The organism is Saccharospirillum sp., from assembly GCF_039982735.1.
GTDB lineage: Bacteria > Pseudomonadota > Gammaproteobacteria > Pseudomonadales > Natronospirillaceae > Saccharospirillum.
This window is the reverse complement of record NZ_JBDWXV010000025.1, coordinates 57,672-115,030: the sequence shown is the minus strand read 5'-3', so window position 1 is coordinate 115,030 and position 57,359 is coordinate 57,672. Positions and strand designations below refer to the sequence as shown.

54 protein-coding genes (2 of these 54 cut by a window edge) are annotated in these 57,359 nt (G+C 58.5%); 38 read left to right on the top strand and 16 right to left on the bottom strand.

Features of this window, described 5'->3' with window-relative positions:
* The 7 genes from ABJT94_RS20820 to ABJT94_RS20790 form a co-directional block, all read left to right on the top strand.
* Positions 1-150, top strand: partial view of an EAL domain-containing protein gene (locus ABJT94_RS20820; protein WP_348476685.1) — the final stretch only. The gene continues 1,533 nt to the left of window position 1, outside the view; the window shows 150 of its 1,683 coding nt (coding positions 1,534-1,683); its start codon lies off the left edge, out of view; it ends in the stop codon at positions 148-150.
* A gap of 387 nt (positions 151-537) precedes the next feature.
* Entirely contained in the window at positions 538-1,254 is a 717-nt protein-coding gene (locus ABJT94_RS20815) for a helix-turn-helix domain-containing protein (protein ID WP_348476684.1), read from the top strand.
* Between the two features lie 51 nt (positions 1,255-1,305).
* On the top strand, positions 1,306-2,505 hold the full coding sequence (locus ABJT94_RS20810; protein ID WP_348476683.1) for an alanine--glyoxylate aminotransferase family protein: 1,200 nt from the start codon (positions 1,306-1,308) through the stop codon (positions 2,503-2,505).
* A gap of 9 nt (positions 2,506-2,514) precedes the next feature.
* A complete protein-coding gene (locus ABJT94_RS20805) occupies positions 2,515-3,141 on the top strand; it encodes a hypothetical protein (protein WP_348476681.1) in 627 nt (208 codons plus the stop codon).
* Between the two features lie 43 nt (positions 3,142-3,184).
* Positions 3,185-4,213: an amidohydrolase family protein gene (locus ABJT94_RS20800; RefSeq protein ID WP_348476680.1), complete on the top strand. Its 1,029-nt coding sequence runs from the start codon at positions 3,185-3,187 to the stop codon at positions 4,211-4,213.
* A gap of 58 nt (positions 4,214-4,271) precedes the next feature.
* Complete coding sequence (locus tag ABJT94_RS20795; RefSeq protein WP_348476679.1) at positions 4,272-4,643, top strand: hypothetical protein; 372 nt, start codon at positions 4,272-4,274, stop codon at positions 4,641-4,643.
* Between the two features lie 116 nt (positions 4,644-4,759).
* Positions 4,760-5,266, top strand: a complete 507-nt coding sequence (locus ABJT94_RS20790) for a copper chaperone PCu(A)C (RefSeq protein WP_348476678.1) — start codon at positions 4,760-4,762, stop codon at positions 5,264-5,266.
* Positions 5,267-5,318: 52 nt separating this feature from the next.
* Here the strand turns inward: ABJT94_RS20790 and ABJT94_RS20785 are convergent, their stop codons facing one another.
* Entirely contained in the window at positions 5,319-5,804 is a 486-nt protein-coding gene (locus ABJT94_RS20785; RefSeq protein WP_348476677.1) for a YajQ family cyclic di-GMP-binding protein, read from the bottom strand.
* A 52-nt stretch (positions 5,805-5,856) separates the two neighbouring features.
* Positions 5,857-6,228 carry a hypothetical protein gene (locus ABJT94_RS20780; protein ID WP_348476676.1) on the bottom strand — a complete coding sequence of 124 codons (372 nt, stop codon included), beginning with the start codon at positions 6,226-6,228 and terminating at the stop codon, positions 5,857-5,859.
* Positions 6,229-6,378: 150 nt separating this feature from the next.
* On the opposite strand from ABJT94_RS20780, the gene ABJT94_RS20775 reads away from it, so the two are divergent.
* The 8 genes from ABJT94_RS20775 to ABJT94_RS20740 all read left to right on the top strand — a co-directional run bounded on the left by ABJT94_RS20775 (position 6,379) and on the right by ABJT94_RS20740 (position 15,341).
* Positions 6,379-6,747, top strand: a complete 369-nt coding sequence (locus ABJT94_RS20775; RefSeq protein ID WP_348476675.1) for a DUF6164 family protein — start codon at positions 6,379-6,381, stop codon at positions 6,745-6,747.
* A gap of 237 nt (positions 6,748-6,984) precedes the next feature.
* The gene (locus tag ABJT94_RS20770; protein WP_348476674.1) at positions 6,985-7,941 is read left to right on the top strand and encodes an AAA family ATPase; all 957 of its coding nucleotides are present in this window, start codon (positions 6,985-6,987) and stop codon (positions 7,939-7,941) included.
* Between the two features lie 16 nt (positions 7,942-7,957).
* Positions 7,958-8,872 carry a DUF58 domain-containing protein gene (locus tag ABJT94_RS20765; RefSeq protein WP_348476673.1) on the top strand — a complete coding sequence of 305 codons (915 nt, stop codon included), beginning with the start codon at positions 7,958-7,960 and terminating at the stop codon, positions 8,870-8,872.
* Positions 8,854-9,309 carry a DUF4381 family protein gene (locus ABJT94_RS20760; RefSeq protein ID WP_348476671.1) on the top strand — a complete coding sequence of 152 codons (456 nt, stop codon included), beginning with the start codon at positions 8,854-8,856 and terminating at the stop codon, positions 9,307-9,309. Before ABJT94_RS20765 ends, ABJT94_RS20760 begins: the two co-directional genes overlap by 19 nt.
* Positions 9,306-10,277, top strand: coding sequence for a VWA domain-containing protein (locus ABJT94_RS20755; protein WP_348476669.1), 972 nt, complete (start codon positions 9,306-9,308; stop codon positions 10,275-10,277). The genes ABJT94_RS20760 and ABJT94_RS20755 overlap by 4 nt, the downstream gene beginning before the upstream one ends.
* Positions 10,274-11,953: a VWA domain-containing protein gene (locus ABJT94_RS20750; RefSeq protein WP_348476668.1), complete on the top strand. Its 1,680-nt coding sequence runs from the start codon at positions 10,274-10,276 to the stop codon at positions 11,951-11,953. The genes ABJT94_RS20755 and ABJT94_RS20750 overlap by 4 nt, the downstream gene beginning before the upstream one ends.
* On the top strand, positions 11,947-13,671 hold the full coding sequence (locus ABJT94_RS20745; RefSeq protein WP_348476667.1) for a BatD family protein: 1,725 nt from the start codon (positions 11,947-11,949) through the stop codon (positions 13,669-13,671). Before ABJT94_RS20750 ends, ABJT94_RS20745 begins: the two co-directional genes overlap by 7 nt.
* A 62-nt stretch (positions 13,672-13,733) precedes the next feature.
* Positions 13,734-15,341: a diguanylate cyclase gene (locus tag ABJT94_RS20740; RefSeq protein WP_348476666.1), complete on the top strand. Its 1,608-nt coding sequence runs from the start codon at positions 13,734-13,736 to the stop codon at positions 15,339-15,341.
* A gap of 231 nt (positions 15,342-15,572) precedes the next feature.
* Here the strand turns inward: ABJT94_RS20740 and ABJT94_RS20735 are convergent, their stop codons facing one another.
* Both ABJT94_RS20735 and ABJT94_RS20730 read right to left on the bottom strand, forming a co-directional pair.
* Positions 15,573-18,920, bottom strand: a complete 3,348-nt coding sequence (locus ABJT94_RS20735) for a methylmalonyl-CoA mutase family protein (protein ID WP_348476665.1) — start codon at positions 18,918-18,920, stop codon at positions 15,573-15,575.
* A gap of 137 nt (positions 18,921-19,057) precedes the next feature.
* On the bottom strand, positions 19,058-19,933 hold the full coding sequence (locus ABJT94_RS20730) for a 3-hydroxybutyryl-CoA dehydrogenase (RefSeq protein ID WP_348476664.1): 876 nt from the start codon (positions 19,931-19,933) through the stop codon (positions 19,058-19,060).
* Positions 19,934-20,307: 374 nt separating this feature from the next.
* Here ABJT94_RS20730 and ABJT94_RS20725 point away from each other — a divergent pair, with 374 nt between their 5' ends.
* Entirely contained in the window at positions 20,308-20,706 is a 399-nt protein-coding gene (locus ABJT94_RS20725; RefSeq protein ID WP_348476663.1) for a MerR family DNA-binding transcriptional regulator, read from the top strand.
* A 9-nt stretch (positions 20,707-20,715) separates the two neighbouring features.
* Here ABJT94_RS20725 and ABJT94_RS20720 read toward each other — a convergent pair whose 3' ends face one another.
* The gene (locus ABJT94_RS20720; protein ID WP_348476662.1) at positions 20,716-21,174 is read right to left on the bottom strand and encodes a helix-turn-helix domain-containing protein; all 459 of its coding nucleotides are present in this window, start codon (positions 21,172-21,174) and stop codon (positions 20,716-20,718) included.
* A gap of 90 nt (positions 21,175-21,264) precedes the next feature.
* Between ABJT94_RS20720 and ABJT94_RS20715 the strand changes: the two genes are divergently transcribed.
* Positions 21,265-21,885: a cation transporter gene (locus ABJT94_RS20715; RefSeq protein WP_348476661.1), complete on the top strand. Its 621-nt coding sequence runs from the start codon at positions 21,265-21,267 to the stop codon at positions 21,883-21,885.
* Positions 21,886-22,172: 287 nt separating this feature from the next.
* Here ABJT94_RS20715 and ABJT94_RS20710 read toward each other — a convergent pair whose 3' ends face one another.
* A complete protein-coding gene (locus ABJT94_RS20710) occupies positions 22,173-23,255 on the bottom strand; it encodes an exo-alpha-sialidase (protein WP_348476660.1) in 1,083 nt (360 codons plus the stop codon).
* 38 nt (positions 23,256-23,293) lie between these two features.
* Positions 23,294-23,563 carry a MoaD/ThiS family protein gene (locus ABJT94_RS20705; protein WP_348476659.1) on the bottom strand — a complete coding sequence of 90 codons (270 nt, stop codon included), beginning with the start codon at positions 23,561-23,563 and terminating at the stop codon, positions 23,294-23,296.
* Positions 23,564-23,854: 291 nt separating this feature from the next.
* Between ABJT94_RS20705 and ABJT94_RS20700 the strand changes: the two genes are divergently transcribed.
* The 3 genes from ABJT94_RS20700 (at position 23,855) to ABJT94_RS20690 (ending at position 26,708) form a co-directional block, all read left to right on the top strand.
* On the top strand, positions 23,855-24,262 hold the full coding sequence (locus tag ABJT94_RS20700; protein WP_348476657.1) for a DUF1761 domain-containing protein: 408 nt from the start codon (positions 23,855-23,857) through the stop codon (positions 24,260-24,262).
* Between the two features lie 84 nt (positions 24,263-24,346).
* Positions 24,347-25,318 carry an EamA family transporter gene (locus ABJT94_RS20695; RefSeq protein WP_348476656.1) on the top strand — a complete coding sequence of 324 codons (972 nt, stop codon included), beginning with the start codon at positions 24,347-24,349 and terminating at the stop codon, positions 25,316-25,318.
* Between the two features lie 235 nt (positions 25,319-25,553).
* Entirely contained in the window at positions 25,554-26,708 is a 1,155-nt protein-coding gene (locus ABJT94_RS20690; protein WP_348476654.1) for an alpha-hydroxy acid oxidase, read from the top strand.
* 117 nt (positions 26,709-26,825) lie between these two features.
* Here ABJT94_RS20690 and ABJT94_RS20685 read toward each other — a convergent pair whose 3' ends face one another.
* From ABJT94_RS20685 to ABJT94_RS20660, 6 genes are all read right to left on the bottom strand, one after another.
* Complete coding sequence (locus ABJT94_RS20685; protein WP_348476652.1) at positions 26,826-27,356, bottom strand: isochorismatase family protein; 531 nt, start codon at positions 27,354-27,356, stop codon at positions 26,826-26,828.
* Between the two features lie 107 nt (positions 27,357-27,463).
* On the bottom strand, positions 27,464-28,225 hold the full coding sequence (locus ABJT94_RS20680; protein ID WP_348476651.1) for an SDR family oxidoreductase: 762 nt from the start codon (positions 28,223-28,225) through the stop codon (positions 27,464-27,466).
* A 42-nt stretch (positions 28,226-28,267) separates the two neighbouring features.
* Positions 28,268-28,942, bottom strand: coding sequence for a histidine phosphatase family protein (locus tag ABJT94_RS20675; protein ID WP_348476650.1), 675 nt, complete (start codon positions 28,940-28,942; stop codon positions 28,268-28,270).
* On the bottom strand, positions 28,942-29,985 hold the full coding sequence (locus ABJT94_RS20670) for a phosphotransferase family protein (RefSeq protein WP_348476649.1): 1,044 nt from the start codon (positions 29,983-29,985) through the stop codon (positions 28,942-28,944). Before ABJT94_RS20670 ends, ABJT94_RS20675 begins: the two co-directional genes overlap by 1 nt.
* Positions 29,982-30,815 carry an SDR family NAD(P)-dependent oxidoreductase gene (locus ABJT94_RS20665; RefSeq protein WP_348476648.1) on the bottom strand — a complete coding sequence of 278 codons (834 nt, stop codon included), beginning with the start codon at positions 30,813-30,815 and terminating at the stop codon, positions 29,982-29,984. Before ABJT94_RS20665 ends, ABJT94_RS20670 begins: the two co-directional genes overlap by 4 nt.
* On the bottom strand, positions 30,815-32,056 hold the full coding sequence (locus ABJT94_RS20660; protein ID WP_348476647.1) for an acyl-CoA dehydrogenase family protein: 1,242 nt from the start codon (positions 32,054-32,056) through the stop codon (positions 30,815-30,817). Before ABJT94_RS20660 ends, ABJT94_RS20665 begins: the two co-directional genes overlap by 1 nt.
* Before the next feature lie 104 nt (positions 32,057-32,160).
* Here ABJT94_RS20660 and ABJT94_RS20655 point away from each other — a divergent pair, with 104 nt between their 5' ends.
* From ABJT94_RS20655 to ABJT94_RS20630, 6 genes are all read left to right on the top strand, one after another.
* The gene (locus tag ABJT94_RS20655) at positions 32,161-33,075 is read left to right on the top strand and encodes a LysR family transcriptional regulator (protein WP_348476645.1); all 915 of its coding nucleotides are present in this window, start codon (positions 32,161-32,163) and stop codon (positions 33,073-33,075) included.
* Positions 33,076-33,291: 216 nt separating this feature from the next.
* On the top strand, positions 33,292-34,524 hold the full coding sequence (locus ABJT94_RS20650) for an aminotransferase class V-fold PLP-dependent enzyme (protein WP_348476644.1): 1,233 nt from the start codon (positions 33,292-33,294) through the stop codon (positions 34,522-34,524).
* A 21-nt stretch (positions 34,525-34,545) separates the two neighbouring features.
* Positions 34,546-34,983 (top strand): GNAT family acetyltransferase, encoded by a 438-nt coding sequence (locus tag ABJT94_RS20645; protein ID WP_348476643.1) that lies wholly within the window; start codon positions 34,546-34,548, stop codon positions 34,981-34,983.
* Between the two features lie 141 nt (positions 34,984-35,124).
* Positions 35,125-36,192: a saccharopine dehydrogenase NADP-binding domain-containing protein gene (locus ABJT94_RS20640; protein ID WP_348476642.1), complete on the top strand. Its 1,068-nt coding sequence runs from the start codon at positions 35,125-35,127 to the stop codon at positions 36,190-36,192.
* Between the two features lie 312 nt (positions 36,193-36,504).
* Positions 36,505-38,076, top strand: a complete 1,572-nt coding sequence (locus ABJT94_RS20635; protein WP_348476641.1) for an ABC-F family ATP-binding cassette domain-containing protein — start codon at positions 36,505-36,507, stop codon at positions 38,074-38,076.
* 122 nt (positions 38,077-38,198) lie between these two features.
* Positions 38,199-39,971 carry an ATPase, T2SS/T4P/T4SS family gene (locus ABJT94_RS20630; protein ID WP_348476719.1) on the top strand — a complete coding sequence of 591 codons (1,773 nt, stop codon included), beginning with the start codon at positions 38,199-38,201 and terminating at the stop codon, positions 39,969-39,971.
* Positions 39,972-40,179: 208 nt separating this feature from the next.
* Here ABJT94_RS20630 and ABJT94_RS20625 read toward each other — a convergent pair whose 3' ends face one another.
* On the bottom strand, positions 40,180-40,905 hold the full coding sequence (locus tag ABJT94_RS20625) for a DUF3299 domain-containing protein (protein ID WP_348476640.1): 726 nt from the start codon (positions 40,903-40,905) through the stop codon (positions 40,180-40,182).
* A 53-nt stretch (positions 40,906-40,958) separates the two neighbouring features.
* On the opposite strand from ABJT94_RS20625, the gene ABJT94_RS20620 reads away from it, so the two are divergent.
* On the top strand, positions 40,959-41,585 hold the full coding sequence (locus tag ABJT94_RS20620) for a DUF3047 domain-containing protein (protein ID WP_348476639.1): 627 nt from the start codon (positions 40,959-40,961) through the stop codon (positions 41,583-41,585).
* Between the two features lie 224 nt (positions 41,586-41,809).
* Positions 41,810-42,304, top strand: a complete 495-nt coding sequence (locus ABJT94_RS20615; RefSeq protein ID WP_348476637.1) for a DUF2244 domain-containing protein — start codon at positions 41,810-41,812, stop codon at positions 42,302-42,304.
* A gap of 21 nt (positions 42,305-42,325) precedes the next feature.
* On the opposite strand, the gene ABJT94_RS20610 is transcribed toward ABJT94_RS20615, so the two are convergent.
* A complete protein-coding gene (locus ABJT94_RS20610) occupies positions 42,326-42,835 on the bottom strand; it encodes a hypothetical protein (protein WP_348476636.1) in 510 nt (169 codons plus the stop codon).
* A 230-nt stretch (positions 42,836-43,065) separates the two neighbouring features.
* Between ABJT94_RS20610 and ABJT94_RS20605 the strand changes: the two genes are divergently transcribed.
* The 9 genes from ABJT94_RS20605 to ABJT94_RS20565 all read left to right on the top strand — a co-directional run bounded on the left by ABJT94_RS20605 (position 43,066) and on the right by ABJT94_RS20565 (position 55,660).
* The gene (locus tag ABJT94_RS20605; protein ID WP_348476635.1) at positions 43,066-44,232 is read left to right on the top strand and encodes an isovaleryl-CoA dehydrogenase; all 1,167 of its coding nucleotides are present in this window, start codon (positions 43,066-43,068) and stop codon (positions 44,230-44,232) included.
* 484 nt (positions 44,233-44,716) lie between these two features.
* Positions 44,717-45,877 carry an acyl-CoA dehydrogenase family protein gene (locus tag ABJT94_RS20600; protein WP_348476634.1) on the top strand — a complete coding sequence of 387 codons (1,161 nt, stop codon included), beginning with the start codon at positions 44,717-44,719 and terminating at the stop codon, positions 45,875-45,877.
* Positions 45,874-47,481, top strand: coding sequence for a carboxyl transferase domain-containing protein (locus ABJT94_RS20595; protein ID WP_348476633.1), 1,608 nt, complete (start codon positions 45,874-45,876; stop codon positions 47,479-47,481). Before ABJT94_RS20600 ends, ABJT94_RS20595 begins: the two co-directional genes overlap by 4 nt.
* Positions 47,482-47,703: 222 nt before the next feature.
* Positions 47,704-48,489, top strand: a complete 786-nt coding sequence (locus tag ABJT94_RS20590) for an enoyl-CoA hydratase/isomerase family protein (RefSeq protein ID WP_348476632.1) — start codon at positions 47,704-47,706, stop codon at positions 48,487-48,489.
* Complete coding sequence (locus ABJT94_RS20585; RefSeq protein ID WP_348476631.1) at positions 48,486-50,471, top strand: biotin carboxylase N-terminal domain-containing protein; 1,986 nt, start codon at positions 48,486-48,488, stop codon at positions 50,469-50,471. The genes ABJT94_RS20590 and ABJT94_RS20585 overlap by 4 nt, the downstream gene beginning before the upstream one ends.
* A complete protein-coding gene (locus ABJT94_RS20580; RefSeq protein WP_348476630.1) occupies positions 50,468-51,358 on the top strand; it encodes a hydroxymethylglutaryl-CoA lyase in 891 nt (296 codons plus the stop codon). The genes ABJT94_RS20585 and ABJT94_RS20580 overlap by 4 nt, the downstream gene beginning before the upstream one ends.
* A 563-nt stretch (positions 51,359-51,921) precedes the next feature.
* Entirely contained in the window at positions 51,922-53,088 is a 1,167-nt protein-coding gene (locus tag ABJT94_RS20575; protein ID WP_348476628.1) for a thiamine pyrophosphate-dependent dehydrogenase E1 component subunit alpha, read from the top strand.
* Entirely contained in the window at positions 53,085-54,062 is a 978-nt protein-coding gene (locus ABJT94_RS20570) for an alpha-ketoacid dehydrogenase subunit beta (protein WP_348476627.1), read from the top strand. The genes ABJT94_RS20575 and ABJT94_RS20570 overlap by 4 nt, the downstream gene beginning before the upstream one ends.
* Before the next feature lie 11 nt (positions 54,063-54,073).
* Positions 54,074-55,660 (top strand): dihydrolipoyllysine-residue acetyltransferase, encoded by a 1,587-nt coding sequence (locus ABJT94_RS20565; RefSeq protein ID WP_348476626.1) that lies wholly within the window; start codon positions 54,074-54,076, stop codon positions 55,658-55,660.
* 305 nt (positions 55,661-55,965) lie between these two features.
* Here the strand turns inward: ABJT94_RS20565 and nfsA are convergent, their stop codons facing one another.
* Positions 55,966-56,700 carry an oxygen-insensitive NADPH nitroreductase gene (gene nfsA, locus ABJT94_RS20560; RefSeq protein ID WP_348476625.1) on the bottom strand — a complete coding sequence of 245 codons (735 nt, stop codon included), beginning with the start codon at positions 56,698-56,700 and terminating at the stop codon, positions 55,966-55,968.
* Between the two features lie 170 nt (positions 56,701-56,870).
* Here nfsA and ABJT94_RS20555 point away from each other — a divergent pair, with 170 nt between their 5' ends.
* Positions 56,871-57,359, top strand: the 5' portion of a protein-coding gene (locus tag ABJT94_RS20555) for a putative 2OG-Fe(II) oxygenase (protein ID WP_348476624.1). The gene runs 210 nt beyond the window's last position; the window shows 489 of its 699 coding nt (coding positions 1-489); it begins with the start codon at positions 56,871-56,873; its stop codon lies off the right edge, out of view.

The window sequence follows — 57,359 nt, the reverse complement described above, 5'->3', positions numbered from 1 at the left end:
CTTGAAGTGGTAGCAGAAGGCATCGAAAGTGAAGCCCAGCGACTGATCTTGTGTCAACTGGGTTGTAAGCATGGCCAGGGATTCTTGTTTTCGAAACCTCAGGGATGGAACAGTCAGCTATTCGTCGCCTCACTTGATGTGAGTCAATGAAGTTGCAGGTAGTGGCTCCCCTCAGCGTGCGCTCAGCCCCGAGACATAAAAATTAGTATATTCTTATATAAATAATTCGATCTAAACAATAACAAGAGTCTGATGATGTTTTACGAGTCTGGAATGGCTTCCTATTTGCAGTTTACCCGGGCAAATCCCCGGCAGTGGTTGGGAAGCGTCAAGGTACTGCTTGGGTTGCGCGGTATCGAGTTCTCATTCCCGCCCAGCGTGAAAAGTTTTCCCGGGGTTTCAGCGCTGTATACCGGCAGCGGTCATGTTTTTCAGATGACGGTGGAGGGCAGCACCGGGGTACAAGGTCAGAGTGCCAGTCAGCCTTCGCTTATTTGGGTGTGCACTGGGAGAATTCAGTTTAGAAAGGACGTTTTTTTGGTCCAGGCTGGTGAGGCGTTTGACCTGGCCACCGACGGACACTCTGTGATGACGATCGTGCAATTTCCGGAATCAGACGCGGCTGCTTTTTCGGCGGGTCGGCTAACTCTGGCGACCGATAAGCAACTGCAGCAAGTTCGCTGGTTGCTGGAAACCTACAACCTGAGAAGTCGGTACTTTGCAGACCATGTCAGTGCGGTTCGGGAAACCCGTGAAATGCTGAGACAGCTCAGAGCCTGCCTGGGCGATCCGGAGTGTGAGCTAGACCTGCCTCGCCAGCGTACCATTGATCCCAAAATCGAGCTGGCAGTAACCTTCATCGCCCGCAATCCGGAGTGGGAATTTCGGTTGGAAGACCTGACCAGAATCGTGCACAGCAGTGAACGCTCGCTCTATTACCAGATGAAGCGGTTTATCGGAATGACCCCTTACCGGTATTATCAGCGCTGCAAACTGCTCAGGTTGCGCATGGCTTTACTGGCATGCGAAGCCGACTCGCCCAGTATTTCCTGGCATGCGCTGGAGCATGGACTGAACCACCTGGGACGGTTGCCCGGGCTCTATGCTGGCCACTTCGGAGAAAAACCCAGTGAGACCCTGGCCAAACGCAAGGCGCTTCTGTTAGCGAGTGAACGGGCTTTGGCTCAGGCCAATGATTCGGGCGCCACAGGTGAATTTGCAGATGGTTGCGCTGATGGGGTTCGCGCCTCATGATATGGCCTTTGGTTTACTGACTCTTCTCCCACCCAGCCGGACGCGCCCAGGATGATCCAAGTTCCCCATATTGATGGCCTCAACCAGATATTGCCCGAAGAACCCCTGTTGATGATGGGAGCCGGCCCGGTACCCATTCCCGGCCCGGTGGCGGCGGCGAATGGCATTGTGATTAATCACCTGGGCGAGACCATGGCGCGCATCATCGATCAGGTGAAACGCATGGGGCGTTATATCTTTCAGACCGAGTCGCCCTGGCTGATGGGGGTTGCCGGGCCCGGCTCGGCGGCGATGGAGATGGCGGTAACCAATCTGGTGTGGCTCGGTACCCGGGTATTGTGTGTCTGTAACGGGTTTTTCTCCCAGCGCCTGGCCGAAATGGCCCAGCGGGCAGGCGGCGAGGTTGAGCGACTGCTGGTCGACGAAGGAAGCAGTGCCGACGCCAGCCGCATCGAAGACGTACTGCGGACGTTTCAGCCTGAGGTGATGACCATTGTTCAGGGTGAAACCTCCAACACCACTCACAACAAAGACCTGGCCGCCATTGGCGCTCTGGCGCAACGGTACAACTGCCGCATTATTGTTGATGCGGTGTGTACGCTCAGCACCATGGAACTGAACATGGACGACTGGGGCATCGACGTGGTGATCACCGGTGGTCAGAAAGGTTTGAGTTCGATTCCCGGTGTTTCGCTGGTCGCGTTCTCCGAACTGGCCTGGCAACGCATTTTGCAGCGCCCGGTGCCGATGCCGCACTGGACGCTGGACGCTCTGCTCGCCACCCGCTTCTGGCATGAAGCTTCCTATCATTACACTGCACCGGTATCGGGTCTGCTGGCCTTGCACGAAGCCATGCGCCTGGTCTGTGAAGAAACGCTGGAGCGCCGCTTTCAGCGCCATCGCAAGAGCAGTCTGGCGTTGCAGGGCGGCATTGAAGCGCTGGGGCTGTCGCTCTATGTGCCTAAAGACGCCCGGCTTAATTCGGTGGTCGGCATCGCCCTGCCAGAGGGCCTCGACTCCAAAGCCGTCTGCGCCCATATTTCCAAACATTTCCGGGTCGAGATCGCCGGCTCCTTCGGCCCGCCTATCGTGCGCATTGGTCAGATGGGTGAACAGTGCCGGGTTCACAACCTGTTTCGGACCCTGCATGCCTTCGGCTCCACCTTCAACGCTCTGGGCTACCCGGTGGATGTGCCAGCGGGCATGGCCGAGCTGGAGAATCGCCTGCAAGCCCTGTCGGCTGAAGAGTAAGGCCGCCCGATGACGCACTGGTGGGTGGCCGAAGTGATTCTGACGGCCAGTGCCTGGTGGGCCAGTCAGCGCTTGATGCAATGCCGACAGCCGGCTGCCTTTCTGGCTGCGGTCTGTTTCGCTTTGCTGGGACTGGCCTCGGCGATTGGTGCGGTCAAGTTCGGTTTTCAGTGGCAGACCCGGCTCGATGAGCTGCACACCCTGGCCTCCCGGGCCTTTGGTGTTGCCGGTCTCTATCTACTGACCATGGCATTGCTCGACTGGATTGGCTGGCTGCGCCTGCACCGTAAATTATGGCTGGCGCATTTGGCCGATGCGGCGCTGGTGTTTATCCTCGGCTACTGGCTGACCCGATTATCATTGTTTCAACTCGTGATTGGGCTGGCCATGACGCTGGTCGCGGTTGTTATTGCCGTGGCCTTGTGGCGCCGGAGGCAGAATGTACAGGCGAGCTGGCTATTGCTTGCTGCCGTGGTGTTCGTGGTCAATGGGTTAGTGATCGGCGGCGGTACCGAGCCCCTGCTAGGGCTGCCAGTGCGGATGGATGTGTTTCATCTGAGCCTGGCATTCTGGGCCTATTGCATGGTGCAGGTATTTGCCTGGCCGGCGGACAGAATGCATGAAAATTCGAAATAAAAGAGGATTTGGAATGAGGCAGGGTGGCAGGAAAACAGCACTGGTGAGCGCTTTGTTGTCGCTGGTCGTCAGTGGTTCAGCGCTGGCAGAAATGTGTTATGACCGCAGTGTACAGGGGCACCGTCTGGTGGTGGATAGCCACCTGCACTTTCAACCCTTCAGCGGCCCGCATATTGATCACCAGGTCATGGTCGAATACCTGCAACGAGCGGGCATCAAATACGCCAATGTCTACGGCATCGGCCAGACCCGCATTCAGGACTGGGCTTGCCTGAACGGCGGCGACTGCAGCGGCAATGCGGTAATTGCCCCGACGATGAAGAACGACTTCGTCAACGGCGTGAACATGAACGCCTACCCTAGAACCGGGGTGGAGCTGCGCGCCTCCATGACCTTCCCCGATCTGCAAAACCCCGAAGGCATTGTCGACCGCATGGCGATTCTGGACCGGGAATTCCCAGGCCTGTTCCAGTGGATGGGAGAAGCCAATCTGGTCAAGCAGGCGCTGTTTTCCTACGGCCATGAAGCGGCCACGCTGGACGACATTGCCAACTGGGCGCCCTTTATGGAGCAATTGGCCGAGCGCAACATGCCGCTGGCCTTGCATTCCGACATGGGCAACGACGAAGACGATTACGGCTATGTGCACCTGATGGAAGCGGTACTGGAACAGTACCCGGACAACACCGTGGTGTGGATGCACCTGGGCACCTCGCGCGAGCAAATGGAACTCGACCCGCAAGAACACGTCGCTCAAATGAGCCGGCTGATGGATGCCTACCCCAACCTCTGGTTCGATATTTCCTGGAACGTTCTCTACGACGGCTACTTCCGCGATGCCGACCGGCGTGAACACTATGTCGGGTTTCTGAACCAATACGCCAGCAGAATCCTGACTGGTACTGATCTGGTGGCCTCCAGCTATACCAGCTATAACGATTACCTGCGGGCACTGGAGCAGAACAGCTACATCAACCAGTTTCTTGATAAACGTGCCTTTCGCTACATCGCGCTGGGGCAGAGTTACTTTGATCTGCTCGACATCAATGACGTCGCGCCACCGGTTTGCTGATTGACGCACACGGGTGCGTGCGTCATCGTAACCCTACCTGAAACAGAGACATGACGCTGTGACCCGACGGCAGCTCCGGGCGGGATGGGCACTCCAGGTCATCACCTGGCTGTGCTTCACCGCCATACCCATTGTTAACGCCAGCAGCGTTCAAACCGCTGAGGGCTGGCTGCGCCTGTGCACCGGGCTGGGCGTTACCTGGGTGCAAATCGATACGCTGGAAACCGCTGAGAACGCTCCGGTTGAAACCAGCTCGTCGTCGCAACATTGCCCCTGCGTAAACCAGGCACTGGGCTTACCCGAAGCCTGGTTACTGGCTATTTCGCCCGCCGCAGCAGTGACCACCCGGCAAGACTGCGTTGTCTCACCGCGAGGTACCTCATTCCAAGCCTATTTCAGTCGCGCACCGCCCCTGACCGCCCGCCTTTGAGTTGAACCCATAATCCGTCGTTAGAGTAACGATGGCCAATCTCTGAGAACACTCATAATTCATCGACGGAGTTGAGCGGTTTACGCCATTTCTTCGGTGCAGTAAGGAATACGACGATGCGTACCATCCAAGTGACCGTGGCCCTGGCCACACTCATGTTTTCTGTTTTGACTCTGGCCCACGACTATAGCCTGGGGACATTGTCGATAGACCACCCCTGGGCGCGGGCAACAGCGCCGGGGGCACCTGTGGGTGGGGGCTTTATGAGCATCCGCAACACGGGTGACGAGCCCGACCGCCTGATCGGAGCGGCCACCGATTTCGCTACCGAAGTTCAGATCCACGAATCCAGTATGGCCGATGGCATGATGCGCATGCAGCACTTGCCGAATGGCGTCTCCGTTCCGGAAGGGGGGCATCTTGTGCTGCGACCGGGTAGCTATCACCTGATGTTTATCGGGTTGCAGCGTCGGTTGGTGGAAGGCGAGCGTGAAACCGTGACGCTGGAATTTGAACAGGCTGGTGATATTGAGGTTGAACTCACGATCGAAGGCCCGGGTGAGCAGGGCCCGCATCAGAGTGGGGACACCATGGAGATGGACCATGGCGAGATGAGTCACTAGCAACGGTATTGCCGGGCCGACGTCCGTTCAGCCCGGCATCTTTAGGTTTCGCTCAGTCGCGAAAGTTGTTGTACTGCAGTGAAATCTCGATATCAGACTGCTTCAGCAGGGCCATGACCGCCTGCAGATCGTCGCGCTTTTTGCCGTTGACCCGTACCTGCTCACCCTGAATGGATGCCTGGACTTTCAGCTTGCTGTCTTTGATCAGCTTGATGATCTTCTTCGCCGTTGGCTGGTCGATGCCCTGTTTGAACGTCATGTTCCAGGAGAACGTCTTGCCGCTGTGCACGGGCGTGTCTTCCTTGTCGGCACCGGCGGCGCTGATGCCTTGCTTGACGCAGGCCTTGGAGAACAGTTCTTCCAGCTGGCGCAGTTGAAAGTCAGATTCGGTCTTCAGCGTGACCACCAGGCTTTTTTGCTCGATGCTGGCTTCGACGCCGCGAAAGTCGAAGCGGGTGGCCAGCTCCCGGTTGGCGTTGTCGACGGCATGGCGCAGGGCCACTTCATCAATTTCGGAGACGATGTCAAAGGAAGGCATGGTGGTGTCCTTAAGTCGGAAAGTGTGAGTGCGGGCAGTTTAACACAACCCGTTATTCCAACGGCAACCGGGCCCGCTCGTTGCGATTCTGCAGCGCATCCCGGCGTTCATCGAACAGTTGAATGGCAACCGGAGTAATCAACAGCATCCGTTCCCCGTGCAAACCAATATACCCGGCCCGATGTTCGGTCATAAAGTGTCCGTCGAGATGGGTCAGCGGTGAGGTTCTGGACAGATCGGTCAGCGCAATCAGACCATTGCCAAGCGGGTCGCCGACGGCGGCAGCGTCTTTGTACAGTGCCAGCGCCGTCGCGCTGATCACCAATACAGAGCCACCGCGCAACCACAGCTGCTCGGCAGGCTCGCCATTACTCAGGGTGAAGGTTACGCTGTTGGTAACCAGGTCGGACGGGCCAAAGTTCATGATCAGGTGTGCCGGCTAAGACTGGGATAGCAACCATACGACCAAACCGGTTAGAGTCGCAACTGTCAGTCAGACCCAGTGGCTGACACTCACCTGATTGCTGACTCATACTTTGCTGAGTATTAGGTTTGAAATATAGAGGAGAGCGGCGTGGCCGTTTTGGTATTCCGGTTAAATGGCGTCAGTGAGCAAGAGGCCGATGAGGTTCGAGAGCTGCTGTCGACTGAAGGCTTTGAGTTTTATGAAACCAGCGCAGGTCGCTGGCATATTTCGGTGGCGGCCATATGGCTGGTTCAGGATGATGATTATGCCGCCGCACGCGAGTGTATCGATCGTTATCAGCAGCAGCGTCAGACCGAGCAACGGGAAGCCATACAACGAGCCCGCGAAGAGGGGCGGGCCTCAAGTTGGAAAGATCGGTGGCGTGACGAGCCTGCGACTCTGATTCTGGTATGGATTGGGCTGGCGGTGGTGGTCGCCATTTCGATTTGGCCATTTTTCAATTGGATTAAAGGATAGTTATGGTTTTCAGGCCATAGCAGTAACAGTTGCGCCGACCCCTTCTCTCTAGCTCTCTCCCCCAGAGGTGGAAAGAGGACTGTTATGTGCAGCGTTATGGTCAAGCCAGTGTAAACCCCCCACCTCCTTTTGCCGGCGCCGTTGACCCGGCCTGACAGCGCTCTAGAATCGACGGGTCGGTCTGCGGGACCGGCGTTCACTGATCGATTCAACTCCATGAATGAAACAGGCTCGCCAATGGCAACGCAACACCCTCTGCTCGAATTGAAAGACGCCCTCCAACACAGGATTCTGGGGCAGCCGGAACTGGTCGAATCGCTGCTGCTGGCGCTGCTCGCCGACGGGCATTTGCTGGTGGAAGGCGCGCCGGGCCTGGCCAAGACAACGGCGATTAAAGCCCTGGCTGAAGGGGTGCACGGCGCCTTTAGCCGAGTGCAGTTCACACCCGACCTGATGCCGTCTGATATTACCGGGGCCGAGATCTACCGGGCCGATGAGCATCGTTTTGAGTTTCAGCCCGGGCCGGTGTTTGCCAACCTGGTGCTGGCCGATGAAATCAACCGGGCCCCGGCCAAGGTGCAGTCGGCCTTGCTGGAGGCCATGTCGGAACGTCAGGTCTCGGTGGCCGGCACCACTTACCCGCTGGCCTCGCCGTTTCTGGTGATGGCCACACAAAATCCGGTGGAACACGAAGGCACTTACCCCTTGCCTGAAGCCCAGCTCGACCGGTTTCTGTTAAAAGTCTCACTTGATTATCCCGATGTCGGCATTGAACACGCCATCTTAAAGCTGGCGCGGGAAGAGGAAGCCCACCACACCCGGGCTTTGCCCCAGGTTTCGCCCGATGAAGTGCTCGCCGCTCGCCGGGCGCTTAACGATGTCTATATGGCCGATGCCGTGACCGATTATTTGGTGCATCTGGTCGATGCGACCCGCTCCGCCGAACGCTACAGTGCCGAACTGGCCGGGGTGATTGAGTTCGGAGCCTCGCCGCGGGGCACCATCGCACTCGACCGCTGTGCCCGGGCGCTGGCCTGGCTAGAGGGGCAGGATTTTGTCACCCCCGAACAAGTGCAACAGGTTGCCGTTCGTGTGCTGGCGCACCGGCTGGTGTTGTCGCTGTCTGGTCAGGCGCAGGGCTGGAGTGGTGTCAGCGTGGTCAACCATTTGCTGGAGCGGGTGGCCGTCGGGTGATATGAGCACAGCGGGCATGGCGACACCCTTTGCGGTTGAGGGTACCGAAGTAGAACGAGAAGAGTTGCTGGCCCTGCGCTTTGTCGCAGCGGATCTCGGCCGGGTGCCGGTGCGCAGGGCTCTCGGGCTGGGTGCGGGCGAGCAGCGCTCTCCGTACCGGGGTCAGGGGCGCGAATTTGTTGAAATGCGCCGATATCAGCCGGGTGACGACGTACGCCGCATCGACTGGCACGTCACCGCTCGCAAGCAGGCGCCCTATGTGCAGGTGATGGAAGAAGACCGGCAGGCGGCGCAGCTGATCTGGGTCGACCTGTCCGACAGCCTGTATTTTGGCAGTCAGCGTGCCCTGAAATCCGTACTTGCCTGCCACTGGGCCGCTTTTCTTGCCTGGCGCCTGCTGGCGCTGCGCCACCCGACCCGGGCGGTGATTACCGGCGTGGGTGATGCCCGCCCGATGATGCTGCGCCGCGCCAGTGACGTCGCTCAATTCTGCCAGCGACTGGTCGACGCCCATGCTCAACTGGCCGGACAGTACCGTGAGGGTACCGTACCACCGGCGCCGAGCGACATAGCGTCGCTGCTGCGCCAGAACCCGACCCTGTGGCTAATCTCCGACCTGTCACACTGGCAACCTGATGCCCTGGCTGCCTGCCTGCCGCAGGCGCGCATAAACCGCACCCTGATTCTGCAGCCGATCGACCGGCTCGAATCCGACTTGCCCGACGTTGGCGTATTGCAGGGCCGCGCGCGCGATAAAAGCGTTCAGCTCGATACCGGCTCGGCCTCGGTGCGCAGCGCCCACCACCGGGCCTTTGAACACCGCCAACGGGCCTGGCAACGCTGGGCACCGGCACACCAGGCCCGGCTGATCAGCCATTTTGTTCACGATTTCGACTGGGGGGAGGTGAACCGTTGGCCAATCCACAGCTGAATGCCGCTGACCCGGCGCTGGCCTCCCTGCTGGCCGAACTTGAAGCGAACACCGCGCCTGCCGCCCCGGGGTTCTGGCCTCCGGCGCCGGTGTACTGGCTGAGCGCGATTCTACTGCTGGCAACGGTGGTTGCCGGGGTTTGGCTGTGGCGTCGGGGTCGAATGCGTCGTCGCTGCCTGTTGGCACTGAAAACCCTGCAACAGGAACCGGATGTTGAGCGCCAGTTGCAGAAATTGCACATACTGCTGCGCAACGCGGCCGCGCAACACACACCGGCTCACAAGACCGAATCAGCCCCCGCTTTTGCCCAACTCGTGCGCAGTACCCTGAACCGCACCGAGGTGCCCGCCTGGGTAAATGCCCATTATCGCCCCGACGCCCGGGTCCAGATCGACTGGCGCGAACCGCGCACCCTGATCAAACGGTGGTGCCGATGACGCTGGCCTGGTGGTGGATGCTCGCGCTGATGCCGGTGCCCTGGGTGATCGCGCGCTGGGTAAAGGCTGTGGATGCGGGCGACCGGCTCGATCACCCGGTGCTGGCGCGCTGGTCGGCGGGTGGAACCTCGAGTGGCGGGCCGTCGGCCGTGCACAGCCGCTGGCTGTGGCTGGCCTGGGCCCTGTTGTTGCTGGCCCTGGCGCGCCCCCAGACGCTGGGCCCCTGGGTTGAACCCGAACAACCGGCCCGGGCCATCATGTTGGTCGTAGATGTCTCGCGCAGCATGGAAGAACCGGATATGGAATGGGATGGCCAGCGGGTGCGCCGGTTTCAGGCAGTACAGCAGGTAGTCGGCGATTTTGCCCGGGAACGCCAGGGCGATGCACTTGGCCTGGTGGTGTTTGGCGAATTTGCCGATACCCAGGCACCGCTGACACCGGATGTCGAAGCCGTGCGCGACCTGTTGTTTGACATTCTGCCCGGCATGGCGGGCGACAGCACCGCCATTGGTGATGCCCTGGGCCTGGCGGTTAAGCAGCTGCGCGATCAGCCGGTCACCGACCCGGTGATACTGTTGCTTTCCGATGGCGAGAATAACGCCGGCGAACTGGAGCCCATGGCCGCCGCCAGCGCCGCGCGCGACAGCGGCATCCGGGTGCACACCATTGCCTTCGGGCAACAGCGCAGTGGCGACTTCTTCGGCATCATGCGCGGCGCCGGGGTCGATGTGGAGACCCTGGGCCGCGTTGCCCGGGAGACCGGGGGGGAACTCTTTGCCGCTGAAAACACCGACGAGCTGGCCCGGGTGTACGACCGAATCGACGCGCTCGAGCCCAGCCCCCGGGCCGGGCAGGCGCAGCGACTGGCTGCCGAATGGTTCTGGGTGCCGGCTCTGGCGGCCGTGCTGGTGATCGTGATCGGGCAGCATGCCCGGGTGCCGCGCCGGCGACGGAGGGCACCGTCATGATCTGGACGCGTCCGCTGATACTGCTGGCACTGTTACCCTGGCTTGCCTGGGCTTTCTGGCGCTGGCGGCGACAGCAACGACAGGGTGCCTGGCACCGGCTGATGGATGAACGTCTGCTGCGTCGCCTGAATTACCAGAGGGGTGCTCGCCGGCAGTCACTGTCGCAGGGTGCGTTAATGCTGGCCGGTATGTTGTTGATTGTCGCCGCGGCGGGGCCAGCACGGCCGCTAACCGGAGGCACGACGCTGACGGCGGGCAACCTGATTGTGGTACTCGACGCCACGTTGTCGATGACGGTGGAGGACACTCCTCCCTCCCGGTCGGTTCGCGCCGAGAGGCTGGTGCAGGACTGGGCCTCCTCAGGCGTGTTTGAACGCACCGCCGTGGTGGTGTATTCGGGCTCGGCGCACTGGCTGGTGCCGCTCACCCGGGATATCGAAACCCTGGCGTTGCAGCTGGAGCAGATGTCGCCGTACATCATGCCGCAGTTCGGCAACCGGCCCGAGTTGGCGTTTGAGCAGGTGAGTGAGCGACTTGAATCGTTTCAGGGGCGCAGCCAGCTGCTCTGGATCACCGACGACGCCAGCCCGGGCCGCATCGACGCTCTGCTGGCAGCCCGGCCCCCGGTGGAACGCCTCTGGCTGATGCCAATGGGCACCGAGTCGGGCGGCCCGATACCCCTGCCGGATGGCAGCGGTTACCTGCAGGACGGCAGCCGCATGGTGATGCCCACGCTGGACCGGGCCGGGTTTCGGGATGTCGCCGGGCAGTTGAATGCGACGCTGCTGCCGATGGAACAGCCGGTGGCCAGTCTTGATCTCAGTATCGAAAGGGGCGAGGCCTCCAGTGAGCGCCAGGTGCGTGAGTGGGGTTTCTGGCTGGTATTGCCGGCGCTTGGTCTGTTACTGCCCTGGTACCGGCGTGGCCTGGTCTACGCCTTGCCGCTGGGCCTGCTGTGGCAGCCCATGCCGGCAGAGGCTGCCGGTTGGGCCGACCCATTGCTTAAAAACCGGGAGCAGCGCGCCTTTCAGGCGTATCAGGAAGGCGAGGCAGATCGCAGCCTGGCGCTGACCGGGCGCCCAGACCTGGCCGCCCAGCTGGCGTTCGAACAGGGCGATTACGAGCAGGCTGCCGAGCTCTGGCAACAGCAGGATAACGCCGCGGCCCACTACAACCGGGGCAATGCTCTGGCGCATCAGGGACGCTTGCAGGAAGCCATCGATGCCTACGATGACGCCCTGGCCAGAGCCGATTTGGCCGCCGCCCGGCACAACAGAGACCGGGTAGCCGAGGCGCTGGAGCAACAGCAGCAACAAGAGCAGCAGGATCAGCAACAACAGGACTCGCAAAGCGACGACCAGCAAGACGGCGATTCAGACTCACCATCGGGCGAGTCGCAAGACCCCGCTCAACAGTCACAGGAACAGCCGGGCAACCAGGACGAGCCTCAGCCGCCGGAAGAGGATGACGCCGGAAGCGATGAAGAACCGGGTGAACCGGAAGACACCGATGCACAGGCGGAACCGGAGGCCGACCTGGAGACCCGGCGCCGTGACCAGGCGGTGGAACAATTGCTCAACCGGGTGCCCGCCGTTCAGGGCCAGGTGTTGCAGCGAAAATTCCAGTACCAGTTTCAACAAGCCCCAACGGACGAGGAGCCTGATTCGTTATGGTAAACACCGCACGCGACTGCCTGATGTCTTTGCCAGCCTATGCCCTGAAAGCCGGCCGTCGCTGCTGTGCCACCGGCTTGCTGGTGGCTCTGTGGCTGGTCAGCGCAGCCGCCGTTGCAGCGGTGACAGCCGATGTGGACCGCACGCGGCTGTATCAGGATGAACTGCTGACGCTGACCATTCGCGCCGACTTTCCCGCCGCCAATGAGCCGCTGGATCTGACGGCGCTGACCACCCTGTTCGAGGTGGTTGGCCAGTCGCAAACCACACAAAGCCGGTACTCGACCGCCCAGGGCCAGGAGCGCTGGCGGGAATGGCGGCTGCAGGTGCAGCCGCGCGAAATCGGCACCTTGGCGATTCCCAATTTCACATTGGGGGGCGACCAGTCGAGCCCGATTATGGTGACCGTGATGGACCCGGCCGACCGTCAGGAAGGCTTGCCCGAGGAAGCCGTGATTCTGTCGGTCGTGATCGATGATGAGCGCTTGTACATTGGCCAGAGCACCACCCTGACCATCAATCTCGACTACCAGGTGCGGTTACAGGGCAATTTCGACCAGCTGGATCTGAGCGCCTTTGATGCCGAAAAACTGAACGAAGACAATACCCAGACGCGCCACGGCGGCCAACCCTACCGGCGCTACCAATTGGTTTACCGGCTGACACCGGAGCAGGACGGCACGCTCTCCATTCCCGAAATTCGCTTTGTCGGGCAGTACGAAAGCAGCAACTACGGCCAGCAAATGCGTATGAACCGCATTCACCCGGGCTTTGACGTTGAGGTTAAGCCCATACCGGCCTCGTACCCGGCCGACGCTGTCTGGCTGCCAGCCGAATCGGTCACCCTGAGCGATAACCTGGGTGCCAGTGTGCAGGCCGAGGTGGGTGAGCACCTTGATTGGCAGATCCTTACTCGCATTGAAGGCCAGCCTGCTACCCAGTTGCCCGACCCACTGACGACGTTGGCGGAAGAGGGTTTCCGGCTCTACCGCAACAGCCCTGAGTTCAGCCAGCCCGGAGGTCAGCAGCAACGAACCGATCAGGCGGCGCTGGTATTTGCACGACCTGGCCGCTACGACTTGCCCGCCGTACGCGTGCCCTGGTGGAATACCCATACCGATGAACTGCAGTACGCTGAACTGCCGGCACGCACCGTTCGTATAGAAGGTATTAGCAACGAAGCCATGGACCGGCTGGCCGATCCCGTTCGGCAGGCCGGGTCCGGTTCGGGCGACGCTGCTGAAGCGCAGGATGCAGAACCGGTAGCCGACCGTCAGAGTGGCATCTGGCCCTGGGTCAGTGCCAGCCTGGGCATTGGCTGGCTGGCCACGGCCCTGGTGTTCTGGGCCAGCAATCGTTATCTGAAACGCCGGCTGCGAGAGACCTCGCTCAGCACCGGGCGCGAAGCAACCACCCCGCCACCCCCGGCCCGGGATGAGATGACCCGAGCGGCACGAGATGGCGACGTGAGTGCCTACCATGCCGCACTGCTGCGCTGGCTTAGAACACGGCCGGAACGAACGCCGGGACAGTTGCGCACCCGGCTCCAGGAACCAGAGCAGGCTACGCTGATGCAGGTGGAAGCTTTCTTGTTCGCCGGTAGTGCAGAAACGACAGCACCCGACCAGGCAGCGCTGGTGGCACTGAACGACGCGGTACTGTCGTTGCAACATCCGGTCGGTAAAGCTTCTGAACCGGATGTCATGACACTTTACCCCTGAATTGATGGCGCTCGCCCTAAATTTGGCTAGTGTCATTACTATACTCACGCAGAGGATTGCCTGTGCAGCCAGTACGGCCCTTCACAGAAGTGGCATCCACCGCCAAAGCATCACCGATCATCCGAATCGTGACACTGATTCTGGCGGCGCTGAGCATTTTTATGTTTGCGGCGCTGGCCCGCTTTCTGTATCAGGCTGAAACCAACGCTATTCATCAATCCTTTGCTGCGGAAGTGGCGCAACAGGCGTTGTCGTTCGAGCGAGAGGTGGTGCTGAATCTGGAAATCCTGTTCGCGCTCAATGCCTCGGTATCGTTGGTCGAGACCATGACGCCAGACCGCTTCGATCAGCTGACCGATGACGTTCTGGCCCGATCGCCAGCCATTCAGGCTTTTGCCTGGGCGCAGATTGTGACCCCCGAGACGCTTGCCGCCTTCGAATCCCGTATGAGGGACTGGTACCCGAGCTACCGGGTTAGCGAACGCAATGCCAGTGGCGAGGTGGTGCCGGTGTCATTGCGGCCCCAATACGCGCCGGTGCAGATGATTGAGCCAATCGAATCGAACCAGGCGGCTCTCGGCTTTGATCTGGCCAGCGAGTCCCGCCGTCTGGCGGCACTGTTGCAGTCGATGGAAAGTGGCAAAATGGTGGCGACTGCGGGTATTACACTGGTGCAGGAACCCGAAAATCAGCGCGGGTTTCTGGTGTTTACTCCGCAGTTTTTGCCGCCGGTGAACGAGCGTGAAGCCATCGGTAACGAGCCGCGGGTGGTGTTTGTCAATGGTGTCTTTCGGGTGGGTGAACTGGTGAATCAGTCGGTCGGTAGCCGGCTCAGTCAGCAGATGCAATTACAGGTGGTTGATAGGACCCGGGGTGCGCAAGATGTGTTGTACAGCACGCCGCCGGATCCGTCCGAGCATTGGCTGACTTCCCAAACCGTGGTTCACGATCTGCCCGATGTGGCAGGTCGGCAATGGTACTTCGAGGTGACGCCGGCAGCATCGCTGTATTCCCAGCGACGCAGTTATGTGCCCTGGCTGGTGTTTGGCTCGGGCACGGTGGTGGTGGTGTTACTGGTGATTTATGTATTTGTCACCCAGCGCCAGACGCAAGACCTCAATGCAGCCAAGTCCGAGCTGGAACGCATTTCGCTGACTGACAGTCTAACCGGGCTCGCCAATCGCCGGCATTTCGACCAGCATCTGGAACAGCAATGGGCGCTGGCGACGCGACAACACAGTGCCTTGTCACTGGTGATGCTCGATATCGATAATTTTAAGCCCTATAACGATGAATACGGCCATCCCGAGGGTGATGCAGCGCTGGAGCAGGTGGCCAAAGCCCTGCGCCAGGTTGCAACCCGGCCACTGGATCTTGTGGCCCGGTACGGTGGCGAGGAGTTCGCACTGATCTTGCCCGACACCGAAGACCCGGCCGACGTTGCCGAGACGTGCCGGCGCAGAATAGAGGCGCTGGCACTGCGGCACGATTATTCCAGCGTCGCCCAAGTAGTCACCATCAGTGCCGGGGTGTGCACACTGAAACCGTCAGAGAACCATAGCCTGAAAGAACTGACGGAATTCGCCGACGATGCCTTGTATCAGGCCAAGGAGGAGGGTCGCAACCGGGTAGTGGTTTACTCGGCAGAGCGCGGGTTGAATCGGGGGTAGCGTCGCGAGGTTCGGCGTTTGGGTTTGCTTTGGCGTCAGGAGTCCGCATCGGTTACCGGTATGCCCCTGTGGGGTCGGGCGGGATGCCGCCCACTCAATCCATCCATGGAGCCTAGGCCGCAACATCCATGTTGCGGCCTACCCCACAGGGGTATACCCGGCACCCGCTGCTAGTCTCTGTGGCAAAAGCCGAAACTTGAGTAGTAAGCCGCCGGGCAGCTCGATCTATTACTACATATTTCTACGATATTCCCCGCCCACCTGATAAAGCGCATGGCTGATCTGCCCGAGGCTGGCGACTTTTACCGAGTCCATCAGCGTCGCAAACAAATTGCGCCGAGCCCGGGCGTCATCGGCCAGGGTGGTGAGTGCGTCGGCTACCTGGGCTTTGTGCTGGTGCTGGAAGCGGGCGACCTGTTCGATCTGTTGTTGTTTTTCAGTATCGGTTGAACGCATCAGCTCGATGGGCGCTTCTGTCTCTTTGTCTTTTTTCGACAAGAAGGTGTTCACGCCAATGATCGGCAGTTCACCGCTGTGCTTTTTGTGTTCATACAGCATCGATTCATCTTGAATCTTGCTGCGCTGATACATCGTATCCATGGCGCCGAGTACGCCGCCGCGTTCACTCAGCCGCTCGAATTCCTCGTAGACGGCCGCCTCGACCAGGTCGGTCAGGTACTCCAGGGTAAAGGCACCCTGCATCGGGTTTTCATTCTGGTTCAGGCCGAGTTCTTTGTTGATGATCAGCTGAATCGCCACCGCGCGGCGCACGCTGTCTTCCGTTGGGGTGGTGATAGCTTCGTCAAAAGCGTTGGTGTGCAGGCTGTTGCAGTTGTCGAACAAGGCATACAGAGCCTGCAGGGTGGTGCGAATGTCATTGAACTGAATTTCCTGGGCGTGCAGTGAACGGCCCGAGGTTTGAATGTGGTATTTCAGCATTTGCGAGCGGGCGTCGGCGCCGTAGCGGTGCTTCATGGCCCGTGCCCAGATGCGTCGTGCGACCCGGCCGATGACGGCGTATTCCGGGTCCATGCCGTTGCTGAAAAAGAAGCTCAGGTTGGGCGCGAAGGCGTTAATGTCCATGCCGCGTGCGCGGTAATATTCGACCAGGGTAAAGCCGTTGGCCAGGGTGAAGGCGAGCTGGGTGATCGGGTTCGCCCCAGCTTCGGCAATGTGATACCCGCTGACACTGACACTGTAGAAATTGCGCACGTCCCGTTCGATAAACCAGGCCTGAACATCGCCCATTAAATGCAGGGCGAACTCCGTTGAAAAGATGCAGGTATTTTGTGCCTGGTCTTCTTTTAAAATATCTGCCTGCACGGTGCCGCGCACTTGGGTAAGGGTTTTGGCGGCAATACGCTGGTAGGTTTCGGCATCGACCAGTTGGTCGCCGGTGACGCCGAGCAAGCCGAGACCCAAACCGGAGTGGCCCTCCGGCAGTTCACCCTGATAGCTGACCGGTGCATCACCCAGAATGTTTTTGATACGTTCTTTTGCCTGTTCCCATTCGCCGTTGTCGCGTAACTGTTTTTCAACTTGCTGGTCGATGGCCGTGTTCAGAAACATCGCGAGAATGATCGGCGCCGGGCCATTGATGGTCATCGATACCGAGGTTGTCGGGGCACACAAATCAAACCCTGAATAGAGTTTTTTCATGTCATCCAGCGTGGCGATGGACACGCCGCTGTTGCCGACCTTGCCGTAAATATCCGGCCGTTCAGCCGGGTCTTCACCGTAGAGGGTGACGGAGTCGAAAGCGGTCGACAGTCGTGCGGCGGGTTGGCCTAGCGACAAATAGTGGAAGCGACGATTGGTGCGTTCCGGTGGGCCTTCGCCGGCGAACATTCGTGTCGGGTCTTCGCCGCTGCGCCGGTAGGGGTAAACGCCGGCGGTGTAGGGGAAGTGGCCAGGCAGGTTTTCCTGGCCACTGAACCAGACGCGTTCGCCCCAGTCCTGGCTGGTGTTGGCGCTGACTTTGGGGATGCGATTGCCGCTTAGGGTGTCGCGGTAGTTGTCGCCGGTGATGGCCTTGCCGCGCACCTGGTATTCGAAGGTGTCGCGTTGCACCGAGTCCATCAGGGCATCCCAGTCGAGCAAGGTGCGCCGGCTTTCCGGCAGCAGTTGTTCCAGTGCGGCGTTGTGCCGTTCGGCGAGTGCTTTTTGTACAGTGCCGAGGCCTTCGGGTGTGACCTCTGTCAATGGCGCGAGATCGTCCATGCCGAGCAAGCGCAGGCTTTCATACAAGTGCTGCACGGCGCGGGCGCAGTCGGCCTGGTTCTGCAGCTGTTCGCGCAGTGAACGTCCCTGCTCGGCTATTTCTGCCAGGTAGCGTTGCTGTGCCCCGGGGATTAATACATGCGCTTCCGGGTCACCCTCGGTCAGTTCAGATAGCCAGTCAGACTCGGTTGTCTCGTTGAGTCGCTGGCACAAATGATTGAACACCCGGTTTACGCCCGGGTCGGAAAAGTGGCTGGCGATGGTGGCGAAGACCGGTAAGTCAGCGTCTTTGGCTTCGAAATCAATGCGGTTGCGGCGCCATTGCTTGCGCACATCGCGCAAGGCATCGGCGGCGCCCTTGCCATCGAACTTATTGATCACGATCCAGTCGGCCAGGTCGAGCATGTCGATTTTTTCGAGCTGACTGGCGGCGCCGTAATCGGGGGTCATAACATAGCCCGGTAAATCGACCAGGTCGACAATGGCGCTGTCGGACTGGCCGATACCGGCGGTTTCCACAAACACCAGATCAAACCCCTGATGACTCAGTTCGGCAATGGCATCCTGCAATACTTCGCTGGTCGACAAATGCTGGCGCCGTGTTGCCATGCTGCGAAAATACACGTTGGGCAGGCGCAGGCTGTTGATGCGTATGCGGTCACCCAGCAGGGCACCGCCGGTACGACGCCGGGTCGGGTCGATCGCCAGTACGGCAAAACGTTTGTCGGGAAATTCGGTGGCGAAACGCAGTACCAGTTCATCGGTCAGGCTCGATTTGCCTGCGCCGCCGGTGCCGGTTAAACCGAGGGTTGGTGCGCCTTTGTTTTTGGTGTCTGGTGCTTTGCGACGCGCTTCAATGTCCGACAGGGCCCAGGCCTGAATCAGATCCGGGTGGGCATCGCTGGGCAGCGAGGCAGGCCTGGCATCGCGCGCGGCCCGAATGCGTGCCACGGCATCGTCGATCATGCCCGGCAAACCAAGCTTCATGCCGTCGTTCGGGTGGTAAATACGGGTAACGCCGTAATCTTCGAGTTCAGCGATTTCTTCGGGCGTAATGGTCCCACCACCACCGCCAATAATGGCCATATAACCGGCACCGCTGTCTCTTAGCCGATCGACCAGATACCGAAAATACTCAATATGCCCGCCCTGATAAGAGCTGATCGCAATGCCATCGGCGTCTTCCTGCAGGGCGGCTTTGATCAGGTCATCAACACTGCGGTTGTGGCCCAGGTGAATCACTTCGCAACCGCGATCCTGAATCAAACGGCGCATCACGTTGATGGCGGCGTCGTGGCCGTCGAACAGACTGGCGGCGGTGATGATGCGCAGCGGTGCAGTGTTTTCAGCTTGGCTCATATGGCGTTTTCCCAGCGAGTGACTTTGAGGTTATCACTCAAGTTTCGGAGTTCGGTTTGCTTCGAGGGCACTGGCCTACCCGGCACCCGATGCTAGTCTTTTGAGCGAACTCCGAAACTTGAGTTAGTCCGAGAAATTTAGTCGTAGCTGTAAAAACCACGCCGACTCTTGCGCCCGGTATAGCCGGCATCCACCATCTGAACCAGCAGCGGGCAGGGCCGGTATTTCGGGTCTTTAAAACCGTCGTGCAAGACGTTCATGATGAACAGACAGGTATCGAGCCCGATCATGTCGGCGAGTTTCAGCGGGCCCATCGGGTGGTTCATGCCCAGTGTCATCACCGAATCGATGGCCTCGGCCTCGGCGACGCCTTCGTATAATGTGAAAATGGCTTCGTTGATCATCGGCATTAAAATGCGGTTCGACACAAAGCCCGGCGCGTCTCGCACTTCGATGGGTGTTTTACCCAGTTGTTCGCTGAGCGATTTAATGGCATTGAAGGTTTCATCTGAGGTTTGCAGCGCCCTGATCAGTTCCACCAGTTGCATCAGCGGCACCGGGTTCATGAAATGCATGCCCATAAAACGATCGGGCCGGGAGGTTGCTGCGGCCATGCGCGTGAGGGAAATAGCGCTGGTGTTGGAGGCAAACAGCGTTTCGGCTGGGCAGAGGGCATCGAGCTTGCGAAACAGGTCGATTTTCACCGTTTCGTTCTCGGTAATGGCCTCGACCACCAGGTCGCAACCGGCAAACGCCTCAAGGTCGGTATGGGTGTGCAATCGGCCCAGGCTGGCTGAATGCTGGTCGGCCGTCAGTTTCCCCTTCTCTACGAACTTGCCCAGGCTGCGGTCGACGGCTTTTAAAGCGGTTTCAAGTTGGGCCTGCTGGTTATCGACGAGATGAACGGTATAGCCACTCTGGGCAAACACCTGGGCGATGCCATGGCCCATGGTACCGGCCCCCAGAACACCGATAGTTTGAAGTGAGTCGGTACTGAACGCAGTCGTCGTCATAGAGGGATCCTGTGGATGAGCTGTAATTTTTATTGATCCCGAGGCTAGTTTTCGTTTACGTTAACGTCAACTTGTAGCGAACCATGCGTGATGAGGCGTGCGTAAACTCTGGCAAACAGTCTGAGCTAGGCGTTGTGGCATGAGCTCGTGCTGGATACCGGGTATGCTTCTCCGGGGTCGGGCGGAATGCCGCCCACTCAACCCGTCCATGGGGCCTAGGCTTCGGCATCCATGCCTCAGACTTCCCCGGATAAGCACACCCGGTACCCGCACTTAGTTGGTTGCCAACCCAAACTAGATGATCAGACCCCACTTTTTGTGGTATCCGTATTGTAGTGGTGACCTGTGATTTATTACCTGAAGTCCCTGATCTCATGAATAAAGCGACACCCGAATTGCAAACTTTCAGCATCCGCGACCTGGCCGGTGAGTTTGACGTGACCACTCGCACCATTCGTTTTTACGAAGACAGAGGCCTGCTTACCCCCGAACGTGATGGCCAGCGCCGCATCTATCACAAGCGCGACCGCGCTCGTCTGGTGCTTATATTGCGAGGCAAACGCCTGGGCTTCAGCCTGGATGAAATTCAGCAGCTGGTCACCGCCTATGAAACCCCCGAAGATGAAATTCCGCAGTTGGAACAGTATCTGAAAACCCTGACCGAACATCGGGAGACGCTGCTGCAACAGAAGGAGGATCTCGAGAAAACCTTACAGGAGCTGGAGCAGGCGGAACGGGATTGTCGGGCGGCACTGGCCAGAAAGCAGGGCTAGGTACTCAGTTTATGAGTCGTTTGCCAGAGACTTTTCGAGGTTCACATCGTCGTGGTCATGCAAGCACAAAGCATGGTTTTCCAGCACTTCAATGACCCGGCAATGCTCCACTGTATTGCCTTCACAGACCCCTACCATTCGGGATAATTCCTCCTCCAGTGCCTGCAGCCGGGCGATCCTCGAGCGTACAGCTGTCAGTTGCTCTTCGGCAATGGCGTTGGCCTCATGGCAGGGCTCGTCGGCGTGGCGCGACAGGCGCAGCAGGGATTTGATGGCCTCGAGTGAGAAGCCGAGTTCCCGTGCATGGCGAATGAAGCGCAGCTGGTTCAGGTGGGCATCGCTGTAGCGCCGTTGGTTGCCCTCGGTGCGGTGCGGCGGTGCGACCAGGCCTATACTCTCGTAATACCGCAGCGTCTGAACAGCGCAGTTCAGGCGTTTGGCCAGCTGGCCGATGCTGTAATGCTGCATGCTTGGACACTCCTTAAAAAAAGTGCTTGAACCTACAATCATTGTAGCTAATAGACTGGGCTCTGTGTTGAACAATTGCGAGGAATCACCATGGGTCAGCAGTGTTGTGGAACCAATAACTTTGATGGCACTACCCGGGGCTACCGGCAAGCCTTGGTGGCCGTTATCGTCATTAACGCGGCTATGTTTGTGGTCGAACTACTCGGCGGTGCCTGGGCGGGTTCGCAGGCGCTGAAGGCCGATGCGCTGGATTTTCTCGGCGATGCACTGACCTATGGCCTAAGCCTGTGGGTGATTGGCCGGTCACTGCGAACCCGTGCCAGTGCGGCCTTGTTAAAGGGTATTAGTCTGGCGCTGATGGGGGTTTGGGTGCTGGGTTCAACGATCTGGCAAGTGTGGATTCTGGGCGTTCCCAGCGCTGGCATTATGGGTGCTATCGGTGTGATGGCCCTGGTGGCAAACCTGGCCAGCGTTCTGATCCTGCTGCGTTACCGGGATGGCGATGCCAACGTCCGTTCCGTCTGGTTGTGCAGCCGCAATGATGCGATTGGCAACGTGGCGGTAATCGGTGCCGCTGTATTGGTGGCGTTCACGGCCAGCCCCTGGCCGGATCTGGTGGTGGCAGCGCTGATGGCCGGGCTCTTTTTGAAATCGAGCGTCAGTATTATTCGTCAGGCTATGGGTGAGTTGCGTCTTGAGGTAACTCAATAACTAAGCTTGGAATTGGCAAAAAACCAAGTGACGGGTGCCGGGTATACCTATCCGGGGTAGTCCGCAGCATGGACTAAAACGCCTGGAGCGTTTTAGCATGAGCGAAGCGAGCCCGAAGGGTGAATCCCACGGATGGGATTCATATCATGCGGTCTAGGCCCGAGACGTCGGACCGCCATTGATGGATCTACACCGACCCCGGATAGGTATACCCGGCATCTGGCACGACATACAGGCAATCAAGCAAACCTCAACTCCAGTGAAGGAAGCCAAGGCATCATCCCAATTTACGGATCAAACCGCACCACATTGATGGGCGGCAAGTGCTTTGACAGGCATTGCCAGTGGTCGCCCTGGTCTTCACTGACCCAGAGGTTGCCGGTGGTGGACCCGAAGGCGAGCAGGTCGCCGCTGGCGTCTATGTCCAGGCTATGGCGGTAGATCAGGTCGTAGGCGGGTTCTTCGGGTAGGCCCCGGGTGAGGGTTTCGACGGTTTTGCCGCCGTCTCTGGTGCGGGTGACCACCAGCTGGGCGTCTACCGGGATGCGATGCTCATCTTTGATCGCGGGTACGAACCAGGCGGTATCGGGTTGGGTTGGGTGAACCGCGACAGCAAAGCCGAATACAGAGGGTGAGACGTCGGTGAATTCGGTCCAGTTATGGCCACCGTCTTCTGAGCGGAAAATGCCATTGTGATGCTGTATCCACAGGTGGTCGGGCGACGCCGGGCATTGCACCATGCGGTGGGGGTCTTGTGAGACCGGGTCGTAGGCCAGCTCGGGTGGCATGAAAGCCGCTCGCAAGCCCTGGCCGGTTTGCTGCCAGGTTTTTCCACCGTTGGTGCTCTCCCAAACGCCGCCGCAGGAAATGGCCAGCCGAATGGTGTTGCTGTCGTGAGGGTGTACGCAAATGGAGTGAATACCGGGTTTGTCGTAACCGCCACCAAACCATTTATCGCGCTCCGGTTTTTGCCAGAGCGCGTCGATCAGTCGCCAGCTTTCACCGTTGTCGGTCGATTTGAACAGACCGCCCGGAATGGTGCCTGCCCATAGGGTGCCGGGTTCATCATCCCCGCCTGTTACCAGTTCCCAGATCAGTTCGACCGTAGGTCCGTCGCCGTCTTCCACCTTCGGGAAGGCCGGTGTGCCAATTTCCTTCCATTCATTGGTGCCTGCCCGGGCCGCATGCAGTTTTACGCCGAAATGACCGTGGTTCAGCCCGGCATAGCGGTCGCCCGTGCGCGGGTCGGTCAGCACCATGGTGACCGGGTCGCCGAGAAAGGCCGTCTCGCTGCGTTGCCACTGGCCAGGGGCAGTGCGCGTGAATTGAAATAACCCTTTTCGGGTGCCGATGTGCACGGTTTCGTTCATGGGAGTCTCCCCCGCTTTTGTTGTTGTGTCCCGGTGTATCAGCCACCGGAGAGCGCTTGCAACACCTGCACATCAGACGACGGCTGCAGTGAGTCGGACAGGGTGTTGCGATCCTGAATCAGGGTGCCGTCAATAAAGACAGCGATGTTTTTCCGCAGCCGGTGCTGGTCATCCAGAATGTAGCCTGCGAGCGTTGGGTTTTTGGCAAAAATTTGGTGCAGCGCATCGGCAACGGTGTTTGCCTGAAGTCCGCGGGGTGGACTCGCCACATGACGTTGCAGATTGGGCGTGAAGGTAACGGTGATCATGGTTTTTGCCCGGTTGCGACAATTTGGCCAGCATAGCCTAGCTTTTAGGCATTGTCCTGTGGTTCATTCGCGCGAATATCGCAGAGGGAGAGCGGGTTATTCAGCGCGAACTGCCTCTTAAAGCGGCCCTGAAATGGCCGCATTATTTCTTCCGTCCTGACGCGCTCGTTCTATACTCAATGACCAAGCCAGGGGCTTCCCGGAGGTTGGCTTGCAACAACAAAACTTAGAAGCCTCTGAATCACTAACCCTGAGGGAGTTATTCAGAGGCTCCCTAAAGGAGACAGCGGAATGGACGTAGCAACCTTGAACATCTGGGCAATTCTGTTGGCGTCACTCATCGGCTTCGCCGTTGGCGCCCTCTGGTATTCCCCCCTGTTGTTTGCCAATGTCTGGATGCGTGAAGCCGGACTGGACGAAGAAAAAATAAAATCGGCCAACATGCCCAAAATCTTTGGGCTGTCGTTTATCTTTTTGCTGATCATGGCTTATTGCCTGGCCATGTTTCTGAATACGCCCGAGATTAACGCTGGCACCGGTGCCCTTTATGGCTTTTTTACCGGCTTTGGCTGGTTGCTGTTTGCCTTTGGTGTAACCGGGCTGTTTGAACAGCGCAGCTGGCGCTATATTCTGATTCATGGTGGCTACTGGACGGTTGTCTTCACGCTGATGGGGCTGATACTGGGCGCCTGGCGATAACGGCTGTTGCAACGCTCCGTGCAGATGCATTCAGGCGTCTGCCGGAGTAGACTCCGGGTTCATTTTGTAACCCGAATCCGAACCATGTCCTCTGCCATAACTGCGCCGGACGCAGCCCACCAGAAATTAACCGGGCTGGGCTTTGCCCTGCTGTCTGCACTTGCCTTCGGTGGGGCTGGCGCCTTTGCCAAACCGCTGATGGTGGCAGGCATGTCACCGCTGCATGTGACCTGGTTGCGACTGCTGGGCATGGTGCTGATACTGTTGCCGGTCGCCTGGCATCACCGGCGTTTGTTACGGACCCAGTGGCGTTTGCTGCTCGCCTATGGCGTGTTCCCCATCGCCGGTGTTCAGGCGCTTTATTTTGGCGCTGTATCCCGTATTCCCGTTGCCATTGCGTTGCTGATTGAGTTCCTCGGCCCCGTTCTGGTTCTGCTTTGGGTCAGTCTGGTGCGCCGCCAGCCTGTAGCCGGTTCGGCGATTCTGGGCGTTGCGCTGGCCGTACTGGGCCTGGCGGGTCTGTTGGAAGTCTGGGACGGGTTGGTACTGGATCCACTCGGTTTATTGCTCGCAGCGGGTGCTGCAGTAGGCCAGGCTTCCTTCTTCTTACTGTCTGATGCGGCACAGGACGATGTCGAACCCCTCGCACTCATTTCCATTGGTGGCGTTGTAGCCTTCTTGTCCCTGTCACTGATTGCCCAGCCCTGGGCATTGCCCTGGTCGATACTGGCGGGCGACATCACCATAGCCGGTGTGCAAACCTCGGCCATGGTGTCTGTGGTTTGGTTGGGGCTGATCGCCACGGCATTGGCTTATGTAACCGGTGTGGCGGCCATTCGCCGGTTGTCTGCTCCGGTTGCGGGCGGCGTCGCCTATCTGGAAGTGGTAACTGCGATTGTTTTGGCCTGGCTATTGTTAGGCGAGGCATTGTCTCCCATACAATTGGCAGGGGCACTGGTGGTGATTGCCGGGGCTTATCTGGCGCAACGCGCCACGCCTACTGAGAGCCCGCATCCGGAGATTACTATTGAAGCGAATGATCAATCTCCAGATTAATAGTTGCATCGAATATAACTGAAGTTTGGCATGTAACCACTGGCTGAGTGTCGGGTACCGGGCATGACTGTTCGGGGTAGTCCGCAGCAGGGACGCTGCGGTCTAGGCTCCATGGATGGATTTACGCCGACCCCGAACAGACATGCCCGGTGCCTGACACGGACGACTTGGTAGGAACGCAAACTAACCAGTGCACCTTGAGGTGGGCAGAAAACGAGTTAAGGAAGTGAGTTAAATGACAAAACCCTGTGATGTTTTTGATTACCGAAGTCTGGCCCGTCGACGTGTGCCACGCATGTTTTATGACTATGCGGATTCCGGCTCATGGACGGAATCTACCTACAGAGCCAACTCATCAGATTTTGACAAGCTGAAATATCGTCAGCGCGTTGCCGTTGATATGAGTGACCGTAATCTTGAAACCACCATGGTTGGGCAGACGGTTTCGATGCCCTTGGCGCTGGCGCCGACGGGGTTAACCGGCTTGCAATGGGCTGATGGCGAGATTCATGCTGCCCGGGCGGCGGAGAAAGCCGGTGTGCCGTTTACGTTGTCGACCATGAGCATTTGTTCGATTGAGGATGTGGCGGCACATACCGCCAGGCCCTTTTGGTTTCAGCTCTATGTCATGCGCGACCGGGATTTTATTGGGCGGTTGATCGACCGTGCCAAAGCTGCCGGATGTAGCGCCCTGGTCGTGACGCTGGATCTTCAGATTCTGGGTCAGCGCCATAAAGATGTACGCAATGGCCTCAGCGCGCCTCCGTCGTTTAGTCTGAACAGCTTGTTGCAGATTATGGCAAGGCCAGGCTGGGCGATGCGTATGCTGGGCACGAAACGGCGGGGGTTCGGCAATGTAATTGGCCATGTTAAAGGCATTGAGAACATGACCTCACTGTCGGAATGGTCGGCCAAGCAGCTGGACCCGAAACTGTCGTGGGATGACATCGCCTGGATTAAAGAGCGCTGGGGCGGGCCTATTATTCTGAAAGGCATTATGGACCCTGAAGACGCCAAACTGGCGGTAAAAACCGGCGCCGACGCTATTGTCGTGTCGAATCATGGTGGGCGCCAGCTTGATGGTGTTCCCTCCACCATTGAAGTGTTGCCAGCGATTCTGGATGCGGTCGGTGATGACATCGAAGTGCATATCGATGGCGGCATTCACACCGGGCAGGCAATGCTGAAAGCGTTGTGTCTGGGTGCGAAATCCACCTACATTGGACGGCCGTTCTTGTACGGTCTCGGTGCGGCCGGTGAAGCCGGCGTGACTGACGTATTGCGGATATTGAGGAATGAACTGGATGTCAGCCTTGCGCTCTGTGGCGAGCGCGACATTCGGGAAGTCGGGCGCCATAACCTCTATAATCCGGATGTCTTTTCGCGTTAACCAAAGATACCCAGGTACAAAAGTCGTGCGGCCTTCAGGGTTAGTACGACTTTTAAAATCGGCTGTAACTGCTCGACGGTAAATTACGATCCGTCGTGCAGTCTATACCGGTTGGCGTTACTTTAAGTGCGCCAGAGCGTTCCGGAATTGAGGGTGTTCTGACTCACCGAGCCATTCGAAGGCGACCATTTCGGTCGACACAATGTCAGCCCCCTGCTGGCGTAACCGTTGCAAGGCCAGTTCCTTGTTGGCAGGCAGTCGAGAGCCGACTGCATCGGCCACGACCCAAACCCGATAGCCCGCATCCAGCAACCCCATGGCCGTTTGCAACACGCAGATATGAGCCTCGCAGCCACCGATGATGACGTGAGTCCGGTGATCTTCTAACGCATTCAGCAGGCCACCCTCGCAAGCGTCGAAGGTATTCTTGTGCAGCGTTTGCTGGCAGTGCTGATAGATTCGATTGTCATTGGGGCCGAGCTTGTCGGGCGTTTGCTCGGTCCCGATGACGGGCACATCCAGTAACCCGGCGATGGTAGCCAGGGTAAGGGCCCGTCCGACGACCGCTTCACCATCGCTGATCGCTGGCATGAGCCGACCCTGAAAATCGACCAGGACCAGGGTGGATTTGGCGGCTGACATGAGCATTGGGGTGTCCCTCGGGCGTTCGTCTCCATAGTAAAGTCGGTTTTCTTCATAGGGCAATATCGCCTGTCAAAAAAAACCAGGAAAACCCTGACCGGGTTTTTCTGTACTCACACCAGCAAATACCCCCCATCCACGTTGACGACACAGCCGGTGGTGTAGCTGCTGGCATTGCTGGCCCAATACACTACCTGGCCAGTCATTTCGTCCGGCTCGGCGGCGCGGCGCATCGGGATGTGTGGCATCACCTGCTTCATCATCTCCGGGTTGTCGGTAATGGCACTGGCGAACTTGGTTTTGGTCAGGCCGGGCAGCAGGCAGTTTACGCGAATATTGTGGCGGGCCCACTCTTTAGCGTGGGCTTTGGTCATGGCGATGACGGCTGATTTGGTGATCGAGTACACGCCCTGAAAATCACCGGGTATCACACCATTTACTGAGGCGATGTTAATGATGCTACCACCGGTTTTCTTCATCGACTGGCCGACCAGGTTGGTCATGTAAAAATAACCGCGAATGTTGACTTCCAGTGTTTTATTAAAGGCATCGAGCGGTGTCTGGTCGATGGGCCCGAAGTAAGGGTTGGCAGCGGCGTTGTTTACCAGAATGTCGATTTTCCCATGGTGTTCCAGCAGGGTTTGAACCGTCATTTCCATGGCATGCAAGTCGCCGATGTGACACGCCGCGGCTTCCCCTTTACCACCTTTTGCGACTATTTCGTCGACCACTTCGGCACAGGCTTCGGCCTTGCGGCTAGTGACGATGACATAGGCGCCCTGGTCGGCCAGTGCATGGGCAATGGCGGCTCCGATGCCTTTGCTGGCACCGGTGATCAGGGCAATTTTTCCGGTTAAATCAAAAGGGTTGGTCATGGTCACTCCGTTTTATGTGTGCTTATGTCGGTTTGATGGCCATTAATGAAACGTCAGCCAGTCGGGTTGGTCGACAAAGTGCTGGGTTTGGTTCATGCCTTGCAAGCGCCATTGGCCTCGCTGCGATACTAGTGCGGTAACAGAGGCATTGTGCAAACCCAGGTTAATGCGCATGGCGGCTGCGGCATCCAGTTTCAGTGCCTGGCAAACCAGAGCAGATATCACCCCACCCGAGGTAAATACCCAATGCGTGTTATCGTCATCCAATGTCGACAGCACTGCGGCGGTTCGAGTAGTAAAGTCGGTCCAGCTTTCGGTGTAGGGCGCGTCGGTGCCGGCATCGACCCAGCGTTCGAGGGCGCCGCGAAATACCGATAAAAAGGCCCGTCCGGGGTGATCTTCGCGGCCAAGGTCTTGTTGCATTTGGGCCGGGTCCTGCCAGTCGGGGCGGTGTTGGCGAACGATGTCGAGAAAGTCGAATTCGTTCCAGCGGGCATCGGCAGTTGCGGCCTGTTGGTCGCCGATTTGTTCGCCAAACACCGACTCGCTCTGACGCTGACGTACCAGGGTGCCGCTGTGGCGCAGGGCCGGTTGCCAGTAGGGCCGGTAGTAGTTCGCCAGGTGCTGAATCTGCAATCGGCCCAGGGCGCTGAGCGAATCGTAGTCGAGTACATCGCGCGCGGCCTGGCCGTGTCTTACCAGATAAACGGTGGCCATTATCCGATCCGTTCCTGGCAACGCTGGTGCAGGTGGGCGACCACGGTGCCGAAGCCGGCAAAGCGTTTGTCCTGGGTCTGGCCCTGAAAAAACCGCGCGTATATCTGTTGCAGGATTCCGGCAAGACGAAATAGGCCGAAGACGGTGTAAAACCGGAAATCGACTGGCGCCAGCCCGCGTGCTTTAACATAGGCCGCCACCAGTTCATCGCGCGTCATCATGCCGGGCAAATGAGTGGGCTGGGGGCGAATGGCCAGCATGGCGGGGTGGTCACCGGCTTCCACCCAATAGGCCAGGGCGGTGCCGAGATCCATCAGCGGGTCGCCGAGGGTTGCCAGCTCCCAGTCGAGTACGCCGCGCACCCGGAAGTCACTCGGGTCGAGTACCAGGTTGTCGAACCGGTAGTCGTTGTGAATCAGGCAGGCGGGTTGTTCTTCGGGCTGATGCTGTGCAAGCCATAAACCGACATCGTCGAAGGCGGGCACATCGGGGGTTTGGGCGCGGGCCAGTCGCTCGGTCCAGCTGCTTACCTGGCGTTCAATGTACCCCTCGCCTTTGCCGAGCGCTGACAACCCGGTCGTTGTTACATCAATGCTGTGCAACTCGGCGAGGCCGTTAATGAAAACCTGGCAGAGGTGGCGGCACTGCTCGTGCGCGAGATCGGTGGGGGGTGTTCGCCGCAGTATCAAACCGGGTATGGCTTGCATCAAATAATAATCGCAATTGAGCACCGGCGAGTCGGTCACAATCAGACGCACTGACGGGGCTTTCGGATAGTGCGGGTGCAGTGCCTGCATCAGCTCGGCTTCGCGCACCATATTGTGCGCGCCTTTTGGCAAAGGGCCGTGCGGTGGCCGACGCAGAATCAACACCTGGTCCGGATACGCCAGTCGATAGGTGAGGTTCGAGGCGCCACCGGGAAACTGGGTTACCTCGGGCGTGCCAGTGAGGTCAGGCAGATGCGTTTTCAGCTCCCGGTCCAGTGCCGCAACATCCAGCGACTCGCCCTGGCGCATGGTAATGGTGGGGTCGGTCTGGCTCATTGCGAGGCTCCTGTATCGGGGCGGGCTTTGGCCGGTGCCGGTTGCTGTCTCATCATCACCGCATGCAAGACACGGTAGGAGAACCGTTTCAGATACCAGAGCCAGCGTTCACGGGCATGAGGCAAGACCATAAACTGACCACGATCCGCCGCATCGACGATGGTTTGCGCCACCTGGTCGGCACTGAGCTTGCCGTTTGCCATGAGTTTTTCAACGGCTGCCCTGGCTTTGCTTTCCTGCGGGGGAATGCTGTCGGTCAGCCGGGTTTTAAAGAAAGCCGGGCAGGCGACTGTTACGCCGATATCGACGGGTTGCAACTCTTTATGCAAGGTTTCCGATAACGACACCAGCGCCGCTTTGCTCGCACTGTATGCCGACATATGGCTAGCCGATAACAGACCGGCCATTGAGGCAACATTCACAACACGCGCACGCGGTGCCGCTTCCAGTAGTGGCAGCAGCAACCGGGTGAGCCGGGCCGGTGCGAAGACATTGATGCCGAATACGGCCTCCCAGTTGGCATCGGTCTGGTGTTTCAAAGTACCGATGCTGCCGGCAATACCGGCGTTGTTGTAAAGACGGGAAACCGAAGCGGTGACCGACCTAATGTGGCTCGCCAGGGTTTCACACTCTGCTACCTGAGTCAGGTCACAGGCAAAAAAGTGAACGTTGCCAGCCAGGGCGTCGGCACTGGCCTTGCCCTGTTCGGCGTCCCGGTCGACCAGAATAACCCGGTCACCCCGGGCGACGTGTGCTTTTGCCAGCGCAAACCCCAGGCCGTTGGCGCCCCCGGTAATGACCACGGTATCGGGCGTGTTGGAAGTGGGCATCAGTGCTTGTCTCCGTAGCGTTTCAGTTCGAGTTTGGCGATGGTGGCGCGGTGCACTTCATCCGGCCCGTCGGCCAGGCGCAGCACGCGACCGCCCGCCCAGAACTCGGCCAGTGGCAGGGAATCGTCTACTCCGGCACCACCGTGCATCTGAATGGCATCGTCGGCAACCTGTTGCATCAGGTTAGCGGCAACCACCTTTATTTGTGCAACTTCCGACAAGGCACTGCGCACACCCTCACGGTCAATCAGCTTGGCCGTATGCAGGCACAGCAGGCGCGCCTGGTTAATGGCGATACGGTGGTTGGCAATTCGCTCCCGGTTACCGCCAAGGTCGACCAGCGGCTTGCCAAAGGCGGTACGTGACAGACCGCGTTCTATCATCAGTTGCAGCAGGCGTTCCGCCGCGCCAATGGCGCGCATGGCATGATGAATCCGTCCGGGCCCGAGCCGGCCCTGGGCAATTTCAAAGCCACGGCCCGCTCCGGCAATCAGAGCCGACGCTGGCAAGCGGACGTTATCGAACCGCACGACGCCATGACCGTAGGGTTTGTGCTCATTACCGAAGACGCTCAACAGCCGCTCGACCGTGACACCGGGGGCGTGGCGAGGTACCAGGACCATCGAATGCTGCTGGTGTCGCGGCGCCGTCTTGCTGCTGCGGCCCATGAAAATCAGCACCTCGCAGTTCGGGTGACCGGCACCGGTGCTCCACCATTTGGTGCCATTAAGCACGATCTCATCGCCTTCCACCACAGCCGTGGCTTCCATGTTGGTGGCGTCAGACGAAGCCACCTCCGGCTCGGTCATACAGAACGCCGAGCGAATCTCGCCTTTTAGTAGCGGTGCCAGCCATTGCCGTTGCTGCGCGTCGCTGCCGTAATGCAGCAATACTTCCATGTTGCCGGTGTCCGGTGCATTACAGTTGAACATCTCCGGCGCCAGTAAGCTTCGGCCCATGGCTTCTGCCATAAAGGCGTACTCATAGTTGCTGAAGCCCTCAGTCGGCACGCTCGGTTCATCTGGTAACTGTTGAGTGTTTGGGGGCAGGAAGAGGTTCCACAAACCGGCCTCGCGATTGCGCGCTTTTAACGCCTCGATTTCGGGCATCAGCTCCCAACCCCGGTCCGGGTTTTTCATCGCTTCGGCAAAAGGGCGTTCGAGCGGAATGATGTCGTTCCCGACACTGGCCTGCACCCTGGCAAGGGTGTCTTCGGCGCGTTTGGACAGATCGTAGACCATGGTGGTTCCCGTCAGCAGAGGCGTGCTTGCAGTCTAGCCAAGGTCAACGTATAAAAAGAATGAATTCTATGAATCAACTGCCATTAGAAAAATGAATACTGGCCATGAACCTCGATAAGCTGGATCTGAACTTGCTGGTCGTCATGCGCGTGCTCGACGAATGCCGCTCCACCACTAAGGCTGCCGAGCGATTGCACGTGTCGCAGCCGGCCGTCAGCCATGCCCTGAAGCGACTTCGTCAACATTTTGATGACCCGGTGTTCGAACGTCGGGGTCGAACGCTGGTGCCTACCGCGCAAACTCAGCGCTTACTGGCCGAGACTGCGGGTCCCTGGCGCCAGTTGCACAAAGCCCTGACCGGGTTGGACCGGTTTGAGCCGCAAACCAGTGAGCAGTCATTTGTGATTGGTTTGAACAACGCTTTCGAAAACGTGATGCTGCCTGCGCTGATGGCTCGCGTGGCCGAACAGGCGCCCTCGGTTCGCATGGCCGGGCAGGCGATTTCGCGGTCTGCTCTGGTTGAAGAGCTGGTGAATGCTAATCTGGATTTAGCGATTGATGCCTCGGTGCACGTGAGCGATCAAATTGTGCAGCAAGCCTTATTGGCGTCCGACTATGTGGTGATGGGGCGGCCCGGTCATCAGGCGCTGCTATCCGATATCTCTGTTGATAGGTACCTTGCCAGTAGGCACGTACTGGTCTCACGGCGCACCGATGGCCCTGGCCTGGAGGACGACTGGCTGCACCGGCACGGCCACCGGCGCGTGCCAGCCGTTCGGTGCCAAAGCCTGTGGACGGCCTGTCAGGTGGTGGCCACTACCGACTGTCTGCTCACGGTACCTCGCCTGTTTCTGCAACAAGCGCTGCAAATTCAGCCCTTTTCCATTACGCCTTTTCCACTGCCGGGACTGCAGCTGTCGGTGTATCTTTACTGGCACCGTTCGCGTGACTCTGACCCGGCGAATCGTTGGTTGCGCGCTGAGGTTGTGCACAGCTTGTCGGGTTTGACGAACGCATGATTCGGCCATTTCGATCACGAAGCCCGAAGCCCAATCGCCATTGGGGTTACCTGAGAAGCTCCATTAGACAGAGTGCCACCATGGCCGTAAGAAGCGAACGAACAGTGGTCTCTCCTATCCTGGCACCCGGGTTTTTCATCGTGGTGGATTCTCACAGGTGTCCCGACTTATAGTGGGGTGTGTGCGATGTCTTTAATCAGCTATGCAGGTGAATCAATGACGGGACTGGATCTCGATTTTGTACGCGCGCAATTTCCGGCATTCAGCGAACCCTCTCTCGCTGACCAGCCCTTTTTCGAAAATGCAGGCGGTTCCTATGCCTGTCAGCAAGTCATCGACCGGTTGACCGCGTACTATCACCAGAACAAAGTTCAGCCCTATCATTTACACCCGGTGGCACAGCAAGCCGGTGCGCTGATGGATCAGTCCCATCAGCGCTTTGCCGAGTACCTGAATGTCACCGCCGATGAAGTGCATTTTGGTCCGTCCACGTCGCAAAATACCTACGTGCTGGCTCAGGCGTTTGCGAACTGGTTGAAGCCGGGCGATGAAGTGATAGTGACCAATCAGGATCATGAAGCCAACATTGGCGTATGGCGTCAGCTTGGATACAAGGGGGTTGTCATCCGCGAGTGGCAGGTGAAGGCGGAGACCGGTGAGCTGGACGTCGGTGATCTCGATACGCTGATCACCGGGAAAACCAAACTGTTGGCCTTTCCGCATTGCTCCAATATTGTGGCTCACATTAACCCGGTTTCTGTCATTTGTGCTAAAGCGAAACAGGCGGGGGTATACACGGTAGTAGATGGCGTTTCCTATGCCGGTCATGGCTTCCCGGACATTGATGAACTGGGTGCGGACATGTATTTATTCTCGCTCTATAAAACCTTTGGGCCGCATCAGGGCGTGATGGTGGTTCGCCAGGCCCTTGCCGACACGCTCGGCAACCAGGCGCACTATTTTAATGAAGCCTACCCACACAAATGGTTTGTACCGGCCGGGCCGGACCACGCTCAGGTCGCGGCGGCTCAAGGGGTGCTGGATTATTTTGATTCACTCTATGCGCATCATTTTACGGCAGACGCCAATCCGTCAGCTAAAGCGCACCAACTGCACTCGTTATTTTATGCTGCCGAACAACCCTTGCTGGCTCAGTTACTGGCGTTTATTAACGACCATCCAAAGCTGCATCTTGTTGGCCCGGCGGATGCCCGTCAACGAGCCGCTACGGTATCGTTGCTTCACCATCAACACAGCCCTCAGGTGTTGGCGCAATCGCTGATCGACCAGGGTATTCAGTGCGGGGCTGCGCACTTTTATGCCGTACGGTTACTGGAAGCCATGGGCATTGACCCGACAACCGGCGTGTTGCGGTTGTCGTTTGTCCACTACACGAGCCAATCCGAGATGGATCGGTTGCTTCAGGCACTGGACATGGCCAGTCAATAACACAGTTTGAGAGGAACAACGGTGAATGCTCCCCAATGTCACATCAGGCCATACCAGGAATCAGACCGCTCGGCGGTGGTTGAGCTGTGGAAAATCACCGGGCTGACCAAACCCCATAATGACCCGCACAAAGACATCGACCGAAAGCTGAAGGTTGACCCGGAACTGTTTCTGGTTGGCGAGTTAGAAGGCACGCTGGTCGCAACAGCAATGGCCGGGTATGAGGGGCATCGTGGCTGGGTGAACTACCTGGCTGTGCAGCCGGGCCTTCAGGGCACCGGCTATGGCCGGCAATTGATGCTGCGAGTGGAAACGTTGCTCAAAGACAGAGGGTGCCCTAAGGTCAATTTACAAGTCCGCTCCTCCAATGCAGATGTAATCGCGTTTTACCAGGCACTGGGCTATGTTGTTGATCCGGCGGTGAGTCTGGGCAAACGCTTGATTCCCGATATCCGCTGAACTCCGTTCCTGTCAACTTGTCGTCATTCTTGAATTCAATTCACCAATCCCAAGAGTTGGACAGCGCAGGTCTGCACCTGGCGGCCCGATACGCTAGGCTGTGGGATGGCAGATAAGCATCAGGCCCTGGAGGGAGCACGCATGGAAAAGAACTGGATGATATACGGAGCCTACGGCTACAGCGGAGAGCTGATTGCCCGCGAAGCCGTAGCGCGTGGTTTAACGCCGATGCTCGCCGGTCGCAATGAAGACAAGCTGCGCACGCTGGCTCACGAACTGAAGCTGGGGTTTCGGGTATTTGACTTGTCCGATTCGGCCGCCGTGAAACGCGAGTTGGAAGACATGACCCTGGTGCTGCATTGTGCCGGTCCGTTTTCCGCGACCAGCGCACCCATGTTGGAAGGGTGTCTGGCGAGCCAGGCACACTACTTCGACATTACCGGCGAAATGGATGTGTTTGAGCACGCCCACAGCACTCGCATGAATGAACGCGCCCGGGAAGCCGGGATCATCGTCTGCCCGGGTGTGGGCTTCGATGTCGTACCAACCGATTGCCTGGCCGCCCAGCTCAAACAAGCCCTGCCTGACATGACCGAACTCGACCTTGCCTTCAAGGCCGGAGGCCCGATGAGCCCGGGTACTGCCAAAACCTCGGTGGAAGGTATGGCAGGCCTTAGCCGGATTCGCCATAACGGACGCATCGAGGAAACCCCACTGAAAACACGTCGGCTCGATATGGGCCAGGGCGAACGCACGGCGGTCAGCATTCCCTGGGGCGATGTCAGCACGGCTTATCACAGCACCGGCGTGGAAAACGTTGTGGTGTATGTACCGGTGGCGGATCGAACGGTGAAGCGCATGAAACGGTTGCAATCAATGCGCTGGTTGATGGGGCAGCCCTGGGTGCAATCGTTCATGAAGCGTCGCATCGAAAAGAATGTCCCTGGCCCAACCGCCGAACAACGTGCCAGAAGCCGCACCTACCTCTGGGGTGAAGCGCGCAATGCAACGGGTAAGAAAGTGGTAGGCCGGTTTGAAACGCCCAATGGCTACGACCTGACCATCACCGCACCCCTGGCAATGGTAAAGGCGGTGCTGGAACAAGCGGTTACCGGGGCGGGTAGTACAACACCCTCGCAGCTGATGGGGCCGGATTTTGTCTGGTCACTGCCGGACGTCACGCCGCTGGAGCTGACCCGCCTGGGTTGAAAAAACACACAACCTCGAGTAACTTGCCAATGCGCCGGGTGGCAGTCTCACCCGGCGCGTATCTTCCCCTTCCATAAAGCGAGCCCTACGCCAATGAAGTGAACCTGTCTCCAACGGATGTACTCGGTAGTCGAGTTACAGCCAACCTGTCGATGAGCTGTATTACTGAGCTGATTGATCGGTATGGCCTACGTTGAATTGATGGACAGGTGGCGTTCCGGAGTAGCTGGCGTTTTGAGTCGCTGTATTTCCTTTCCCTGGCGGTAAATCCGCATTGCGCGTCACCGGTCCCGTGCCCTCGGGAGGGTTTCTGTGTCTGATCCAATCTGTTTTTTTAATCAACTGACGCTGCAATGGGGCGATGATCCCTTGTGGTCCGGGCTAAGCTCGTCGTTGCCGGCGGGCGTTACCGCACTGGTGGGGCCTAACGGGCATGGCAAATCGGCCTTGCTGGGGGTTCTGGCCGGGCAGTACTCGCCAACCCATGGCCAGGTGACCTGGTCGGTCCCGTTTTACTACCAAACCCAGCTGGACCCTCTGGCCGGGCCCCGGGTGGCCGACGCACTGGGTGTCGCCTCCCTGTTTGATGCCTTTAGCCGGCTGGAACAAGGCGATGCCGAGCCCAGCGATCTGGAACGTGTGGCCGACCACTGGCACCGGCCCGCCGAATGGGCAAAACAACTGGCAGACGCCAGGCTTGAGCCAGACCTGGCGTTGCCGGTTGAGGCGCTGAGCGGCGGTCAGCGTACCCGCCTGGCCTTGTGTCGGGCGCTGATGCTGACCGGTCACTACCTGTTGCTGGATGAGCCCAGCAACCATCTGGACCGTGCCGGGCGGCATTGGCTACAACAGGCACTGGCGCGGCACCCGGGCGGCGCACTGGTGGTCAGCCACGACCGAACCTTATTGCGAGGGGTTGATCGGATTCTGGAGCTGCGCAATGGTCAGCTGGTGGAGTATGGCGGTGGGTTCGACTTGTACCAGGCGCAACGCAACGCACAACTTGCGGCGCAAGAGCAACGGTTGGATCACCTGACTGGCCAGCAGCGAAGGCTGAAGCAACAACAGCAGGCAACGCTTGAGAAAGCGGCCAGCCGACGCCAGCAGGGCATGCAGGAGCGGCGCTCGCATTCTCAGGGAAAACTGTTACTGGGGCTGCGTAAAAACCGCTCGGAACAGACGCAGGCGCGTCTGAGCCAGCAGCAGACCCAGCGTCGCGACGCCCTGAATGAAGAGCGCCAGACGGCTCAGGCCGAGCTTGAGCAATTGCGAACCCAACGGCTGATGATTACCCAGCCGACAGTAACCGGTGCCGTTCAGGTTCACCTGGCGAATCTGCGGTTGCCGTTTGTGAGGCAGCCGGCGCTTGCCTGGACGGTGCACGGTGGTGAACGCTGGCGGGTGACGGGCGCTAATGGGTGTGGCAAGTCTCTGTTGCTTAAATGCCTGGCGGGGTGGATTGAGCCACTGGCTGGCGAGCGAGACGTACGCGGCTCGGTCCGATACCTCGATCAGCATTTCTCGGGACTGGATCCGTCAGCGTCGGCGCTTGAAAACCTGCAACGCGACCAGCCCGAGCGCCCCGCATCCGAGTTACGCACCCAATTGGCCAGCTTGCGCTTGCGTGGCGATCAGGCCTTGCAGCCTGTCGCATCGCTTAGTGGCGGTGAACGGTTAAAGGTTGCGTTGCTGTCGCTACTGAGCCACCAGACGCCGGTCGAATTACTGTTGTTGGATGAACCGGACAACCACCTGGACCTCGACTCGAAGGCCTTGTTGGAGCGGGTGTTGAAGGACTATCGCGGCACCCTGATTCTGGTGACGCACGACGACGCCTTCGCCGATGCGCTGGCGCCATTGTCCGAGTTTACTCTTGAGCAATGATGCCTGCTTTATTAACAGGCAAGTTTTGCATTAGACTATGCTTAATTAATAGTCAGGGTGGTCGTGTCTGCGCGGAACGGCCCCCGCATGCCCGCTGGATAGGAGTCTATCAGTTGTCAACGGTGCGTTTAGACATCCCCGAACCGACCTACAAACCTCATCGAACCATTCACACCGGGGAAGAGTTGACTGCCTTCAGTCAGCTGCGTCGTGGAGATTTCGGACACCTGCATCTGGGGGAGGTACTGGTCGCATCCGGCGTTATCAGTCAGGAGCAACTCAAGCAAGCGCTTGCTGAACAGTCGCGACTTCCTGGTGAGCGACTGGGGACCATACTCGGCGAAAAAGGATGGGCCCGGCCGATCGACATCGTGTCAGCACTGGCCGAATTGCTGACTATTCCGCAAGTTGACCTGGAAACGTTCGACATCGATCCGGCCGTTATCAGTCGAGTGCCTGCCCGTTTTGCCCGTGAACATGGCGTGATGCCACTGCTTGAAGATGACGACCACCTGTACCTGGCCGCGAGTGACCCGACCAATGCTGAGCTGGTTGAGTTGTTACGCTTTATGGTTGGCAAGACCGTTGAGTTGGCCATCGCAACAGAAGAGGCTATTCATACCGCCATCAGCGAGCATTACGACCAGAACGAAGAGCGTGAAGCCCTGGCTGAGTTGCCAGCCGAACAGTCAATGTCCGATGCAACCCGTCAAAAAACGCGGTTCTCGACAAACGTCGACCAGAAAGATCGTCCGATCATTCAACTGGTGCAGAATCTGCTGGCGGATGCCATGACTCGCCGCGCGTCGGATATCCACCTCCGCCCCCGGGAAGATCGTCTGGATCTGCTGTACCGGATAGACGGCACGCTGACGACCATACGCAGCCTCAACAAGCGACTGATGCCGCGCCTGGTCAGTCATATAAAAGTGCTGGGCAACATGAACATCGCAGAGCACCGGCTACCCCAGGACGGGCGCTATCGTCTGACGCAGCATGGCAAAACGATTGACTTGCGGTTATCGGTCATTCCATCGATTCGCGGAGAGAGTGTGGTGATTCGCCTACTCGATACCAATTTTGCGCTAAAGGACCTGCGTTCGCTGGGCTACTCTGCCAACGATGAGACCCGGCTGCGCCATTTGCTGGCCAGGAACCAGGGCATGTTTCTGGTCACCGGCCCGACGGGTTCGGGCAAGTCGACCACCCTGTACACTGCCTTAACCGAGCTGATAAGAACCCACCGTAACATCATCACGGTTGAAGACCCGGTGGAATACCATCTTGATGGCCTGACCCAGATACAGACCAAAGCCGAGATTGGTTATACCTTTGCCCGGGCGTTGCGCCATATACTCCGCCATGACCCGGATATCATCATGGTGGGGGAAATGCGTGATCAGGAAACCGCTAAAATGGCCGTTGAAAGTGCGCTGACGGGCCATCTGGTGCTGAGTACACTGCACACCAACAGCGCTAGCACAACACTGACCCGTATGCTGGAAATCGGCATTGAGCCCTATCTGGTCAACGCTGCCTTGCTGGGCGTCTTGGCGCAGCGTTTGGTGCGCAGGAACTGCTCATTTTGCAAGGAGCCCGAAACCGTAACGGCCGAGGTTCGCTCACTGCTCGGAGTAAATGACGATGAGGTCTTCTACAAGGGCCGGGGTTGCGAGCATTGCCACCATACCGGAGTGAGCGGTCGAGTGGCCGTCTACGAGTTACTGACCGTCTCAGCGTCCCTGCGCGAGCTGATCAAGCCCGGCGTGTCGGCCCAGGCATTGGAAAAGCAGGCAATATCAGACGGCATGACGCCGTTGACCCAACACGCATTAACGCTCGCGCGTCAGGGTGTTATTCCCCTGCTGGAAGTATATGCGGTTCGTCTGGATTGAAAAAAAACCAGTTGAAGAAACGTGCCTGTTAAGCGGTGACAGACCACTGACAACGGTCTTCTCAATCGTTAAACCCTACAAGTGCGTGGAGCTCGATACAAAAACCTGAGGAGACGTGGCGAGACAGTAAAGAGCCTCTGGTCATTGTGACGCACGACGATGTTTTCGCGCTTGGGAATAAGCTGTGGCCGGGTGAGCCGGGCAGGGCTCACTCGTAGGGCGAGATTGACGCTACATTTAACCGATACCCGGCGGTTCCAATATCAGTATCGGTTTTAATGACATCGATGGTGCCTTTGGCCCAGTATGGTTCGAACATGTTGTCGAATGCTACGGGTTCATCGAGCACCACATGAACGATCTGATTGGCCGGGGGTGGCGGGCTATGAATGCAGGCACCGTAGTAGGGCACCAGGAAGAACTCACGGACTTCATCGGCGGCCATTTCGAGCGGAACCAGAAAGCCCGGAATGCGCGCGTCAACGCCGTCGAGTGCCTCGACCATGGGAACATCGGCCATGACCGATTGCAGATCGGAATATAGGCGTTGGGCTTCCGGGTCTTCATCCGTCAGGTCATATATCTCGTAACTCTGCAGATCAATCTTTTCACGCAGCGTGTTGAAATCGAAATCGGCGGGGAGCAGATCGTCCCAGCTTAATTCCTGAAACGCCAGGTCGTCACCGGGGGCAACCGACATCGGGGCGATTTCCGAGCCTTCGGGCGGCTCCAGGGTTTGTTCTTCTTCAGACAGTGACAGGCCAGTTGAGTCGGCTGCGTTTTCAGCTACCACTGGTTCGGCCGGACGATTGGCGATTTCGGCCACACTGGTCTCTTCCTCGGTCTGGCAGGCGACCAGTACAAAGGCCGCTGCTACAGTGACGATGGTAATCAGTGAGTGGTGCGACAAACGGCGGGTAAGGTGCGACAACATGATGGCCCTGTGGTGACGTGTGAATCCGGCGAATGATATGGAGTAACGTTTCAATGATACGCCCCCTGAGCGCGGTGCCAAGGCACGGCATCACATTTTTGCTGGCTCTTTACTTCGCGCCTGTCATGGCCGAGCCATTGCCGCTGGACGCAATAGACACCTGGGCGGAGCACAGCTTCGAAGGTGAGTCCCGGTTTGAATGGCTCGCCGACGAGGCTTGCCTGCGCATGAGGTCTGACAGTACGGCCTCGGCGCGGATTTGGGAGCAGGAAGTTGAACTTGATAGCAACACCCGGATTCGTTGGCGCTGGCGCGCGGAACAGGACATCTCCGGTGTCACCCGGCAGGAAAAACCCGGAGATGATTTTGCCGGCCGCATCTACGTAGCGGTTGAGCACCCGCTGTTTTTCTGGCGTTCCCGGGTGCTGGCCTATGTGCACGCCAGTGAACTGGACATAGATACCCACTGGCCCAACCCCTTTACCGGCCAGTTTCACATGTGGGTGGTCAGCAATGGCGAGCCGGGCGACTGGCACCAGATCGAACGGCGACTCCTTGATGACTGGGAAGAAGCCTTCGGCGACCGGCCCGACCACTTTGACGCCATCGGCCTAATGGCCGATTCTGACAACAGCGGCCAGCAAACCGATTTGTGCCTGGCCGATCTTGAAGTGCAATGACAGTCGGATCTTAAGTTTCGGAGTTTACTGAGGAGACTAGCACCGGGTGCCGGGTATGCCTCTGTGGGGTAGTCCGCAGCATGGACGCTGCGGCCTAGGCTCCATGGAGGGATCTACGCCGACCCCACAGAGGCATACCCGGCATCCGGTGCGGGCCAGCGCCTTTGAGGTGAACCGAACCCCGAAACTTGAGTTGGTTGAGTTAATGAGGAGCCGTAGCTCGATTGGTCACCGTAAATGCGTCAGACAAGGGGCCTTTTCTGGTCCTGCAGCCCAACCGCTCCATGAGCTGGCAAGGCACCATGAAAGTACTGGGCGCCTTACTGGCCGTCTCAACGGTGATTGTCGCCGGTATGGTGTGGATCGGTGCCTGGGTGGTACTGCCGTTCGCCGGGTTGGAATGGCTGGCAGTTGCGGCTGGCCTCATCGTGACCGCCTGGCGTTGCCAGCAGCAGGAAGTACTCTGGTTCGAGGAAGACCGAATCCGTCTGGAACAGGGCGTATACCGTCGGCAGCGCCACTGGGAGGGGCCGAGGCGCTATACCCGGTTGGTGATTTCACCGCCCACTCATCCGCTCGGGCCACCGCAGCTGGCACTCGCCTACCGGGATGACCAGCAGGCGTTTGCGGGGTTTTTAAACCCGGGGGATGTGGCGTTGCTGATCAGCGAATGCCAGCGCCGGGGTATGCTGATAGACCGGCGCGCGGGGAATCAGTAAAGGGATTAAGGGCTTCGGTGATCAGTCCGCCGGGCGCAGCAACGACCAGCCTTCGTAGGTATCGTCGGTCAGTATGTCGCTTAGAAACAGCACTTCAGCGGCATCGCTGCCGAGGTCAGTAATCTCGGCTTTGCGAGTGAACAATTTCTTCTCAACCATCACGTGCTTGGGCAGCGTCACATACCCGGCTTCAACACTGAACTCACCCTCAATATCAAACAGGCGAATGCCCCGGCCATCGCGTCGAACGTCTTCGCGTTTCACAAAGCGATACTCCCCCGGCGCCAGCCGTCCCATCACCGCGTAGGTCTGGTTTTCCACCACCGGCATGCGCAAGCGGTGCTGTTCACCACTGGCAACGTCTTCAACGGTGAACATGAAATCGTATTCCAGCTCGGTATCGCCACGGACTTCGATATCGGCCGCGAAGATCACCAGGCCTTCGTTTTCGCCGGCATAGGGGGCTTTGGTGGGGTTGGAAGAGCAGGCCGCCAGCGTAACAACGGCGAGCAGAATCAGAAGGTTTTTCATGGGTTAACCTGTGGTTATTCGTGTTGGCGCTACAATACCCCATTGCCATAGCACTGGGCAGCCCGTCTGACCCATCTTTTACAGACCCTGCCCGCCATGGCGCTTTCAGCAAAGCGTCAACTTCTCTTGACTACCTGCCTTTCTGGTCTAAGTTGACGTTAACGTCAACGTTAATTAGCCTGCAGCGACTGATCCAGTCACAATAAATCCAACAGGACGGCAGATTCGCTATGAACACCTATCCCGCATTGAACTTCGGCCTGGGCGAGACCCTCGACATGCTGCGCGACACCGTCCGTGATTTCGCGCAGAAAGAAATCGCCCCGCGCGCGGCCGCGATCGACCACGACAACCTCTTCCCGGCCGACCTGTGGCAAAAATTCGGCGACCTGGGCCTGCTCGGCATCACCGTTGACGAAGAACTGGGCGGCACCGGCATGGGTTACCTGGCCCATATGGTCGCCATGGAAGAAATCAGCCGTGCCTCAGCCTCCGTGGGCCTGAGCTACGGCGCCCACTCGAACCTCTGCGTCAACCAGATTCGCCGCAATGGCAGCGCCGACCAGAAAGCCAAATACCTGCCCAAACTGATCAGCGGCGAGCACGTAGGCGCCCTGGCCATGAGTGAACCCGGCGCCGGTTCAGACGTGGTGAGCATGAAACTGAAAGCCGAACACAAAGGCGACCACTACCTGCTCAACGGCAACAAGATGTGGATCACCAACGGCCCGGACGCCGATGTACTGGTGGTTTATGCCAAAACCGACCCGGCTGGCGGCAAGCGTGGCATCACCGCTTTTCTGATCGAAAAAGACTTCCCCGGATTCAGCACCGCCCAGAAACTCGACAAACTCGGCATGCGCGGCAGCAACACCTGCGAACTGGTGTTTGTCGACTGCAAAGTGCCGGTCGAAAACGTCATGGGCAAAGAGGGCGATGGCGTAAAAATCCTGATGAGTGGCCTCGACTACGAACGCGCGGTGCTCGCCGCCGGCCCGGTCGGCATCATGCAAGCCTGCCTCGACGTTGTATTGCCCTACGTGCACGAACGCGAACAGTTCGGCCAGCCCATCGGCGAGTTCCAGCTGGTGCAGGGCAAAGTCGCGGACATGTACACCCGCCTGAACGCCTGCCGCGCCTACGTCTATGCGGTCGGTGCGGCCTGCGACCGCGGAGAAACTGCCCGCAAAGACGCCGCCGGCGCCATCCTCTACGCCGCGGAGAACGCCACCCAGGCAGCGCTGGATGCCATTCAGGTACTCGGCGGCAACGGCTACATCAACGAATACCCAACCGGCCGCCTGCTGCGCGACGCCAAACTCTACGAGATCGGCGCGGGCACCAGCGAGATCCGTCGCATGCTCATCGGCCGGGAATTGTTCAACGAGACACGTTGAGGTTTGGTGGCATTGGTTGCTGCGGTGGTTGAATTGCGGCTTGGTTAGCGTTGTGGCAGAAGTCGCTCTGGAGGTCGGGTACGGCCCTGGCGGGTCGCTGCAAGTACCTCCATGTAAGCTCGGCGGTCCCCATCCATGGGGACCGACGCCCCGCCAGCACCGCACCCGACCCCCAGAGCTGGTCCACAGTGGTTTCAGAATCACTTGGAAAAAGACTAAAGGTCGAATTGGTTGAACTTGAGTTAAACAGTGAGACAAGTGGCGGGCACCGGGTAGGTCCTTCCGGGGAAGTCCGCAACATGGATGTTGCGGTCTAGGCCCCATGGACGGGTTGAGTGGGCGGCATCCCGCACGACCCCGGAAGGGCCTACCCGGTGCCCGGCACGCATTTCAGGCAACCATGTAGATTCAACCGGTTAGCCGGATTAGCAAACTCCTGGCGCCGAGCGCAGGCAAGATGAATAAAAACGACAGGCAATATTTCATGACAGTACAGTCCGATTTTGGGTTAAGTGATATTCAGGTCATGATGCGTGATGCGGCGCGGGCCTTTGCGCGCGAGCAATTGAAACCGCATTCGGCTGATTGGGATCGCAGTGGTGAGCATCCGGTTGAAGTGATTCGGGCCATGGGTCAGCAGGGGTTTTATGGGCTGACTGTGCCGGAAGAGCTTGGGGGTGTGGATGCGGGGTATTTGACCCTGGCGCTCGTGGTTGAAGAAATTGCCCGGGGTGATGGGGCTTTGTCGACCATTACCTCTGTTATGAATTCAGTGGTGTGTGGACCCTTGCTTGGGTTTGGGTCTGCGGAACAAAAACAGCAATGGCTGGTACCGTTGGCCAGTGGTGAAAAACTGGGTGCGTTTTGTCTGACTGAGCCACAGGCCGGGTCGGATGCCTCGGCGTTGAAAACCCGGGCGATTAAAACCGACAGTGGTTGGGTGTTGAATGGCACCAAGCAGTTTATTACCAATGGCGCGATTGCCGACCTTGCCATTGTGTTTGCGGTGACGGACCCGGCGGCGGGTAAGAAAGGCATCAGCGCGTTTCTCGTGCCAACGGACTTGCCCGGTTACGAGGTGAGCCGGGTTGAAGAAAAAATGGGGCAACGGGCGTCGGATACGGCTCAGCTGACTTTTAATGATCTTGCTTTGCCTGCGGATGCTTTGCTGGGCAATGAAGGTCAGGGGTATTCGATTGCCCTCGGTAATCTCGAAGGTGGTCGTATTGGCATTGCTGCGCAGTGCGTGGGTATGGCGCAGGCGGCGCATGAAGTGGCCTGTGCCTACGCTCAGGAACGCACCAGTTTTAGTGAGCCTTTAATGACGTATCAGGCTGTGAGTTTTCGCCTGGCGAACATGGCCACGCAAATTGAGGCGGCGCGCCAACTGGTGTGGCATGCGGCGCGGCTGAAAGACGCCGGTTTACCTTGCTTGCGCGAAGCCGCCATGGCCAAAGTGTTTGCCAGCGAGATGGCCGAAAAAGTCTGTTCCGATGCGCTGCAGACACTGGGCGGCTATGGTTACCTGAATGATTTCCCGCTGGAGCAGATTGCCCGTGATGTGCGGGTGACCAAAATCTACGAAGGCACCAGCGACATTCAGAATTTAATTATCGTTCGATCCATTGAGGAGCGTGGCGCATGAGCCGGATTCAATCGCGTATCGACGTGCGCGGCGAACAGTTTCAGCGACAGGACAAAGCGAACCGCGACCTGCGTGACCAACTTCAAAAACGGTTGCACCAGGTTGAGCTCGGCGGTGGTGAAGGCCCGCGTGCCAAACACCTGGCTCGGGGCAAGCGCCTGCCTCGCGAACGCATCGAGCGTTTGCTGGATGCCGGTTCTCCGTTTCTGGAAATTGCGCCGCTGGCGGCCTGGGGGCTATATGAAAACGCCGTGCCCAGCGCAGGTGTCATCGCAGGAATTGGCCGGGTGGAAGGCATCGACTGTTTGATCGTCGCAAACGACGCAACGGTTAAAGGCGGCACCTATTACCCGATGACGGTAAAGAAACACTTGCGGGCTCAGGCCATTGCCGCTGAAAACCGGTTGCCCTGTATTTACCTCGTCGATAGCGGCGGTGCCTATTTACCACTGCAAGATGAAGTCTTCCCCGATCGCGAGCATTTTGGTCGCATCTTTTTCAACCAGGCCAATCTGTCGGCTCAGGGAATTCCCCAGCTTGCGGTGGTTATGGGTTCCTGCACTGCGGGCGGCGCTTACGTACCGGCCATGTGTGACCAAAGCATCATCGTGCGCGACCAGGGCACGATTTTCCTCGGCGGTCCGCCACTGGTAAAAGCCGCCACCGGCGAAGAAGTCTCGGCCGAAGATCTGGGCGGCGGTGATGTACACGCACGCACCAGTGGCGTCGCTGATTACCTGGCCGACAACGATGATCATGCGCTGGTGCAAGCCCGCCAGGCCGTGCGCCACTTTAACTGGCCTGCAAAACCGGAGCGTGGTTTGCAGCCAGCCGAGCCACCAGCCTACCCGGCCGAAGAAATATACGGTCTGATCCCCGACGATACCCGAACACCCATTGACGCCCGTGAACTGATCGCCCGCATTGTCGATGGCTCAAGGCTGGATGAATTCAAAGCTCTGTATGGCACTACTCTGGTGTGCGGTTTTGCCCATATCGAAGGCCAGCCGGTCGGCATTCTCGCCAACAACGGAATTCTGTTTTCGGAATCGGCATTAAAAGGCGCGCACTTTATTGAGCTGTGCAATCAGCGCGACATTCCGCTGGTCTTTTTGCAAAACATCAGCGGCTTTATGGTCGGCAAGAAATACGAAAACGGCGGCATCGCCAAAGACGGCGCAAAACTCGTCACCGCCGTGGCCTGCGCTAAAGTGCCCAAATACACCATCATCACCGGCGGCAGTTTCGGCGCTGGTAACTACGGCATGTGCGGGCGCGCCTACGACCCCAGGTTCCTGTGGACCTGGCCTAATGCGCGTATTTCAGTGATGGGTGGTGAACAGGCTGCGAACGTTTTGGCCACTGTAAAAGCCGACCAGAAAGCGGCGGCAGGCGAGCCGATGACCGAAGCGGAGTTGGCCGATTTCAAAGCGCCGATTCAGGCGCAATACGAAACCCAGGGCGATCCTTACTACGCCACGGGTCGACTCTGGGATGACGGAGTCATCGACCCGGCCGACACCCGTGCCGTGCTTGCACTGGCACTATCGGCCAGCCGCAATGCACCAACAGAACAAACACGCTATGGCGTGTTCAGAATGTAATTGACGCAAGTTTCGGAGGCTCGTTTAGCTGATGTATCAGGAGCCCGTGCCAGACACCGGGTGTGCCTCTCCGGGGTCGTGCGGGATGCCGCCCACTCAACCCATCCATGGGGCCTAGGCCGCAACATCCATGTTGCGGACTTCCCCGGATAGACACACCCGACATCTGGCACTCAGCTATCGGCCAACTCTGAAACTTGAAGGATTAAGACAGGAGTTGTTATGCAGGCATTAACTGTTCGACACGAAGGCGTCGTTGCTTATCTGACATTGAATCGGCCCGAGGTTCGTAACGCCTTTGGTGCGGAACTGATTGCTGAATTGACGCATCAGATCGACTCGCTGGATGCTAACCCGGCGGTTCGAGTGTTGGTGCTGCAAGCCGAAGGCAAGCATTTCAGTGCCGGTGCCGATTTGAACTGGATGCGAGCGATGAAAGATCACACCGAAACCGAAAACAGGGACGATGCGCGCAAGCTGGCAACGCTGATGCAGAAACTCGATGCCTGTCGCAAACCGCTGGTGGGGGTTACCCAGGGGGCAGCCATGGGTGGTGGCGTTGGCTTGCTCGCTTGTTGTGACATTGTGCTGGCCACCAAGAATGCGTTTTTTGCACTGAGCGAAGTTCGGCTTGGTTTGACCCCAGCGACCATTTCGCCTTTTGTGGTGCGAGCCATGGGCGCACGGCAGGCACGCCGGTATTTCCAGACGGGTGAACGTTTCACTGCCCAACAGGCCTGCGCCATGGGCCTGGTGCACGAAGTCGTGGATGAAGAAGACTTAACCACCGAACTGTCGCGCCTGCTTAGCGATCTGACCGCTGGTGGCCCCGAAGCGCAGGCCATGGCCAAGACCCTGGTAAAAGACGTCGCTCAGCGCCCGGTTGATGACGCGTTGATGGACGAACTGGCCGAGCGCATTGGCCGCCAGCGCGTCGGTACCGAAGGCCAGGAAGGGCTGACCGCCTTTCTCGACAAGCGCAACCCGAACTGGATTGAACCCTCATGAAACGCATACACCGTTTACTCATCGCCAACCGCGGTGAAATTGCGCGCCGCATTCAACGCAGCGCTCGCGCGCTTGGCATTGAAACCGTTGCGGTTTATTCCGACGCCGATCGCAACGCCCTGCATGTGCGCGAGGCTGACCAGGCCATCTGCCTCGGTGGCGCGACCGCGAGCCAGAGTTATTTGAATCGGGATGCCTTGCTGGCAGCGGTGCGCGATACCGGTGCCGATGCCGTGCACCCGGGCTATGGTTTCTTGTCGGAAGACGCCGACTTCGCCGAGGCCGTGACTGAAGCCGGCATCGCCTGGGTCGGGCCACCGCCTGCTGCGATGCGTGCCATGGCCTCGAAAGCCGCCGCCAAGCAAACGCTGGAACCGCGCGGCGTGCCGATGATTCCCGGCTACCACGGCGATGACCAAAGCGATGCCCGACTGCTCGAAGAAGCCGAACGCATCGGCTTCCCGTTGCTGGTAAAGGCCTCGGCCGGGGGCGGTGGCAAGGGCATGCGTGTGGTTGAAAAACTTGAGTTGGTTGCCGATGCCCTGGAAAGTGCCCGCCGCGAAGCGCGCAATGCGTTTGGCGATGACCGCCTGTTGCTGGAACGTTATCTGGTTAACCCGCGCCATGTTGAAGTGCAAATCATGGCCGATACGCACGGCAACGTCTGGTCGCTGTTTGAACGCGACTGTTCGTTGCAACGGCGCCACCAGAAAGTGGTCGAAGAAGCCCCGGCTCCAACATTGAATGACGAGACCCGCCACGCCATGTGGAAGGCCGCCGAAGTCGCAGCTTCCAGCATTGGATATGTCGGCGCGGGCACGGTTGAATACATCGTTGATGCCAGTGGCGACTTCTTCTTTCTGGAAATGAACACCCGCCTGCAAGTCGAACACCCGGTCACCGAATGCATCACCGGGCTCGACCTGGTTGCGCTGCAACTGCGCGTCGCCGAAGGCGAGCCGTTGCCGGAAGAGCGTCCGTCACACCCGGCAGGCCATGCCTTTGAAGTGCGCCTCTACGCCGAAGACCCGGATCAGGATTTTCGCCCGACCACCGGAACTCTCAGCCATGTCGTCTGGCCCCGGGGTCTGGGTGTGCGCATCGATACCGGCATCGAAAGTGGCAGCGAGGTGTCGCCCTTTTACGACCCCATGCTGGCCAAACTCATCGTACACGGCGCCAACCGGGATGAAGCCCTGGCCCGACTGAACCGAGCTCTGGCAGAAACCCGGCTGGTCGGCCTTACTACGAATCTGAACTTTCTGCGTCGCCTCTGCGCTGCCACCGATGTCGCTGATTTCAACATTCACACCCACTGGATCGAAGCCCACCGCGACCTTTGGCAACACCAGCCCGACCAACCGGCTTGTTGGTCCGCCCTGGCCGCCAGCGTGGTGCAGAATCATCAGGATGCGGGTCATACTGACCCCTGGCAGCGGCTTTCCGGCTGGCGCCGGTTTCAGCAACGACGCTGGTTGTACAACCGCAGCGAAACCGAGCAATGCCTGGTCACCGAACACCAGGGCGTCTGGCGAGCGCATTGCGCCACTGAAACGCTGACTCTGAGTGACGTTACCGTCGAGCATCTGGGTGACGGGCATTTCCGCCTGCAAGGCAGAGAAGGTCAGCACCGTTGTCAGCTGGACGCCTGGCCCGATGCTACCGGAATTGAAGTTGACGACGGCCACAGTCGCTGGCACCAGGTTTGGTGGCAGGCTGAAGCTGCCCATGAGGATGGCCAGGGCGGCGATGGACAGGTTAAAGCATTGATGCCTGGCACCGTGACCGCAGTGCACCAGAAGGCAGGGGCTCAGGTAAAACGCGGTGACAAGATCCTGTCGATGGAAGCCATGAAAATGGAAACCACCCTGACCGCGCCTGTAGACGGCACTCTGGTGCAATGCTCGCTCCTAGTGGGCGACCGGGTTGAAGACGGCCAGGTGCTGTTTGTCGTGGACCCTGAAGAGGAGGTCGCCGCATGAGCAGACCCGCGGTAAATCTCGTTGAAGTTGGGCCGCGTGACGGCCTGCAAAATGAATCGACCCCCCTGTCGGTCGCTGACCGGCTAGAGCTGATTCGCCGGTTGGTCGAGGCCGGCTTAACGAGCGTGGAGGCAGGCAGTTTCGTTTCGCCCAAATGGGTCCCGCAAATGAGTGGAACCGACCAGGTCCTGGCTGGACTTGATCTAAACAGCGTCGAGCGCTACCCGGTACTGGTCCCGAACCTGAAAGGCTGGGAAGCTGCCCGGGCCTCCGGCGCGAAAGACATCGCCATATTCGGGGCCGCCAGTGAGACCTTCAGCCAGAAAAACATCAACTGCTCCATCAAAGAGAGCCTGGCCCGCTTCAAACCGGTAGCCGAACAGGCACTGGCCGCCGACGTCCGCGTACGCGGCTACGTCAGCTGCCTGGTCGCGTGCCCCTACGAAGGCGAGATCACCCCGGCGCAGGTGCTGCCGGTGGTCCGCGCCCTGTTCGATATGGGCTGCTACGAAGTCAGCCTGGGCGACACCATCGGTCGCGGCACGCCACGCCAAATCAAAGCCGTACTTAAGGCCCTTCTGGCCGAACACGATGCTGACCAACTGGCCCTGCACTGTCACGACACCTACGGCATGGCCGCCGCCAACATCATGGCTGGTTTGGACCTCGGCATTCGCACCTTCGACAGCAGCGCCGGCGGCGCCGGCGGCTGCCCCTATGCGCCCGGGGCCAGCGGCAATGTGGCAACCGAAGAAGTGGTCTACCTTCTGGAAAACGAGGGCTTCGATACCGGCGTCGACCTTGAGGAGCTGGCGGCTACAGGTCGGTGGTTGTTTGAAAAGCTTGGCAAGCCCGTGCCTTCCAAGGTTAATCAGGCTATGGGTTGAGGTCCGTGGCTCGTCGTTGAGCTGCCGGGAGGTTTTGTCGGGATACCGGGTGCACCTTTTGCGGACACGCCGTAAACCCATCCTTGGGGGCTCGTAGATCACATCCATGTGATCTCACGGTCCGCAAAAGGTGCACCCGGTATCCCTAAAGCTGCCGAAGTGGTTTCAAACTGGATAAAGAACAATGACAGTGCAGCGAGGTTGAGTTTGAGCCAGTTTTAAATGGGTTTCCGGCTTAACCACCCAAGACCAGCGATGGGTGTCGGGTGCAGCCTTGGCGGGGCGTCGGTCACCATGGATGGTGACCGCCGAGCTTACATGGAGGTATTCACAGCGACCCGACAAGGCTGTACCCGGCGCCCATCGCGGCCCAAAGCCACAACCGTAAACCCAGCCCAACAGGGTAACGCATGCCATGTACACAGAAGTGGCTGCCAACCAAACGATTAGCCCCTAAGCTAACCAGAACCGGGGTGATCCCCTGGGCAAAAAAGAACATAAAGCGGGAGCGCCCAAAAGGCGGTCTGAATGTTAACAAGACGATAAGAACAGGAACGGGTCCTATGAGTAAAAGCATCCATAAGCCAGGCTTTGTGCTGGGCGATGCCCTCGATATCCCCACCTTTAAAGTATTGAAGCAGGACGGCACCTTGTATAAGGGTGCGCAGGAGCCTGAGCTTGATAAAGCGATGGCGTTGAAGCTGTATGACGACCTGGTGTTCATTCGGGTGTTGGATGAACGCATGGTTGGGGCGCAGCGCCAGGGTCGCATTCCGTTTTATCTGGCTTCGCTCGGTGAAGAAGCGGCGAGCGTGGGCAGTGCGGGTGCCCTGAAGCCTCAGGATATGATCTTTGCCCAGTACCGGGAGCAGGGGGCTCTGCGCCACCGAGGGTTCAGTGTCGACCAGTTTATGGATCAGTGCTTTTCCAATGAGCGCGATCTTGGCAAGGGCCGCCAGATGCCGATTCACTACGGCAGCAAAGCGCTGAATTACAACACCATTTCCTCGCCCCTCGGTACCCAAATTCCACAAGCCGCCGGTTATGCCTATGGCCAGAAGCTCGACGGTATTGATGCCTGCACCATCTGTTATTTCGGTGAAGGCGCGGCCAGTGAGGGTGACTTTCATGCCGGCCTGAACATGGCGGCGGTGCTGAAATGCCCGACGATTTTTTTGTGTCGCAACAACGGTTATGCGATTTCCACGCCTTCGGCCGAACAGTTCAGTGGTGATGGCGTTGCCTCGCGCGGCATTGGGTATGGTATTGCTACGATGCGGGTTGATGGTAACGACTTGCTCGCAGTTTATGCGGCGACCGCTGCAGCTCGCGCCTATGCACTCGAACACAATGCACCGGTGCTGATCGAGGCGATGTCATACCGCCTCGGCGCGCACTCCACGTCCGATGACCCGACCGGGTATCGCTCCAAAGATGAAGAAGCCCAGTGGGCCAAGAAAGACCCGATTTTGCGCTACAAACACTGGCTAACGAACAAGGGCTGGTGGAGTGATGAGCAGGAGAAAACCCTCTACGCCGAACACCGGGCCAACATTCTGGCCGCGATGAAAGCTGCCGAAAAACGGCCGGTCCCGACCATTGATCATCTGATCACCGATGTTTACGACGAACCCACACCGCATTTGCGTCAGCAACTGAAGCAGCTGAAAGCGCACATGCGAAAATATCCGGATCAGTATCCAAAAACATCAGGGAGGTTGGACGCATGAGTCAAATGAATCTGTTACAGGCGATCAACAACGCCCTGATCACCGCCATGGAAAAAGACGATAAAGTCGTTTGCTTTGGCGAAGACGTTGGCCATTTTGGTGGCGTGTTTCGGGCGACCAGTCACTTGCAGGAAAAGTTTGGCCGGGCACGTTGTTTTAATACACCGCTGACCGAGCAGGGCATTGTTGGCTTTGCCAATGGCCTGGCCTCGCAGGGGCATAAGGCCATCGCTGAAATTCAGTTTGGCGATTACATCTTTCCGGCGTTCGACCAGATCGTGAACGAGACCGCCAAGTTCCGTTACCGCAGCGGTAACGAATTTAACGTTGGTGGCCTGACCATTCGCACGCCATACGGTGGTGGTATTCGCGGCGGGCACTATCATTCGCAAAGCCCTGAAGCGTACTTCGCGCACACTCCGGGTTTGAAAATTGTTGTGCCGCGCAACCCGCATCAGGCGAAAGGGCTGTTGCTGGCTTCGATTCGTGACGACAACCCGGTGATCTTCTTTGAACCGAAGCGTTTGTACCGCGCTGCCGTGGGCGACGTGCCTGAAGAGGATTATGAGCTGCCCATCGGCGTCGCCGAAACGGTGCGCGAAGGGCAGGATTGCACCTTGCTCGCCTGGGGCGCCCAGATGGAAGTGGCCAGCAAGGCTGCCGAGCGGGCAGAGAAAGAAGGGATTGATTGCGAAGTCATCGACCTGCGCAGCATCTTGCCCTGGGATGTCGATGCGGTGGTCGCCTCGGTGAAGAAAACCGGCCGCCTGGTCGTCACCCACGAAGCCCCGCTGACCAACGGTTTCGGCGCCGAGATCTCCGCCACAGTTCAGGAACAGGCGTTCTTGCATCTCGAAGCCCCGGTGAATCGCGTTTGCGGGCTCGATGTGCCCTATCCGTTGTCTCATGAGGCCGAGTACATGCCAGATGAGACCAAGGTTTTCGAAGCCATTGTCGCCACGATGAATTATTAAGGAGCAGGACCATGAAAGAAGATTTTATCCTGCCGGACATCGGCGAAGGCATTGTTGAGTGTGAACTGGTGGAATGGCTGGTCGAAGAAGGCGATACCGTCACCGAAGACCAGCCGGTTGCCGATGTGCAAACCGACAAGGCCCTGGTTCAGATACCCGCCAAACACGCGGGCCGGGTGCTGAAACGTTATGTTGAACAGGGCGAAATCGCGAAAGTACATGCGCCTCTGTTCGCACTGGAAATCGCCGACGAAGCGCCGGTTTCCACGAATAAGATGGACGAAAAAGCACAGTCGAAAACACCTGAAGCTGTGCAACCGACCGCTCAACCCGTAACGCAAAACGATTACGAAGAAGATTTTATTCTGCCAGACATCGGCGAAGGCATCGTTGAATGCGAACTGGTGGAATGGCTGGTCGAAGAAGGCGATACCGTCACCGAAGACCAGCCGGTTGCCGATGTACAAACCGATAAAGCTCTGGTGCAAATTCCCGCCAAACACGCAGGCCGCGTCGTAAAACGCTACGTCGAACAAGGCGAAATCGCCAAAGTGCACTCACCCCTGTTCCGGCTCGCGCTCAGCGATTACGAAGGCCATGCACCCACCGCCCCGGCTGTCGCTCAACCCAAAGCACCGGAAGCGGTGACGCAAACGCGCCAGAGCATCAGCAGCACCGATGAAAACCGGCGCAAGGTACTGGCAACCCCAGCCGTGAGACGCATCGCCCGCGAGCATGATATTGAGTTGGGTAACGTGCCGGCATCCGGCAAGAATGGCCGCGTACTGAAAGAAGACATGCTGCGCTTTATGGGTCAACTGGAAGACGAACCGGCAGCTAATACCAAGCCAGCGGAGTCAGTCAAACCCAAAGCAAAATCGGCCAGCAAAGGCGACGTCGAGGTTATTCCGGTCAAAGGCATGCGCGCCGCCATGGCGCGGCAGATGATGCATTCGGCCCAGACCATTCCGCACTTTACCTATTCGGAAGAAATCGACGTCACCGAACTGACCCGGTTGCGTCGTTCGCTGAACCAGCGACTGGAAAGCCAGGGCGTTAAGCTGACCGTGATGAGCCTGTTCATCAAATGCCTGTCCGTCGCACTCAAGCGTCACCCCATTGTGAACAGCCACATGAGCGACGCGGGCGATGAGATCCACCAGTTCGCCGACCACAACATCGGCATGGCGGTGGACTCACCCATGGGCCTGCTGGTACCGAACATTAAAGGTGTTCAAAACCTGAGCCTGGTCGACTTGGCCGATGAAATAAAACGCCTGACCGAGGCTGGTCGATCGGGTCGATTGAGCCCGGATGATTTGAAAGGCGGCACCATCACCGTGTCGAACATCGGCTCAATTGGCGGCACAGTTACCACACCCATCGTCAATGCACCGGAAGTGGCGATCGTGGGCATCGGTCGCTTGCAGCGTTTGCCACGACCCAATAAAAACGATGAACTGGAAATCCGAGACATTATTCAGGTCAGTTGGTCCGGTGACCATCGAGTGTTGGATGGCGGTACCATTGCTCGTTTCTGCAATGACTGGAAAGCGCTGTTGGAGCAGCCGCAAGAAATGGTTTTGTGGATGGTTTAGAAGTAAGTGGTGAAGTTGGTGCCGGGACGAATAGCTAGTGTCATGACTTGGAAATTCTTGATTATTGAACCACTAGTGAACTAAGGGCCGCCGGGTGCGCCTACTGGAGGTCGTTAGATCGCAGGGATGCGATCTTCGAGCCCCCATGGATGGGTTCACGGCGTGCCTCCAGTAGACGTGCGCGACAGTCCGTTTGCCACCAGATTAAAAAATAGCCACCAGCGAAAGTTGGCCGTCGAATTTCCTAGTCATGGCACTAGCAGCCCCAGGCCCGACAATACTCTGAGCCAATGGGGCAAAGCATCTTACTTCAACAAAAACCCACGTTTCTGCAGGAACGGCAACATGTGAGGCCGCGCTTCCTTTTGCAGCATGCCTGAGATCTGCTCACTCCAGCTCTGGCTCTTCGGGTTGCCGCTGCGGGTCGCGTAATAGTGGCGGACGTGTTCATCATAGTCTTTCACCGTCGCCACATCGTCTGGCTCATAACCGTTTTGCTTCAGCACCACCGAGACCGGCAGCCGGGGTTTGACCTCCGGGTTCTGATCCGGGTAGCCGATGCAGAGGCCGAAGACCGGGTAGACCAGGTCGGGCAGGCCAAGCACCTCGCTGACGCCTTGCGGGTTGTTGCGCAACGCACCGATGTAGCAGATGCCGAGATCCTGGGATTCGGCCGCGACGACCAGGTTCTGAGCGAACAGAGCCGCATCGACCGACGCGGTCAGGAACTGCTCGGTAAAACCGCTCAGCATGGGGGCATCGTGCATCTCGCAGGCTTGCTTGTGGCGGTTCATATCGGCACAGAACACGAAAAACACCGGCGCTTCATTAATGTACTTCTGGTTATTACCCAATTCCGCCAACTTGGCGCGCTTCTCCGGGTCCGTGACCTGAATGACTGTAGTCGTCTGAATAAAGCTCGACGTCGCAGCACCCTGGCCACAACGGATCAGATCTTCAACCAGCGTCTGCGGAACCGGTTTATCGGTAAAGGCACGAATCGAGCGGTGGGACTGGAGCAATTGGGTAACAGCGTTCATTCAAATCTCCGGATTATGGGTTCTACAACAGGTTCAGAGTACCATGGACGGGCTGGCCATGGTCGACCGCTTCGTTCCCGCAGCGCAACATTGGCTCGTGATTGTCTGAGGTGGTCCCCGGCCTTACACTGGCATGAACTCGACGTTAACCAACATCAGGCCCGCTCGCCATGCGTCACGATTCTCAGCAAGACGATTTTCCAACCAGCAGTGCGACAGACGAACCAGTCATCGAACCGATTCCTCTATGGGGAAGCGAACTGTTCATCGCAACCCTGGCAGAACACTCATTGATCGCCAGTCACCTGATTTCACACATCTATCGCCATCACGCACAGCACAAAACGGCCGTAGCCAGCGAGGTCGCGGTGGGTGCCAAGCAACATCTGTTCGAAAGCGAACTGGACTTTCTCGACGCAGACGACCTCGACGTTCAGGTGTTGAACCAGGCACTATCGTCCCTGGTTCTGGACATCGCCGCCTACGTCAACGAGGGTCACTGGCCCGAGGGTGCCAGCGCAGAGGCTACCATCACCGAAAGCTGGTATCACCTCACTCAAACGGGCGGCTACCACGATGCCCACTCCCACCCGAACTGCTCCTGGTGTGGTATCTACTACCTCGACGCTGGCGATACCGACTTTGACCGGCGCAGCGGC

Excerpts from the sequence above, each read along its gene's own strand:
- ABJT94_RS20810 (WP_348476683.1), top strand. The coding sequence starts at position 1,306 with ATGATCCAAGTTCCCCATATTGATGGCCTCAACCAGATATTGCCCGAA.
- ABJT94_RS20805 (WP_348476681.1), top strand. The coding sequence starts at position 2,515 with ATGACGCACTGGTGGGTGGCCGAAGTGATTCTGACGGCCAGTGCCTGG.
- ABJT94_RS20790 (WP_348476678.1), top strand. The coding sequence starts at position 4,760 with ATGCGTACCATCCAAGTGACCGTGGCCCTGGCCACACTCATGTTTTCT.
- ABJT94_RS20785 (WP_348476677.1), bottom strand. The coding sequence starts at position 5,804 with ATGCCTTCCTTTGACATCGTCTCCGAAATTGATGAAGTGGCCCTGCGC.
- ABJT94_RS20780 (WP_348476676.1), bottom strand. The coding sequence starts at position 6,228 with ATGAACTTTGGCCCGTCCGACCTGGTTACCAACAGCGTAACCTTCACC.
- ABJT94_RS20770 (WP_348476674.1), top strand. The coding sequence starts at position 6,985 with ATGGCAACGCAACACCCTCTGCTCGAATTGAAAGACGCCCTCCAACAC.
- ABJT94_RS20765 (WP_348476673.1), top strand. The coding sequence starts at position 7,958 with ATGGCGACACCCTTTGCGGTTGAGGGTACCGAAGTAGAACGAGAAGAG.
- ABJT94_RS20755 (WP_348476669.1), top strand. The coding sequence starts at position 9,306 with ATGACGCTGGCCTGGTGGTGGATGCTCGCGCTGATGCCGGTGCCCTGG.
- ABJT94_RS20750 (WP_348476668.1), top strand. The coding sequence starts at position 10,274 with ATGATCTGGACGCGTCCGCTGATACTGCTGGCACTGTTACCCTGGCTT.
- ABJT94_RS20745 (WP_348476667.1), top strand. The coding sequence starts at position 11,947 with ATGGTAAACACCGCACGCGACTGCCTGATGTCTTTGCCAGCCTATGCC.
- ABJT94_RS20735 (WP_348476665.1), bottom strand. The coding sequence starts at position 18,920 with ATGAGCCAAGCTGAAAACACTGCACCGCTGCGCATCATCACCGCCGCC.
- ABJT94_RS20730 (WP_348476664.1), bottom strand. The coding sequence starts at position 19,933 with ATGACGACGACTGCGTTCAGTACCGACTCACTTCAAACTATCGGTGTT.
- ABJT94_RS20725 (WP_348476663.1), top strand. The coding sequence starts at position 20,308 with ATGAATAAAGCGACACCCGAATTGCAAACTTTCAGCATCCGCGACCTG.
- ABJT94_RS20720 (WP_348476662.1), bottom strand. The coding sequence starts at position 21,174 with ATGCAGCATTACAGCATCGGCCAGCTGGCCAAACGCCTGAACTGCGCT.
- ABJT94_RS20715 (WP_348476661.1), top strand. The coding sequence starts at position 21,265 with ATGGGTCAGCAGTGTTGTGGAACCAATAACTTTGATGGCACTACCCGG.
- ABJT94_RS20710 (WP_348476660.1), bottom strand. The coding sequence starts at position 23,255 with ATGAACGAAACCGTGCACATCGGCACCCGAAAAGGGTTATTTCAATTC.
- ABJT94_RS20705 (WP_348476659.1), bottom strand. The coding sequence starts at position 23,563 with ATGATCACCGTTACCTTCACGCCCAATCTGCAACGTCATGTGGCGAGT.
- ABJT94_RS20700 (WP_348476657.1), top strand. The coding sequence starts at position 23,855 with ATGGACGTAGCAACCTTGAACATCTGGGCAATTCTGTTGGCGTCACTC.
- ABJT94_RS20695 (WP_348476656.1), top strand. The coding sequence starts at position 24,347 with ATGTCCTCTGCCATAACTGCGCCGGACGCAGCCCACCAGAAATTAACC.
- ABJT94_RS20690 (WP_348476654.1), top strand. The coding sequence starts at position 25,554 with ATGACAAAACCCTGTGATGTTTTTGATTACCGAAGTCTGGCCCGTCGA.
- ABJT94_RS20685 (WP_348476652.1), bottom strand. The coding sequence starts at position 27,356 with ATGCTCATGTCAGCCGCCAAATCCACCCTGGTCCTGGTCGATTTTCAG.
- ABJT94_RS20680 (WP_348476651.1), bottom strand. The coding sequence starts at position 28,225 with ATGACCAACCCTTTTGATTTAACCGGAAAAATTGCCCTGATCACCGGT.
- ABJT94_RS20675 (WP_348476650.1), bottom strand. The coding sequence starts at position 28,942 with ATGGCCACCGTTTATCTGGTAAGACACGGCCAGGCCGCGCGCGATGTA.
- ABJT94_RS20670 (WP_348476649.1), bottom strand. The coding sequence starts at position 29,985 with ATGAGCCAGACCGACCCCACCATTACCATGCGCCAGGGCGAGTCGCTG.
- ABJT94_RS20665 (WP_348476648.1), bottom strand. The coding sequence starts at position 30,815 with ATGCCCACTTCCAACACGCCCGATACCGTGGTCATTACCGGGGGCGCC.
- ABJT94_RS20660 (WP_348476647.1), bottom strand. The coding sequence starts at position 32,056 with ATGGTCTACGATCTGTCCAAACGCGCCGAAGACACCCTTGCCAGGGTG.
- ABJT94_RS20655 (WP_348476645.1), top strand. The coding sequence starts at position 32,161 with ATGAACCTCGATAAGCTGGATCTGAACTTGCTGGTCGTCATGCGCGTG.
- ABJT94_RS20650 (WP_348476644.1), top strand. The coding sequence starts at position 33,292 with ATGACGGGACTGGATCTCGATTTTGTACGCGCGCAATTTCCGGCATTC.
- ABJT94_RS20640 (WP_348476642.1), top strand. The coding sequence starts at position 35,125 with ATGGAAAAGAACTGGATGATATACGGAGCCTACGGCTACAGCGGAGAG.
- ABJT94_RS20625 (WP_348476640.1), bottom strand. The coding sequence starts at position 40,905 with ATGTTGTCGCACCTTACCCGCCGTTTGTCGCACCACTCACTGATTACC.
- ABJT94_RS20620 (WP_348476639.1), top strand. The coding sequence starts at position 40,959 with ATGATACGCCCCCTGAGCGCGGTGCCAAGGCACGGCATCACATTTTTG.
- ABJT94_RS20610 (WP_348476636.1), bottom strand. The coding sequence starts at position 42,835 with ATGAAAAACCTTCTGATTCTGCTCGCCGTTGTTACGCTGGCGGCCTGC.
- ABJT94_RS20605 (WP_348476635.1), top strand. The coding sequence starts at position 43,066 with ATGAACACCTATCCCGCATTGAACTTCGGCCTGGGCGAGACCCTCGAC.
- ABJT94_RS20600 (WP_348476634.1), top strand. The coding sequence starts at position 44,717 with ATGACAGTACAGTCCGATTTTGGGTTAAGTGATATTCAGGTCATGATG.
- ABJT94_RS20595 (WP_348476633.1), top strand. The coding sequence starts at position 45,874 with ATGAGCCGGATTCAATCGCGTATCGACGTGCGCGGCGAACAGTTTCAG.
- ABJT94_RS20590 (WP_348476632.1), top strand. The coding sequence starts at position 47,704 with ATGCAGGCATTAACTGTTCGACACGAAGGCGTCGTTGCTTATCTGACA.
- ABJT94_RS20585 (WP_348476631.1), top strand. The coding sequence starts at position 48,486 with ATGAAACGCATACACCGTTTACTCATCGCCAACCGCGGTGAAATTGCG.
- ABJT94_RS20580 (WP_348476630.1), top strand. The coding sequence starts at position 50,468 with ATGAGCAGACCCGCGGTAAATCTCGTTGAAGTTGGGCCGCGTGACGGC.
- ABJT94_RS20575 (WP_348476628.1), top strand. The coding sequence starts at position 51,922 with ATGAGTAAAAGCATCCATAAGCCAGGCTTTGTGCTGGGCGATGCCCTC.
- ABJT94_RS20570 (WP_348476627.1), top strand. The coding sequence starts at position 53,085 with ATGAGTCAAATGAATCTGTTACAGGCGATCAACAACGCCCTGATCACC.
- ABJT94_RS20565 (WP_348476626.1), top strand. The coding sequence starts at position 54,074 with ATGAAAGAAGATTTTATCCTGCCGGACATCGGCGAAGGCATTGTTGAG.
- nfsA (WP_348476625.1), bottom strand. The coding sequence starts at position 56,700 with ATGAACGCTGTTACCCAATTGCTCCAGTCCCACCGCTCGATTCGTGCC.